Consider the following 56975-nt stretch of genomic DNA (forward strand, 5'->3'; position numbering starts at 1 on the left):
ACGGCTGGCCGCGCACTTCGGCGCGACCGCCGGACGCGAGGCACGGCAGGAGCTGCCGCCACCGCCGCGGCTGGACGAAGGCCCTGCTGCAAACGACCTGGCACAGTTGGTGCGCCGCTGCGAGCTGGGGCCTGCGGAGCGCCTCGTGCTGGCCCTGGCCCTGGCCCCCCACCTGCGGCCGCAGATACTGGACCTGCTCTTCGTCACCAACGAGAACCTCAATCGCGGCTTCTGCGAGTTTGGCGGCTGGAAAGGCCGGCAACACGGCGGCTTCCTGCCAACCGTGGAGACCGCCGCCTTCCTGGTGGCCGGTGAGAACCTTGGCCAACGCTTCGAGTTGCACCGGCTGCTGGACGACGCCGCGCCACTGCGGCGCCACGGGCTGGTGCGGCTGCAGCACGAAGCGCCGAGCGAGCCCTGGTACGGCGCGGCCCTGCTGGCCGGGCGCGAGACGCTCGACCAGCTGTGGTCCGGTGAGACGCGCAAGCCGGACTACGGCGCCAACTTTCCCGCCAAGCTCATCGAAACGCGGCTCGGCTGGAGCGATCTCGTGCTGGATGCCGACGTGATGGAAGAAGTGCAGGCCATCGCGACCTGGGCACGCCATGGCGAGACGCTGATGCGCGACTGGCAGCTGCAGAAGGCCCTCAAACCCGGCTACCGCTGCCTGTTCTTCGGGCCGCCCGGCACTGGCAAGACGCTCACCGCGACGCTGATCGGCCAGCAGGTGGGCGCCGACGTCTACCGCATCGACCTCTCCATGGTCGTGTCCAAGTACATCGGCGAGACTGAGAAGAACCTGGCCGAGGTGTTCGACCAGGCCCAGCACCGGCGCTGGATCCTGTTCTTCGACGAGGCCGACGCGCTGTTCGGCAAGCGCACGGCCACGTCCAGCAGCAACGACCGGCACGCCAACCAGGAGATCTCCTACCTGCTCCAGCGCGTGGAGGACTTCCCCGGCACCGTCATCCTGGCCAGCAACCTCAAGGGCAACATCGACGACGCCTTCGCGCGGCGCTTCCAGTCGTCGGTGTACTTCCCCATGCCGGACGCCGACCAGCGCCTGCGCCTGTGGGAAGGCATGGTGAGGCACACCGGACGGCTGGCCGCCGACGTGGACCTCGCCGAGTTCGCGGAGCGCCACGAACTGGCGGGCGGCGCCATCGCCAACGTCGTGCGCTTCGGCGCCATCAACGCGATGCAGGCCGGCCGCGAGCGCATCGGCGCCGCCGACCTGCGCAAGGGCATCGCCAAGGAACTGCGCAAGGAAGGGCGCACGGTGTAGACGCCATGCAAAAACTCCGCTTCCCTCGCCGTCGCAACGACTGGGCGGACGACAGCCCGCCGCCTGCTCCGGCCACCCCTGCCGGCCCGCCATGCCGGCACTGCGCGCGGCTACGCGTCTTCCTGGCGGGCGTGCTGCTGGCCGGCGGCCTCGTCATGCTGCATGCCGCCGCGCAAGGCCCCGCCGGCACGCCAGCCACATCGGCGGCACCGAGCCATGCCGGCGTCGTGACCCAGCCCGTGCCACCACGCCGGGAGCCCGAGGTCTCGCTGCTGCCCATATCGTCTGTCGCGCCTGCGGCCTCGGCCGCCTCCGCCGCTGGCACGCTAGAACTGGTCTACCAGACCGTGCCCCTGCCCAGCGGCCGCATCAACCAACCCTACAAGCCCCGCGACCTCGTGCGCGGCGGCCGCGCGCCCTACCGCTTCACCGTCGAGGGCAGCTTGCCGCCCGGGCTGGCGCTAGACGCCATAGGCCGGCTGGCGGGCACGCCCACGGCGACCGGAAACTACAGCTTCGAGCTGACCGTGACCGACGCCAACGACCCACCGCGTGTAGACCGGGCGCCCTACGTGCTGCGCATCCTCGGGGCCACGCCAACTGCCGCGTCGCCCAAGCGCATGCCGCGCACTCTCAGCCTCGAACAGGCGGACCGCACCGTACCCAGCGACCCGCTGCCACCCGTGACTTATCTGCTCACGCAGGCCAAGCTCGATGCGCTGCTCGGCGTGGCGCAGGAGGAGCTGGACAACAAGAAGGCCGAGGCCGCCAGCCAGTCCTCCGCGGAAGGCGAGCCGCCGGCCACAAAGGCGCCGCCGGCGCCCGTCATCTACGCACCGACGGTGGAGCAGCTGCGGGAGATGCTGCTGCCGCTGCTGAACGTCGAGCATCCGACGCTGGCCGTCTTCATGGACTCCCTGCGCGCGCGGCACTGCGAGTACTTCCTGCGCCACGTGAATGCCATCGGCCTGGAATCCAAGGAGGAGGTCGTGACCCGCTGCCCGCGCGGCGGCGATCCGACCGATTCCTCCCGCCCCACTGCCCCCGCAGCCTCGGGTCCCGCAGCGCCCAAGCCCTCGGCCGCCGAGAAAGTCTTGCAGAAGGCCCTGGCCAGCGGCCGGCTGCCGCTGCCGGCCTTCTACGACATGCTGATGCCGGCGGCCACGGTCGACGAGATCGTCCAACAGGCCGCGGTCGAGCATCCGCTCGACGCGGCCAGTCCTCTGCAGCTGAACGGGGACGGCTGCGGCTGCACCCTGCCCGACGCGAGCAACGACGTGTTCGCCTTCCTGCCCTACTGGTTGAACGACGGCAGCAAGGGCGCCCTGCCGGTGCGCTTCGACAAGTTCACGCGGCTGCAGTACATGGGCGTCGTGCTGCGCAGCAACGGCGAGTTCATGAAGCCGCGCGGTTGGGACAGCCCGGGCGGCGGCTTCGCCCGCCAGGCAGACAGGCATGCCGTCAACGTCGACCTCGTCCTCTACCGGCGCAACTTCCGTGCGCTCATGGAGCTGCCCAAGGCCGCCCTCGAGCAGGTGGTGAAGACGGCGGGCGACCAGGTGCGCGACATGCTCGACCGCCGCCCCGAGGACCTGCAAGGCCGCTTGGAGCCGTTGCTGCCGCCCGGCTGGCGCGAGACCTCATACCTGTACGACGGCGTGACCGTCTTCTTCGACGTCAGCGACGAAGAAGCCCGGTCCGCCGCCTTCCAGGCCTTCTACCGCGCGTTCCTGTTTGAGCTGGTGACGGTGATGGAGCAGCAGCCGCGCCGTCACTTTCACCTCAACCTCGTCGTGCCCCAGCACCTGATCGGCGAGCCGGGAACAGCCTTCCGCTTCGGCCACCTGATGGAGATCATGAAGAGGGCCGAGAAGGGCCGCGCCACGGGGGATCTCAATCCAAAGGACCGCAGTGCCGCTGCGGCGACCTACAAGTCCGACGATACCTACAAAGGAACTGGCGACATCAGCGTGCGCTTCCTGGTACCGCTGGGAGTGGGTGGCGACGTCGACAAGATGCAGCTGCGCTCGCGCGCCGACTTCAACGACGAGCTCGTCGGCGAAGACCGCATGGCGTTGCTGGGCAGCCTCGTGCCAGTGCTGCTGCATGCAGGCGGGGCGCCGCGGCCGATGCCGCCCGCCGACTACGACTCCCTGGACCGCGACCTCGTCTACATCGGCTGGTCCTTCGGCGGCGTCGCCTTCTGGCCGCTACCCACGAACAACCGCGGCACTGGCGAGAAGGTGCTGGTGCGCCTGAGCGAGCGCTTCTGGGATTACCTCGACTCGGACAGCCCTTTCTGCCAGCTCGTCTGCCCACTGCGCATGCCGCTACGGCTGCTGCTGGAGGCCCTGCTGCTGACCACGGGCGGCGCTCTCTTCGCCTACGGCTGGAACTGCAGCGTGCGCCGCCTGGGCCGGCTCTACCTGATGGGCCTGTGGGCGGCCGGCATCGCCACTCTGGCCGTGACCCTGTCCCTTTTCACCTGCGACCCCGCACTGAACGAACTGCGCAAGGGCAATCTGCCGCTGATGGTGCTGGTGGTCGTGCTGGTGCTGGCGGGCATCGTGTTGACGTTCAGGCGGCAGGTTGAGAAACCGTGATTGGGGCAGCCGCCGCAGCAACGCATCGTCCTTCGTCCAACAGGAGCGCCTCATGAAAGACACCACACAGCGCCAGCAGCCCACCACCTCATCAACTGCTGCGCATCGAGAGTCGCGCGAGAGCCGCGGCCGACTCTCGGCACAACTCGCCACCAGCCCGCGCCAACTGGCGCAGCGCCACCTCATTGGCCAAACGCTGGGCAGCACGGTGCAGCAGGTGGCAGCCGAGTTGCAAGAGGAGGACGGCGGCGTCGCGCAATTGCGCGCTGAACAGGCACGGCGGCAGGAGAACCGCACCGGCCTGCCAAACGGCCTCAAGGCCGGTATCGAATCGCTGTCCGGCATGGATATGTCGGACGTACGCGTGCACCGCAACTCCAGCCAACCGGCCCAGCTCAATGCGCTGGCCTACGCGCAGGGCAATGACATTCACCTGGGGCCAGGGCAGGAGGAGCACCTGCCGCATGAGGCCTGGCATGTCGTGCAGCAGCGGCAGGGACGGGTGCAGCCGACCATGCAGATGGCAGGGGTTGATGTGAATGACGATAAGGGGTTGGAGAGCGAGGCCGACGTGATGGGAGGACGGGCGGTGCAGTTGAGAACGGAGTGGGGAAACAGCCAAGACTTAACCTCGCCTCCCTTCGACACGCTGTTCGAACCAGCGATTGAGGACGGTGTCTCGAACGCACCCGGAGTTCAAGTTGACGGTCGATCCTCGAACGGACCCGGCACGCCCACGGACGTGCGAGGACGGGAAGGCTCCGTGCCAGCCCAGTTGATGAAGGTCAACGTTTCCAAAACGGAAACAAAGAAACTGATCAAACTCACACCCGGTAGTCGAAAAGACTTCGAGAAGCGATACCAGCGTGAGAAGGGCACCCTGCTGGACCTGTCGGAAGCGCAGGTCACCATCTACGACACGCTCGCCGGCCAGGAGGTGGAGTTTGACAGTCTCGATGAGTGCCTTCGGGAGCTCAACCAGACCTTGGCCGACTGGGGTGGCCAAAAGTTTTTCTACGAGACCCCCCTGAAGGGACTCAAAGGCGAGACAACTGTCAAGAAGCGGAACGACGTGGCAGGGCAGAACCCCGGCACAGACATCAAGCTCTATTCCGCTCGTGGTGCCGATGATGTGCAGGCCCTGTATGACTGGGCCACCCTCAACAATATTCCCACCCTCAATTTCACGGGATTCGTCCAAGTAGGAGCTGCGGTAGAAGCACCACTGAAGGGCCACTTCGGTGACAGAGCCCACACCGTGAAGCACTATCGCCAAAAGCGGGCCAGCGGCGCGAGGCTGATCTGCCTCCACCTCAACGCCGCCGGCAGCAAGGAGGTCCGGGACGTGCGTGACAGCCCGAACTTCATCAGCAAGGGGGGCGAGGGCAAGAGCGTCGGTGGTTTCGGTTTGAAGAGCGAGACAGGCTATGTGAGCGTAGCGCTCGGCAAGGCGAAAGCCACCTGGGACCACCTGAAGGGCAAGATCGCTACGGTCGAGTTGGTGACGTAACGGCGACTGTCTCTCGTCCGCCGCTTCGCTTTTACTCACTCGGAGCCCGCCATGCAGCACACCGTGCAAGAGCACCAGCACGCCACCCGGCAACCCGCCGCCCAACGCGAGGCGGGACCAAGTGGCGGCAACCTGTCCGCAAAACTGGCGCTGAGCCCGCGCCAGGTGGCTCAGCGCCGCCAACTGGACGACGTGAGGGCTGGGTCCGTGCAACGGGCCGAAGGCATGGAGGAAGACGACGAAGCTGGCGCCGCCCAGTTGCGCGCCGAGCCGGCGCAGCGCCAGGAGAACCGCACCGGCCTGCCGGATGGACTGAAGGCCGGCATCGAATCGCTGTCGGGCATGGACATGTCGGAAGTTCGCGTGCACCGCAACTCCAGCCAGCCGGCCCAGCTCAACGCGTTGGCCTACGCGCAGGGCAATGACATCCATCTCGGCCCGGGCCAGGAGCAGCATCTTCCGCACGAGGCCTGGCATGTGGTGCAGCAGTGGCAGGGTCGCGTGCAGGCCACGATGCAGATGGCGGGAGTGGGCGTGAATGACGACCTGGCGTTGGAGGAAGAAGCGGATGTGATGGGCGAACAGGCCGAGGGAGCGTCGCTGCAGTTGAGAAAGGCCGTCAGCCCGCAAGAGCTGACCTCTGAGTCGCAAGCGGCGGCCCGGCGGACACTGATCGACGGCATACCTCGTGAGTCGCGCCAGCCGACCGCCCAGTTGAAGCACTTGCCTCGCGATTCGGTCGGTTCGCTCGAGAAAATGCCGGTCAAGGGCGAGAAAGACATCACTGCGAAAGATTTGCAGAAGAGGCTGATCACCGAGCTCAAGAAGGTCGGAGAAGTTGACCGCCCCTTGCCACTACTGTGAAGCTGGTCGCCTAGGTCGGTTTCCAGCTCGTGTTGATCGAGCTCTTGAACAGGTTGAGTGAGCCATGGACCTTGACCTCGAAGTTCTCATAGCCAGACGCGAAGTGTTTGGTCTGCGCTTTGTCGCCCCCCGCCGTCCGAACATGTCCAGGTGAGCGCTGATCACGCCCGCAGCTGTCCTCGGAGGCCTCGCCTCGGGGAGCGCCTCCTTCAAGATTTGCCATGGCCAGCCAGTCCGATGACGCCCAGATTTCATCGATGTCTGAGTTGCCCGCTAAAGATGGTTCAGGTTCAGGGTTGTGCTACATGAAGCGGATGGCAAGGCCCAAGCCCGTGAAAGAAGAGAAAAAAGAGCAATAGAAGTGATGTCTGCAGCCTGCCGGGCCAGACACCAGCCGGTCTGCATCGACCCACCCGGAGCCCGCCATGCGCCACTCCCTGCAAGAACACCAGCCCGCGACATCGAAACCCGCAGCCCAGCGCGGGGTCAGCCCGCGCGGCGGCATCGCGTCAGCCCAATTGGCCTGCAGCACGCGCCAGGCGACCCAGCTGCGCCAGCTGGGGGAACTGGGCGTGGCACCGGTGAAGCACGATCAGCCAGGCGAGAGCTTCGGCCCGCCCGCACAACTCATTCGGATACGCCGGTCCAGCACTGGGAAGTACAAACCAGTTGGTCAAAAGCCGCCCGCGGAGGACGACCTCGAAACCGACACGATGTCGGCAGACGACATCCGCCTACTGTTGAACGAAAGCCTTGCAGGTGATGTCAAGGACGCCCTCTTGCTGCGACTCCTCACGCTGAACGGCGAAGGCCGGCAAACGTTGCAGTCGAAAGACGCCGCCATTTCCCGGCTCGACAGCGACAACAAGGATCTGCGCAAGCGAATCGGCAAAGCCACCGACTACCTGAAGGAAGACGGTGAGGCGTTGTCGAAAGGCGCGCTCTTCAGGGAGCACGTCATCCCGCTGACGACGGGCGCCCTGTCGCTGGTGAACGGCCCGGTGAACGCCTTCCTCAACACGGCAACCCGGGTCGATACATCTCTGGCGACCACTGGCGTGGCTGCCGGGCTTCAGATCGCCAACGATGCTGCGCTGATCTGGTCGGCGCAGAACCAGTGGCGGCGGGTCTACCTCTTCACCGCGATGGTGCTGCAGGCAGCGGCCCAGATGTTGATGACCATACCGGGTACCGACGACCCCTTGTTTCAGGCGCCGGCGCAGAACGACACCCTTGCACCCAACAGCACGGCCCCCAACACCACCATCGCCGCAACCGGGAGCTACAACGGGAACAAATGGGTCTTTCTGAGTTTGGCCTTGACGCTCGGGTTGCTGGCCACCTTCTTCAGGATCCTCGACTCTCGACAGAGCAACTCCCTGCGCAAGAAGGAATCGAAACGTCGGGTGGGAAAAGTCAACCCGCAAGCCAGCCGCGATAGCGATGGCGACCCCGACGGTGGCAGCAATCTGAGGGAGATCATCTGACCTGGGCAAGAACACGATGGAGAACGAGATCCTCGAGCAGGAAACTGGATCGCGCGCGCTCTTGTTACCCAAGGACGAGCCGTGAAGGCAGTCCGCGACGCGCTGGGCCTGGCGCGCTCGCACCTTCACACGCGTGTTCATCGGTCGCTGGACTGGCGTGATCCCACGCGCACGATCAATCTGTCGGCTAGCGACCCAGCTGAAGAGACGCAGATCCTGCATCACCGGCCGCAGGCTCCTCAACATCCTGCTTCTCGGTCGCCGGTGCTACGGAATTGCTACACGCCCCCGCGATCCAATCGCCAACCAGCTGATTTGCAATGGCTTATAGCCTTCGATCCGTCCCATCCATCATGGGGGCGACGGACAGGCGCCAGGGGGAGAAGGCAGTGGAAGTCACGCTGCAATTATCGAGGGCGTGCAAAGACAGGGTCCGCCGCCGGGACAGCGTTCTATGGAGTCGGCGCGTTCACAAGCTGCAACAGCGGCGACTCCAGTTGCGGCGCCAGGCTGAGCGCAAAGTCTTCGGTCAGGTGGTTGCGGTCCATGAACATCACCATGCCATCCCTGGCCGTTTCGCAAACGGCTGCGGAACACATGGACGCGGCCAAGTTGATGAACGTTGCGCCCCGCTGTTTCAGTGCGATCTCCTCCACCTGAGCGATGGGGCTGAGACGCGCTTCGTCATCGGCCACCAGATAGGTGCAGGCCTGCCCCAACGACCACCCCCGCCATGCTGACCGTGCATGGCAGGTCGGGACGTCAAAGCCGGGAAAGGGTGTGTCGCGGATGTAGCCGATGCGCACACCCATGCCTTGCAAGCGGGTGATCGTGCGGTCCAGCCCGGCTTGCCAATGCTTCGGCACGATGCTGTAGCCAGATGAGTTGGCCATCACGACCACCTCGGGTTTCATCGCCTCGATGCGCTTGAGCATGCGCTCGCGCCAGATCGTGCATTCGCGGTACTCGTTCAACGTCGTGTAAACCTGGACCGTCACGTCCACCGACGGACAGGCCGCCTTGGTCAGCGCCACCAGCCGCAAGCCGTGCTTCTCGGCCAGATGCTGGAGTGGCACGAACCATTGCGACGCATGGGAATCGCCGAAGAGAACGACGGTGGCACGCGGCTGCTTGCTGCCGAACTCGCACGCCGGCTGATCCAGGGCTGGCGCCAGCGTGAGGCACTCGGTGCTATCAACCACCGTCCATTTAGCTGCCTTCAGGAACCGGCCCTGCTCGGGTGTCACGTGGACGAACTTCCGAGTCAGTTGCGCTGCCACTGCAACCATGATGCACAGCGCGAGCCCCGCCAAAACAATCCTCCGGGCCGACCAGTCCTGCAGCAGCCCGTGCAGAAATGGCTGCTCCACCAAACGATAAGAGAGCCGCCCCAGCGCGATAGAGACTGCGAGGAGTGCTACGGTCAACCACGGATCGGGCTTCGGAAAGAACTGTGTGGCGACGATCAGTACAGGCCAATGCCAGAGGTAGACCGAGTACGAGCAATCGCCCAGCCATCGCAGCCAACGGGCCTCCAGCCACCTGCCGACCAAGGACTGTCGGCCCCGTTGGACCACCACAAGCAGCATGACCGCGGCAAGCACGGGAATCACCGCCCAGCCTCCTGGAAACCTCATCCGGCCGTCAAAGGTCAGGCTGACCAGCACGAGCGCGAGCAGTGCGGTAAGACCCAGCCCCGTGACCCATCGTTTGTTCAAGTTCGCAACGAGGTGCGCGCTGCCCATGACGGCCATTCCCGCTGCGAACTCCCAGATCCGAAACGGCGTGAGGAAGAACGCGAGCTTGTACTTGATGAGCGACACCACCACGCAGGCGACCAAGCTCGTCACGCCCAGCACAGCCACCAGCCAGAACGTTGCGTGTCGAGCGCCACGCCCCGTTAGTCGCACCACGGCAAGCAGCAGCAGCGGCCACAGCAAATAGAACTGTTCCTCGACCGCAAGCGACCAAAGATGCAGCAGGGGGTTGGCCTCTGTGTGGCCACCAAAGTAGTCGGTCGGTCGGCTGGCGAACCAGATGTTCACGGCGTAAAGAGCCGCCGCACGCATCGATGACAGCAACTCGTCCTGCTCGTGGGGTGCGTACAGGTACCGCATGCCGACAAGCGTGACCACCAGTGCCAGGGCCGAAGCCGGCAACAACCGACGTACGCGACGGCCGAAGAATGCCCACAGATCGATGGTCCCGTGCGTTTCCAGTTCACGCAACAACAAGCCACCGATGAGATAACCCGAAATCACAAAGAAGACGTCAACACCGACGAAACCGCCCGCGAACCCAGGAACGCTCGCATGGTTGAGCAGCACAAGCGAGATCGCCAGGCCCCGCATGCCCTGCAGGCCGGGGTTGAAGCTCGTGCTGCGAGCCTGGGGAACCGCAGGTCTGGCTTCGGTACCGGCGGCTGACACCACGGCGCTCATGCCAGATCCTTCAGCGGATGAGAGTCAAGCTCCCAGGGGCTGGTAAAAAAGGCAGCGACCTCGGCCGAATCAATCTCCGCCGGCTGCCAGCGCGGCGCATGGTCCTTGTCGATGGCCAGTGCGCGTATGCCCTCCACCGTCTCGCTGCGGGCTGCGCCGCGCAGGTGGAAGGCGTGGTGCACGAGGTCTCTCTCCAGCCTCAGGTCGTCGGCCAGGCTGAGCGCGCGGCCGCGGCGCACCAGTTCCAGCGTGACGGCAAGCATCGTCGGCGAGCGCTTCAGCAGCGCTGCGTGGGTCTCCTGGGCCCAGGGGTCGTCGGCGTGCTTCAGCGAGTCGAGAATGGCGGACAGCGTCGGCAGGCCGAAATGCCGGTCGATGCGCTCCGCCACCGCCTTGGGGTCGGCCGTGGGCGCGAGGTCGGCACGTTCCATGATGGTGGCGACGACATGCTCCGCGCTGGGTTGCGGACTGTTGCACAGCGCGGTGACCAGGCTGTCCCAGTTGTCGGTGCTGACGTAGACATCGCCCAGCCCCCATTCGATCGCATCGCCGGCGGCGATGGTCTGCCCCGCCAGCGCCAGCCACTCGCCAACATGGCCGGGGCACCGGCTCAGGAAGTAGCCGCCGCCCACGTCGGGGAACAGGCCGATGCCGGTCTCGGGCATGGCCAGCTGCGAGCGGTCGGACAGCACGCGCAGCTTGGCGCCCTGGCTGATGCCCATGCCGCCGCCCATGACGATGCCGTCCATCAGCGCGATGTAGGGCTTGGGGTAGGCGTGGATCTGGTGGTTGAGGCGGTATTCCTCGGTAAAGAAGTCGTCCAGCGCCGTGTCACCGGCGTGCGCTGCCTGGTGGAAAAAGCGGATGTCGCCACCGGCGCAAAAGGCCGGCGCCTTGCCTTCCCGGCCGGCACCGAGCACGGCGACGGCCTGGATCTCGGGGCGCGTGGCCCAATGGCTCAGCAGCGCCGCCATGTCGCGGATCATGACCAGCGACAGCGCGTTCAGCGCCTGCGGCCGGTTCAGCGTGATCAGGCCAAGGCAACCGTTGACCTGGGCCAGGATCTGGCCATCGGATACCAGGGGCGGGATCAGATCACTCATGCGTTCTTCAAAACGGGTTTGACGGAGGAAGGAGCCAACGCCTCGTTGGCGACCAGCGCGGCGAGCACGAGGCTACCGCCGATCAGGGCGGCGCTGCCTGGGTGTTCGCCCGCAAAAAACCAGGCCCACAGCACGCCAAGCAGGGTTTCAGCTTGACCCAGCAGCGCCAACTCATGGCCAGGCAACTCGCGGGCCAGGCGCACGGCCAGCAGGCAGGGAATGGCGAGCTGGAACACGCCGAGGAAGCCGAGCAGGCCCAGGTCATGCACGCTGGCTTGCAGCGGCCAAGCCAGCGGCAGGGTCACGGCGGCGGACAGCAGCGCGCCGATGAGCACCGCGGGCAGCATGTCGGTGCCGGCGCCCTGCCCCACCTTTTGCAGCAGGCACCAGTTGCTCGCGGCCGCCAGCGGCACCCCCAGCGCGACGATGACGCCAGTCAGCGGCCCGCCCAACTGGCCGCCGAACATCCAGGCGATGCCGGCACCGGCGATAACGATGGCAGCCCAGGTGCGCGCGGGCACCGGTTGCTTGAGGAACAGCCACGCGAACACGGCCGTGAACAGAGGCGACAGCGACATCGTCACCAGCACGTTGGCCACCGTCGTCAACGACAGCGCCACCATGAAGGCGGTGAACATGACGGCCCAGCAGACGCCGGAGGCCCAGACCGCCGCACCGCGCAGTGCCGGCAGCAGCGCCCTGCCCCGCATGACACCCAGGATCGCGACCAGCGCCAGCGCATTGAACGCGCTGCGCCAGAACGTGATCTCGAAACCCCGCGCCGCATCCAGATGCCGCGTGACCACGCCCGCCGAACTCCACATCAGCGTGACCAGCAGCATCAGCAAGACAGCAGACCGGTGCGTCATCAAACAAGAGCGCCCCTGAAAAGGGGCGCGGGCAAAACTCTGACTAGAGCCCCCTCCTGGAGGGGGCTGGGGGAGCTCAACATTCCCGCGGAACGCGAGCGTGCTGCGTGCGCTTAAGCGCGCGCTGCACGCTTCCGCTCGTTCTCTGTCAGGAAGCGCTTGCGCACCCGCACGCTCTTGGGCGTGATTTCGACCAGCTCGTCGTCATCGATGAAGTCCACGCCGTACTCCAGCGTCAGGTCGATGGGCGGCGTGATCTTGATCGCGTCTTCCTTGCCGCTGACGCGGAAGTTGGTCAGCTGCTTGGTGCGCGTGGCGTTGACGACCAGGTCGTTGTCGCGGTTGTGGATGCCGACGATCATGCCTTCGTAGACCGGGTCATTCGGCTTCACGAACATGCGGCCGCGGTCGTCCAGCTTGCCCAGCGCGTAGGTGAAGATCTCGCCGTCGTCCATGGAGATCAGCACGCCGTTCTTGCGGCCGCCGATGTCGCCCTTGTGGGCTTCGTAGCCGTCGAAGATCGACGAGATCAGGCCCGAGCCACGCGTCAGGTTCATGAACTCGTTGGCGAAGCCGATCAGGCCACGCGCCGGGATGCGGTACTCCAGGCGCACGCGGCCGTTGCCGTCCGGCTCCATGTTGATCATCTCGCCCTTGCGCAGGCCCAGCGCCTGCATGACGCCACCCTGGTGGGTTTCCTCGACGTCGGCGGTCACCATTTCCATCGGCTCGCTCTTCACGCCGTCGATGTCCTTGAACATCACGCGCGGCTTGGAGACCGCCAGCTCGTAGCCTTCGCGGCGCATGTTCTCCAGCAGGATGGTCAGGTGCAGTTCGCCGCGGCCGCAGACCTCGAAGATGCCGTCTTCATCGGTCTCGGAGACGCGCAGCGCCACGTTGTGCTGCAGTTCCTTCTGCAAGCGGTCCCAGATCTGGCGGCTGGTGACGTACTTGCCTTCGCGGCCGGCCAGCGGGCTGGTGTTGACGCAGAAGTTCATCGTCAGCGTCGGCTCGTCCACCTTCAGCATGGGCAGCGGCTGCGGGTTGGCCGGGTCGGTCACGGTCACGCCGATGCCGATGTCCTCAATGCCGTTGATCAGCACGATGTTGCCGGGGCCGGCTTCGGTGACCTGCACGCGGTCCAGGCCGTGGAAGGTCAGCACCTGGTTGATGCGACCGTTGACGGCCTTGCCGTCCGGGCCTTCCATCACGGTGACCTGCTGGCCCGGCTTGATGGTGCCCTGGCTGATGCGGCCCACGCCGATGCGGCCGACGAAGGTGGAAAAGTCCAGTGCCGAGATCTGCAGTTGCAGCGGCGCCGAGGCGTCGCCGGACTGCGGCGGCACGTGCTTCAGGATGGTCTCGAACAGGGCCGACATGTCGGGGCCCCACTTCTCGCCCGGCGCGCCTTCTTTCAGCGACGTCCAGCCGTTGATGCCGGAGGCGTAGACCACAGGGAAATCCAGCTGCTCGTCGTTGGCGCCGAGGTTGGCGAACAGGTCGAACGCGGCGTTGATGACGGCGTCGCACTTAGCGCCCGGCTTGTCGACCTTGTTGACGACGACGATGGGTTTGAGGCCCAGGGCCAGCGCCTTCTTCGTGACGAAGCGCGTCTGCGGCATCGGGCCTTCCTGCGCGTCGATCAGCAGCACCACGCCGTCGACCATCGACAGCGCGCGCTCCACTTCACCGCCGAAGTCCGCGTGTCCGGGCGTGTCGACGATGTTGATGTGCGTGCCACCCCAGCTGACCGCGCAGTTCTTGGCCAGGATGGTGATGCCGCGTTCGCGTTCGATGGCGTTGCTGTCCATCACGGTGTCGACGACCTTCTCGTGGTCGGCGAACGTGCCGCTCTGGCGCAGCAGTTGGTCAACCATGGTGGTCTTGCCATGGTCGACGTGGGCAATGATGGCGATGTTGCGGATCGGGGTGGTCATGACTGCAAGCTTCTATAAAAACCGGATTCAGGCGGAAGCTGTGAATGGCTCCTGCACGGCCGAGCAGACCGTCGAAGTGTCGCCAATCAAGGCGCAAAGCACAGCCGTAGCGGGGCTACGACGAGCATTTGCAACGCTGAGTGGCGGCACTGCGGCGGGATAAGCGGGCGCGAGGGAGCCGTTCATAGCTTCTCTAGCAGAGCCTGGACCTCCGGCGGGGTCAACAGGCGGTCGGCGATCAGTTCGCCAGAAGTGATGTGGGCGCTGCCGAGGAAGGCACGCGCTTCGGGGCCGTAGACGCGCACGCGCTCGGCATCGGGTGCATCGACGCGCCGGCGCAGGCCGGACAGGAAGCGCACGGCTTCCTGCATGTCCAGGCGCAACTCGGGCGCATCGCACAGAAGTCGATCGGGGGACGTCAGCAGCGCGGCGCGGGCCTCGTCGGGCATGGCCTCGATCTGGGCCAGCGTCACGGCGCCATCCAGCGTCAGGCCGCCGGAACCAGTGCGGCGCAGCGCGGCCAACGATGCGCCCACACCCAGCTTCGTGCCGATGTCTTCGGCCAGCGTGCGGATGTAGGTGCCTTTGGTGCAACGGACATCGAGAGTCACGGTGCCAGCCTGCATCGCGACGATGTCGATGCTGTGAATCGTGACGCGACGGCTCTTGCGCTCGATCTCGATGCCCTGGCGCGCGTACTCGTACAGCGCCTTGCCTTCGTGTTTCAGCGCCGAGAACATCGGCGGCATCTGGTCGATCTCGCCGGTGAACGCGGCGCAGGTGGCAGCGATCTGCTCGGGGGCGATGTGGCCGGCATCAATGCGCTCCAGCACCTCGCCCTCGGCGTCGCCGGTGGTCGTGCGCACACCCAGCGCCAGCGTGGCCAGGTAGCGCTTGTCGGCGTCCAGGCTGACCTGGCTGAACTTCGTAGCCGCGCCGAAGCACAGCGGCAGCAGGCCGGTCGCCAGCGGGTCCAGCGTGCCGGTGTGACCGGCCTTCTCGGCGCGCAGCAGCCACTTCGCCTTCTGCAACGCGTCGTTGCTCGACAGGCCCAGCGGCTTGTCGAGCAACAACACGCCATGCAGCGGGCGGCGTTGCACGCGCACCCGGGCAGGCTTCGCAGCGATGACCGCAGCGTCAGTCATTGGGTTCCTCATCCTCGGCCGCGCGCGTCGCATTGGCCTTGCTGATCAGCGCGCTCATCTCGGCCGCGCGCTCGGTGGTGCGGTCGAACTGGAAGTGCAGCGTTGGCACCGTGTGGATCTGCAGGCGCTTGAACAAGCCGTTGCGCAGGTAGCCGGCGGCCTCGTTCAACGCGTCCTGCGTTTCCTTCGCGTCGCCGATCAGCACCGAGAAGAACACCTTGGCATGGGCGTAGTCAGGCGTGACCTCGACCGCGCTGATGGTGGCCATGCCGATGCGCGGGTCCTTCAGCTCACGGATGAGCTCGGCCAAATCGCGCTGGATCTGGTCGGCGACGCGGAAGCTGCGGTTGGGAATGGCGCGTTTGTGTCTCATGGTGCGATCTCCTGAAAGAACAAACCCCGCCCCGAGGGGCGGGGTTCACCCTCAGAGCGAAGCGTTACAGCGTGCGGGCGACTTCCTTGATTTCGAAGAACTCCAGCTGATCGCCTTCCTTGATGTCGTTGTAGTTCTTGAGCTTGATACCGCACTCGAAGCCTTCCTTGACTTCGCGCACGTCGTCCTTCTCGCGCCGCACCGACTCGACTTCGCCCGTGTAGACCACGGTGTTGTCGCGCAGCAGGCGGAACTTGGCGCCCCGGCGGACCAGGCCGCTGGTGACCATCGAACCGGCCACCGTGCCGATCTTGGACGCGACGAACACGACGCGGATCTCGGCCGTGCCGAGAGCTTCCTCGCGCTGCTCGGGCGCCAGCATGCCGGACATTGCACTGGTCACATCATCCACGGCGTCGTAGATGATGCTGTAGTAGCGCAGGTCCACGCCGTTGCCCTCGGACAGCTTGCGCGCACCGGCATCGGCCCGCACGTTGAAGCCGATGATGACGGCCTTGGACGCGATGGCCAGGTTGACGTCGGACTCGCTGATGCCGCCGACCGCCGCGTGGACGATCTGCACCTTGACCTCGGCGTTGCTGAGCTTGAGCAGCGAAGCGGCCAGCGCTTCCTGCGAGCCCTGCACGTCGGCCTTGATGATGAGCGGCAGCACCTGCGCCTGGCCTTCGCCCATGTTGTCGAACATGTTCTCCAGCTTGGCGGCCTGTTGCTTGGCCAGCTTGACGTCGCGGTACTTGCCCTGACGGAAGGTCGCGACCTCGCGGGCACGGCGCTCGTCGCCCAGCACCATGAACTCGTCGCCGGCTTGCGGCACTTCGGTCAGGCCCTGGATCTCGACCGGGATGGACGGGCCGGCCTCGGTGGCGGGCTTGCCGTCCTCGTCCAGCATGGCGCGCACGCGGCCATAGGTGGAACCAGCCAGCACGACGTCGCCGCGCTTGAGCGTGCCGCTCTGCACCAGCACCGTCGCGACCGGGCCGCGGCCCTTGTCCAGCTTGGCTTCGATGACCAGGCCCTTGGCCATGGATTCCACCGGCGCCTTCAGCTCCAGCACTTCGGCCTGCAGCAGCACTTGCTCCAGCAGGTCGTCGATGCCCTGGCCGGTCTTGGACGACACACCGATGAACGGCGAATCACCGCCGAATTCTTCCGGCACGACCTGTTCGGCCACCAATTCGCTCTTCACGCGCTCGGCGTTGGCGTCCGGCTTGTCGATCTTGGTCATCGCGACCACGATGGGCACGCCGGCGGCCTTCGCGTGGTGGATGGCTTCCTTGGTCTGCGGCATGACACCGTCATCGGCCGCACAGACCAGGATGACGATGTCCGTCGCCTTGGCACCGCGAGCCCGCATCGCCGTGAAGGCCGCGTGACCCGGGGTGTCCAGGAAGGTGATCATGCCGCGCGGCGTTTCCACGTGGTACGCGCCGATGTGCTGCGTGATGCCGCCAGCTTCGCCCGCTGCAACACGGCTGCGGCGGATGTAGTCCAGCAGCGAGGTCTTGCCGTGGTCCACGTGGCCCATGACGGTGACGACCGGCGCGCGGGGCAGCGACTCGTGCTGCTGCTCGGCGCTGGCGCCCTCTTCTTCCAGGAAGGCATCCGGGTCGTCCAGCTTGGCGGCCATGGCCTTGTGGCCCATTTCCTCGACGAGGATCATGGCCGTTTCCTGGTCCAGCTGCTGGTTGATGGTGACCATCTGGCCCAGCTTCATCAGCTGCTTGATGACCTCGGCAGCCTTCACGGACATCTTGTGGGCCAGGTCGGCGACCGAGATGGTCTCCGGCACATGGACCTCGATGATCTGCTGCTCGGCCGGCGGCGTGAAGTTGGAGCCACCGTCCTCGCGACCACCACGGCCACCGCGGCCACCGCGCGCCGGAGCACGCCAGTTGCCACCGCCGCCCGGGCGGCCTGCGCCGGCGGGGCCGGAGCCGATGGTCTTGAGACCGCGCTTCTTGGCGGCGTCGTCGGCCCAGCTGGACGACAGCTTCTCGGACTTGACCGACTTCTTGTCGCCCGGCTTGCCGGCGCCTGCACCGGGGGCAGCCGTGGCCGGCGCCGGAGCGCCCGCCTTCTTGTGGATGGTGCCCTTGATGCCCGCGCCTTCGGCCGGCTTGGGCTCTTCCTTCTTGGGCGCGACCAAGACCTTCTTGGGCGCGTTCATCATCGCGCGGATCTTGGCGGCCTCTTCCTCGGCGGCCTTGCGGCGGCGAGCCAGGTCGTCCTGCTTCTGCTTTTCTTCGGCAGCGGCATCGACGGCCTTGACCACGCGCAGCGCGGGCTTGGCAGCCTCGACGGGCGCGGGAGCCGAAGGCGGCGGCGCGACGACTTCGGCCGGGGCCGGCGGCGGCGGTGCCACGACCTCGGGCGCCTCGGGGGCCGGCGCAGCCTTGGCAGCGCGCTTGGAGGCGGCGGCCTTGTTCAGTGCGGCGGCTTCGGCGGCGGCGGCTGCGGCGCTGCGGGCGCGGGCCTCGGCCTGCTCGTCGACCTTGGGCTCGGCCTTGGCAGCAGCCGCGGCGGCGGCAGCTTCGGCAGCGGCCTTGGCGGCGGCTTCGGCAGCGGCGGCTTCGGCGGCAGCCTTGGCGGCGGCGGCTTCACGCGCAACGCGCTCGGCCTCCTCGCGGGCCTTGACCTTGGCAGCCAGCTCTTCTTCCTGCTGGCGCAGTGCCTCGGCCTGGGCCTGGGCCTCTTCCTCGCGGCGACGCAGTTCGGCGTCGTCCGGACCGGCCGCGGCTTCCTCGTCACGCTTGACGAAGGTGCGGGTCTTCTTGACCTGGACCTGGATCGTGCGGGCCTTGCCGGAGGCATCGGCCTGCTTGATCTCGGTGGTCGACTTCTTGACGAGCGTGATCTTCTTGCGCTCGGTGCCTGCGGTGCCATGCGACGAGCGCAAGTGGTCGAGCAGGCGTTCCTTGTCGGACTCGCTCAGCGAGTCGTCGACGGAAGACTTCTTGACGCCCGCGGCATGCAGCTGCTCCAGCAGCGTGCCCGCCGGCTTGCTGAGCTCGGCGGCAAATTGGGCGACGGTAGTCACGGCCATGTGGGGATCCTTCAGATTGCTTTCGGTGCGGCGCGGCGTTTCGGTGTTGATCAGGCGTTGAACCAGTGTTCACGGGCCTTCATGATCAGCGCGCGCGCAGCCGCCTCGTCCATGCCGGACAGGTCGACCAATTCGTCCACGGCCAGGTCGGCCAGGTCGTCGCGGGTGTTGATGTCGCCGGCTGCCAGCTTGGCCAGCAGCTCGGGCGTGACGCCTTCCAGGTCACGCAGGTCTTGCGAGACCTCCTCGACCTTCTCTTCCTTGGCGATTTCCATCGTCAGCAGCGCGTCCTTGGCACGGGTGCGCAGCTCGGTGACGGTGTCTTCGTCGAAGGCCTCGATCTCCAGCATTTCCTGCATCGGAACGTAGGCCACTTCTTCCAGGCTGGTGAAGCCTTCGGCGATCAGGATGTCGGCCACTTCGGCGTCGACGTCGAGCTTCTCGACGAACAGCGCGCGGATGCTCTCGGTCTCCAGCTCCTGCTTGGCAGCGGATTCCTCGGCGGACATGATGTTGATGCGCCAGCCGGTCAGCTCCGAAGCCAGGCGCACGTTCTGACCGCCACGGCCGATGGCGATGGCGAGGTTTTCCTCGTCAACCACCACGTCCATGGCGTGGCGCTCTTCATCCACGACGATGGATTGCACGTTGGCCGGGGCCAGTGCGCCGATGACGAACTGCGCCGGGTCTTCGCTCCACAGCACGATGTCCACGCGCTCGCCAGCCAGTTCGGTCGTCACGCCGTTGACGCGCGAACCGCGCACGCCGACGCAGGTGCCGATGGGGTCGACACGGCGGTCATGGCTGATGACGGCGATCTTGGCGCGCGAACCGCTGTCGCGGGCGCAGCTCTTGATCTCCAGCAGGCCTTGCTCGATCTCGGGCACTTCCTGCGCGAAGAGCTCTTTCATGAACTCAGGCGACGAGCGCGACAGCATGATCTGCGGGCCACGCTGGGTCGGGTCAACGCCCAGGATGACGGCACGCACGCGGTCGCCGGTGCGCAGGTTCTCTTTCGAGATCATCTCGCTGCGCTTCAGGCGGCCTTCGACGCGGCCGGATTCGACAATGATGTCGCCCTTGTCCAGGCGCTTGACGGTGCCGACGAAGATCTTCTCGCCGCGCGACATGAAGTCGTTCAGCAGCTGCTCGCGCTCGGCGTCACGGATCTTCTGCAGGATGACCTGCTTGGCGGCCTGCGCGCCGATCCGGCCGATGGGCACGGACTCGACGGGCTCCTCGATGTGGTCGTCCACCTCGATGTCGGCGATCTGTTCCTGCGCTTCGAACAACAGGATCTCGGCGTCAGCGTTCTGCAGGCCGGCTTCGTTCGGCACGACATGCCAGCGGCGGAAGGTCTCGTACTCGCCGGAGTCGCGGTCCACGGCCACGCGAATGTCGGCCTCACCGCCGTAAATCTTCTTGGTGGCCGAGGCCAGCGCGGCTTCTACCGCACCGAACACGACATCGCGCTCTACGCTCTTCTCGCGCGAGATCGCATCCACCAGCATCAACATTTCGCGGTTCATTGCTTGAGACCTCCGTCAACCTTGTCTTGGCCGGGCGCCGCCTCACTGGGCTCGCCCGCTTGTTTCTTTGCTGCCTTCTTGGGCTTGATGACGCCACGCTGGCCCGGCTTGCGATCGGGAGCCGGCTCGCCGCCGCGCCCCTTGAAGCTGATGACCGGCACCAGCTTTGCGTCACGAACTTCATCCAGCGTGAAGTCCAGCGCCTGCTCGGCGGCGCCGTCGTCGAACACCAGACGCCAGGCCTGGTCGTTCGTCGCGCCCGGCTGGGCGCTGACGATGCCGCGGTATTTCTTGCGTCCCTGGAAAGGCAGCTTCAATGTGATGTCGATTTCCTGGCCGGCAAAACGCGCGTAATGCGCCGCATTGCGCAGCGGCCGATCCAGCCCCGGCGAAGAAACTTCCAGCCGGGCGTAGTCGAACGCCTCAACCTCCAGCACATACTGCAGCTGGCGGGTCACCTTCTCGCAATCGTCCACCGTGATCAACTCGCCGGCGGCCGCTTGGGGCGCCAGCTTGTCGATGGTGACGCGCAGCAATCCGCCGGCACTGCGTTCGCAGTCCACGAGTTCGTAACCGAGGCCGGTCACGGTCGTTTCAACAGCGGTTTGCCAACTCATGCGGGGTATGCGTTCCGGGTCCGAGAAAAATCGAAAAAGCAAAAAAAATGGGCTGGATGAATCCGCCCACTCGTTCACCAGAATCCTGCGCCGGGGGATATCGTCCGGGGCTCGTTGAAAAGCCGCTTTGTCAAATGCCCAAGCGGCTTGTCATTTCTAGTGAAGCTCGGATTGTACTGTGCAAGTCCCGTGCCGGCAAGCCGCCCACCTCGCCGCATGCCAGAATCGCAGGCTGTTTGAGACCTCACAGGAGACAAGAATGGGCTTTCTCGCCGGGAAGCGGCTGCTGATCACGGGCGTGCTGTCCAACCGCTCCATCGCCTATGGCATCGCCCGCGCCTGCCACCGCGAAGGCGCCGAACTGGCGTTCAGCTATCAGGGCGAGCGCTTCAAGGACCGCATCAGCGAGTTCGCGGCCGAATTCGATTCCAAGCTGATCTACGACTGCGACGTCACCAGCGACGAGCAGATGGAGGCCGTGTTCAACCAGTTGGGCGAGGTCTGGCCGGAGTTTGACGGCTTCGTGCACTCCATCGGTTTTGCGCCGCGCGAGGCGATTGCCGGCGATTTCCTCGAGGGCATGACGCGCGAGAACTTCCGCATCGCCCACGACATCTCGGCCTACAGCTTCCCGGCCATGGCCAAACTGGCCGCGCCGCGACTGCGCGAAGGTTCTGCGCTGTTGACGCTGAGCTACCTTGGCGCGCTGCGTATCGTGCCCAACTACAACACCATGGGGCTGGCCAAGGCCAGCCTGGAGGCCAGCGTGCGCTATCTGGCGCAGGCCATGGGCCCCAAGGGCGTGCGCGTCAACGGCATCTCGGCCGGCCCGATCAAGACACTGGCCGCCTCGGGCATCAAGGACTTCGGCAAGCTGCTGGGCCAGTTTGCGGCTCAGGCCCCCATCCGCCGCAACGTGACCATCGACGACGTGGGCAACACGGCAGCGTTCCTGCTGTCGGACCTGGCCGCCGGCATCAGCGCCGAGATCACCTACGTGGATGGCGGCTTCAGCCAGACCGCGATGGCAATGGAGTAAGAAGCTTCAGGCAGACACAAAGTCTGCCCGATGTTTACAGGGTCCGTGAGGGCCCTTTTTCATGCCTTACGCCTTCACACAGTCGACGTAGTAGCGGCCGCGGCCGGTTTCCTCGTCCACCTCGTGGACCAGGCCGTGCACGTCGGTGGCAAAGCCCGGGAACTTGGCGTTGAAGCTGCGCGTGAACTTCAGGTAGTCGCAGATCTTCTTGTTGAAGCGCTCACCCGGGATCAGCAGCGGGATGCCAGGCGGGTAAGGCGTCAGCAGCGAGGTCGTGATGCGGCCCTCCAGTTCATCGATGCCCACGCGCTCGGTCTTGCGCTGCGCGATGTGCGCGTAGGCATCCGTCGGCGTCATGGCCGGCTGCAGGTTGGACAGGTACATGTCTGTCGTCAGCCGCGCAATGTCGCCCTCGGCATAGGCTTGGTGGATGGCCTGGCAGAGGTCGCGCAGGCCCATGCGCTCGTACTTCGGGAACTGCGCGCAGAACTCCGGCAGGATGCGCCACAGCGGCGCGTTCTTATCGTAGTCATCCTTGAACTGCTGCAGCGCGGTCAGCAGCGTGTTCCAACGGCCCTTGGTGATGCCGATGGTGAACATGATGAAGAACGAGTACAGGCCGGTCTTCTCGACCACCACACCGTGCTCGACGAGGAACTTGGTGACCACGGAGGCCGGAATGCCGGTCGCGGCAAAGCGGCCTTCCATGTCCAGCCCGGGCGTGATGATGGTGGACTTGATCGGGTCCAGCATGTTGAAGCCTTCGGCCAGACCGCCGAAGCCATGCCAGTCCTCATCGGCATGCAGCATCCAGTCGGCCGACACGGGCTCGCTGCCTTCCTCCGCGCGCAGGAAGTCCGGCCCCCAGACCTTGAACCACCAGTCGTCGCCGTAGTCGGCCTCGACCTTGCGCATCGCGCGACGGAAATCCAGCGACTCCTTGATGCTCTCTTCCACCAGCGCCGTGCCGCCGGGCGGCTCCATCATGGCGGCGGCGACGTCACAGCTCGCAATGATGGAGTACTGCGGCGACGTCGAGGTGTGCATCAGGTAGGCCTCGTTGAAGAGGTGCTTGTCCAGCTTCACCGTCTGCGAGTCCTGCACCAGCACCTGCGAGGCCTGCGAGATGCCGGCCAGCAGCTTGTGCGTGGACTGCGTCGCATAGACCATGGCCTCCTGCGGGCGGACGCGGTTCTTGCCCATCGCATGGAACTGGCCGTAGAAGTCATGGAAGGCCGCGTGCGGCAGCCAGGCCTCGTCGAAATGCAGCGTCGGGATGTAGCCGTCGAGGTTCTTCTTGATGGTCTCGGTGTTGTAGAGCACGCCGTCATAGGTGCTCTGCGTCAGCGTCAGGATGGCAGGCTTGACCTTGTCCGGATCAACGCCGGCCAGCAGCGGATTGGCCGCGATCTTGGCGCGGATGGCCTCGGGGCTGAACTCGCTCTCGGGGATGGGGCCGATGATGCCGTAGTGGTTGCGCGTGGGCGGCAGGAACACCGGGATCGCACCGCACATGATGATGGCGTGCAGGTTGCTCTTGTGGCAGTTGCGGTCGATGACGACCACATCGCCCGGTGCCACGGTGTGGTGCCACACCATCTTGTTGGACGTGGACGTGCCGTTGGTGACGAAGAAGCAATGGTCCGCGTTGAAGATGCGCGCGGCGTTTTTTTCCGAGGCAGCCACCGGGCCGGTGTGGTCCAGCAGTTGGCCCAGTTCTTCCACCGCGTTGCAGACGTCGGCGCGCAGCATGTTCTCGCCGAAGAACTGGTGGAACATCTGGCCGACCGGGCTCTTCAGGAAGGCCACGCCGCCGGAGTGCCCCGGGCAGTGCCACGAGTAGGAGCCGTCGGCCGCGTAGTCCATCAGCGCCTTGAAGAACGGCGGCGCCAGGCCGTCGAGGTAGCTCTTGGCCTCGCGGATGATGTGGCGGGCCACGAACTCCGGCGTGTCCTCGAACATGTGGATGAAGCCGTGCAGTTCGCGCAGCACATCGTTGGGCAAGTGCTGGCTGGTGCGCGTCTCGCCATAGACGTAGATCGGGATGTCCGGGTTGCGGAAGCGGATCTCGCCGATGAACTTGCGCAGGTTCAGCACGGCCGGGTCCAGATCGGGTCCCGTGCTGAACTCCTCGTCGTCGATGGACAAGATGAAGGCCGAAGCCCGGCTCTGCTGCTGGGCGAACTGCGACAGGTCGCCGTAGCTCGTCACGCCCAGCACTTCCATGCCCTCCTTCTGGATGGCTTCGGCCAGCGCGCGGATGCCCAGGCCCGAGGTGTTCTCGGAACGGTAGTCCTCGTCAATGATGACGATGGGGAAGTGAAAACGGATCATCGCGGCCTCCAGCGGGCGGGCTTCAAAAAACGAAGCGGCGAAGTGTAGGGCCGAGAGGTGTTCCCACCGTGTCATTCCTACGGCACGCACGGTCTAAACTGGATCGACAACCGTGGGAGGCAAGATGGACTGGAATTGGGCCACCGCCTGGTGGATCGTCGCAGGCGTTCTGGTCGCCGCAGAACTGACCACTGGCACCTTCTACTTGCTGATGCTCGCCGGCGGAGCGGCTGCAGGCGCCGTCGCGGCTCATTTCGGCCTTGCCCCAACGACCCAAGTGCTCTCAGCGGCCATCGTGGGCGGCGCCGCCGTCATCATCTGGCATCGCCATCGCGCGAAGGCGCCAAAGGCGGCGCCAGCCACCAGCAACCCGGACGTCAATCTGGACATCGGCCAGAGCGTGCAAGTCGACACCTGGTCGCCTGACGGCCTGGCCCAGGTCCACTACCGCGGCGCGGCCTGGCAGGCCCGCTTCATCGGCAGCAGCACGGCCCAGAGCGGCCGCCATGTGATCCGCGCCGTCGAAGGCAACTGCCTGCTGCTGGATCGCTGAATCCCACCTCATCTCGGAAAGTCAGGAAGGCTCATGGAAATCGCGCTCGTCATTCTGGTCATCGCGGCCATCTTCGTCATCCGCGCCGTCAAGGTGGTGCCGCAGCAGAACGCCTGGATCGTCGAGCGCCTGGGCAAGTACCACGCGACCTTGACGCCCGGCCTGAATTTCCTCGTGCCCTTCGTCGATCGCCTGGCCTACAAGCATTCGCTGAAGGAGATCCCGCTCGACGTGCCCAGCCAAGTCTGCATCACCAAGGACAACACGCAGCTCACCGTCGACGGCATTCTGTACTTCCAGGTCACTGACGCCATGCGGGCCAGCTATGGCGCCAGCAACTACGTCGTCGCGATCACCCAGCTCGCCCAGACCACGCTGCGCTCGGTCATCGGCCGCATGGAACTGGACCGCACCTTCGAGGAGCGCGACGTCATCAACAGTTCCGTCGTGCAGGCGCTGGACGAGGCCGCGCTGAACTGGGGCGTCAAGGTACTGCGCTATGAGATCAAGGACCTGACGCCACCGCCCGCCATCCTGCACTCCATGCAGGCGCAGATCACGGCCGAACGAGAGAAGCGCGCGTTGATTGCCGCGTCGGAAGGTCGTCGCCAAGAACAGATCAACATCGCCACCGGCGAGCGCGAAGCCGCGATTGCACGCTCCGAAGGCGAGAAACAGGCCGAGATCAACAAGGCCCAGGGCGAGGCGGCGGCCATCAGCGCCGTGGCAGTGGCCACGGCCGATGCCATCGGACGCATTGCACACGCCATCCAACAACCGGGCGGTGAGCAGGCCGTTCAGCTCAAGGTGGCTGAAAAGGCTGTGGACGCCTACGCGCAGTTGGCACAGAAGAACAACACGATGATCGTGCCCGGCAACATGACCGAGGTTGCAGGTCTGATCGGCACGGCGATGGCCCTGCTCAAGAGCGGCAAGGCATAGATCGCCGGCAGCCGCTCAGTCGGCCACTCAAAAGCAAAAAAGCCCGCGAGGGCCCTTTTGGGGCAATCGCGGGCACAAGACGTTCGGGGGGCGCCGAACGAAAGCGATGGAGGAGTCGCTTTTCCTGGACCTCCTCGGAGGATGGGACTAACCGCCCGTGAAGGGAAAGCCGAACAACTCCGCAAGAACTTCCCAGAACGAAACGTTGTCCATGTGTGCCATCCATCTAGCGGTGTTGAGATGGAAGTCAGTGTGTCGGACGGGGATGAAACGGAGAACTACAAACCCTTGTAGGGGCGAGAAGCCATCAGAGCAGGCCGAGCTCCATGGCCTTCAACACAGCCTGCTGCTTGGTTGAAACATCCAGCAGCTTGAACAACTGCTTCATGTGGTAGTTCACCGTGTTTTCGCTGATGCCCAGCAAGCTGCCCACGACCCAGGCACTCTTGCCCTCCATCGTCAACTTGAGAATCTCGAGCTGGCGAGGAGGCAGCTTGACCTCGACCGATGCAGCACCGCGGGAGACAAGCAGACGACCCGCGGCGTCTTGCGCATGCACCGCGAGCAATTGCAGGTCTGCAATCAAGCGATTCAACTCGACTGGATTTTTAGGCAGGGGCGTATCGCGATCCATGCCCAGCAACAAGCGGCGGTAACCGGGCATGTGCACCCCCACCGCAACACCCGTGCGATAGCCAAAAGGCGCAACCATTTCCCAAAGCTCCCCCGCACCGGCCGTGACATAGAAGTCCTGGTCGTAGATCAGCGGTATCGACTGACGCATCAACCGTTGATGCACGGGATCACGCTGCGCGTAGCTTGGATCGCGGGATGCCTCAAGAAAGGCCTGAGGCGTATTGCCGACTGACACGTACTCAGTCTTGCCTCCCGCCCCGCGACGCTCGATCGCCAGCACCCCAACGACCAGACCGAAGTCCAAATCACTCGCGAAGTCGATCAACCCTTGGCGAAACGACGTGAGGTCCTCCGCTTGACTGACTTGTTCGTACCGCTGGAGGTTCATGCGCTACTAGGGTTGGTAGGCGCAGCGCGCCCATGCCGAACGCACACTGCAAACTGTCCAATTGACTGGAGACACGAATGCAGATGGCAGCTTGGCAACTGGTGGCCTGCGAAACGGTCGTCAGGACTGTAAATGAGTTTGAAAAGATGACCCCCGATCTGCGCCAGGTCGGCAGCAGCGTTCTGGTGCACGATGCACGCTCTGGCCTGCGATCCGGCCAGGAAGTCTGGGCCGTCCTCACCGAGGGGGAAGCCATCCAGATCGCCTGGGAATGGACCGAAATCCAGCCCGACGTGGTGGCATTGTTCGACCCCATGAACATCCTGTGCAACGTGGCGCTCATCGACGGCCACGGGCATCAACTGGCGCGCTCGCGACGCATGCTGCACTTGAACAATGTTGTGCATCGACTGGACTGGCGAGGTGCACTGGACTGGCGCAGCAGCAATTGACCAACGTCTCTCGAACGGGACTCACAATGTGCGCTATGATGGCGGGCTTGCAGGAGAGGTGGATGAGCGGTTTAAGTCGCACGCCTGGAAAGCGTGTGTGGGTTAATAGCCCACCGCGGGTTCGAATCCCGCCCTCTCCGCCAGGTTGCGTCGCAACCAACCACAAGTAGCAGCACAGTTGCTCAACGTTGCTTGCAAAGTCGCCTCGCGGCTCGCAACCCGAAGCAACTTCAAGCAAGCTCCACGTCAAAAATGTGGGCTGAAGTGTGGGCTAGAAAGTTGCGTCGCAAGGTTGCGTCCCGAGCAAGAGCGAGCACTTCGCCCCTTCTCAGGTGACAAAGATATAAGCCCCCTTCGAAGGGCTTTTTTGTTGCCTATGTGTGCCCTCTATCCAGCCCGGCAGCTTTCGTCAACGACGCTAGGCGGCTGGGGCCAGCGGACGCCCGCCCCACGCTCGTCGCCGACAAGCTGCTATTCGGGTAGCGGGACGACCCATCGCGCCTCGTCGCGCCCTCCGGATCGTCGCTGAGCACACTTTTCAAGAAGAACACCGACCACTGCGTCAAGTTGGTCCTTCTGGTCCGCACCCCGATCCCAGCGCAAGTGCCCTACCCGGCCCACCTCGTCAAATGCGCCCACTTGAACGGTGCTGAGCAGGATGGGAATAACTTCTCCACTCCGGAATCGCTCTTTGAACTGAACCGATTCGAACTTCGTCCATACCTTACGCGGATAGGCGGGGCCGAGGACGCAAATGACCATCTGCGCCTCGGACTGGTAGATGGGGGCCAGGTACTCCTCAACGTCAGCCGCCAGTATTCGATGCTGTTCGTTGATGTCGTAGAACACTTCCAGCTCGTGCTCGCTAAGAGCCGCAAACAACGCCTCCGCCACATCGCGGTCCTCACCGGCGAAGGACAGCGCGAAGTCATAGCGCGATGGGAATTCGATCGAAATGAAGCCAACCTCTTCGGCGAACTGATGCCAAGAGAGATTCCGGATATAAAAAATGAACTGCGGATCCTGAACTACCAATAAATGACTGGCGGGGTCGAAGTGGAGCACTTGCTGAATTTCGTCCGATGAATCGATCAAATCAGCCAGAAATCCCTTCGTCACGACCTGATGGACACTGCCGCGCTGGGCAGGATGCCGATCTGTTTCCCGCAGCGTGTTGATCGACCACGACTTACTCTGGCTCAACCAGTGAAGGAGGTGCAGGTAAGGGGCTCGCCCCTCTCGCCGCAGCTTGGTGCCTCTGGCAAACGCGACGGCACGATCATGAAACGATCTCGCGAGTTGCTCCATCACCTGAGCCTTCACCGCGTGATAGCTTTCTTCAGTCAGCCGCCGCATTTCGTCAGCCTCGTATATCTCCGCACGAAGACATGTGTTGTAGGCCAACATCTGGGCGATGTAAAAGCTTCCCTGCGAGTCCGAGATGATGTCGTTTCGGACGTTTAGCTCGATGTTCAGCGCCGCCTCACCCTTGTCAATCAACTCCTCCACCTTGTGCTCAGGGTTGGTCTCGAAGGGGATGACTTCGATGCGGTTCGCTAGGTCCCGACCAAACGAGATCAGCGACTGACCGGCGTTCGTGATTCCCAGAACCACAAGCTTGCTGTGATCAGCAGCCTCGTCGGCCAGCGTCTTCATCAGGTCTGCAATGTCGCGCTTGGTCTTTTCCGACAGCCGATGGAAGTCGTCGATAACAACAGTTCCGAGGTCCACAGGGTTGGCCAGCATGGCCTGTATCTCGGCAACGTCTGCCTTCTTTCGGGCGGAGAGCTGTTTCACTTGATCCAGCCCCGCAGCGGCGACAGCGTTGCTAACTGCGGTCGTCTTGCCGATCCCTGACGGCCCTTCCACAACGATGCTGCGCCCCCTTGGTTCTCAGCGCAACGAGCAACCGTGGGTACTCAATAGGCTGAACGAAGGTGTACGTTGGCGGGCCGGAGCGGACGAAGACTTCTTGAAGCTGTGGCTTTTGCATGGCGTGGCTCTATTGCATTGGCGATGGTAATGCCTCGACCAGCCTGCGAGTCGTCGCCGCTAAGGCACGCTTGGCGAGAGGCGCGCAGAGAGCCGGGAACGGCTTTAGGACAAGGCAAAAGTGTGGGCTGGAATGTGGGCTGGCAGAATCTAAGTTGTTGATTGCCCTACAGTCTGGAAAGCCGCCCTCTCCGCCAAGCATAATCGGGCCCGCCAGGGCCCGTTTTGCTTTCTGCACCCTTCAAAGACCATCGCGCAACCGCAATTCACCCCCCAAAAGGTGCAGTTCGTCGCGCAGCGCTGGATTAACGGGGCCGCGTGCTGAAAACTGCTTCCATATCTGGTCGTCAGAGTGGCTGGGGTTGAAGATGAAAAAGCTGTTCAAGGGATGGGTTTGTCTTGGCCTGACGTTGGGCCTGCTTGCGGGCGGCCTGCCTGTGCAGGCCAGCGAGGTGGTCAAGTTGGCACGACTGGTCGTCAGCGGCAAGCGCAGCCCGAGCGAGACACCGCGCACCGCACCAACCGAAACGCGCTCGGGGGGGAGCAGCCAAACACAAGGCGCAGGCGGCGGCAGCGATGATGCCGGCACAGCACCAACACCCCAACGTGGTGTCTCTTAACCAAACACCACAGGCCTGAGCGAAAGCCGCAGGCCCAATGAAAAATGCGCTGCAATCCAATGGATTGCAGCGCATTTTGTATTGTGGCGGAGTGGACGGGGCTCGAACCCGCGACCCCCGGCGTGACAGGCCGGTATTCTAACCAACTGAACTACCACTCCGCGTGGGATGAATTCGATACCGTCTTTCGACCATATCCAAGCTCATCAAACTCGCCCGTCTTGCAACGGGATTACCAACCTGGCATCCCCTAGGGGATTCGAACCCCTGTAGCCACCGTGAAAGGGTGGTGTCCTAGGCCTCTAGACGAAGGGGACATAACCTTTCGATTTCAAATCACGCTGCCCAACAAACCGTAGTTTGTTTTGGTGGAGGTAAGCGGGATCGAACCGCTGACCTCTTGCATGCCATGCAAGCGCTCTCCCAGCTGAGCTATACCCCCATGGAGCGTGATTCAAAACAATCTTCAAAAACAAACGGCCAATAAATTGGCCGTTCATTTTATCGGGCAAACCCGACGGAATCCTTGGCGGAGTGGACGGGGCTCGAACCCGCGACCCCCGGCGTGACAGGCCGGTATTCTAACCAACTGAACTACCACTCCGCGTGGGATGAATTCGATACCGTCTCTCAACAATATCCAAGCTCATCAAACTCGCCCGTCTTGCGACGGGATTGTCAAATTCTGTCTTTCGACAGTATTTGGCGTCCCCTAGGGGATTCGAACCCCTGTAATCACCGTGAAAGGGTGGTGTCCTAGGCCTCTAGACGAAGGGGACTAATCCTTCACACTTGAACTGCGCCACTTGAATCTCTTGCGAGATTTTGGTGGAGGTAAGCGGGATCGAACCGCTGACCTCTTGCATGCCATGCAAGCGCTCTCCCAGCTGAGCTATACCCCCTGCGTTGCCGATTTCGTTGTTACCAACTCTTCGTTAACGGCGCTGTTCAAGCGAGACCAAGAGTATATGACGAATTTCAGAGAGATTGCAAGCGATCGAGAACTTTTTTCTTGTCGAAGTGCTCCAGCACCGCGTCCAGCGAAGGTGTCTGTGCACGACCGCACACGACAACCCGCACCGGCACGGCCAGTTGCGGCATCTTCAACCCGGCCGCCGTCAGTGTTTCCTTCAGGACTTGCTGGATCACGACCTTGTTCCATTCGCCAAGAGCCGCCAGCCGGTCGGCCAGTGCTTTCAGAACCGGCCGGATGCTGTCGGTGACGTGCGTGGCGAGGTCTTCGGCGGACGGCGCCACCGGGGCGAAGTACATCGACAGCCAGTCAGCCAAGATCGCCACCGTGGCGCAGCGATCCTTGAAGAGGCCGATCTTGGCTTGCACGTCAGCCACGGTCACCACGATGCCCTTGGCGGCCAGTTGCTCCACCACCAATTCAGCCAGGCGAGCCTCGTCGATGTGCTTCACATAGTGGCTGTTGACCCAATCCAGCTTGGCCGGATCCCACTGAGCGGGACTCTTGGACAGATGGCTGCCGTCGAACCAACTGATCATCTGCTCTGCGGAGAACAGCTCATCGTCGCCATGGCTCCAGCCCAGGCGAGCGAGGTAGTTCAACATGCCCTCAGGCAGGTAGCCATTGGCTGCGTAGTCCATCACGCTGACCGCGCCACGACGCTTGGATAGCTTCAACCCGTCATCGCCCAGGATGATGGGCAGGTGGCCGAAAGACGGCAGCGGCGCGCCCAGCGCGTTGAAGATGTTGATCTGCCACGGCGTGTTGTTGACATGCTCGTCGCCGCGGAACACGTGGCTGATGCGCATGTCCCAGTCATCGACGACGACGGCGAAGTTGTAGGTGGGCACACCGTCCGTGCGGGCGATGATGAGGTCGTCGATCTCGCGGTTGTTGATGGTGATCGGGCCTTTGACGAGATCGTTCCAGGTCACGTCTCCCTCAATGGGGTTGGCAAAACGGATGACCGGCTTCACGCCGTCGGGCGGTGTCGGCAGCGTCTTGCCCGGCTCGGGGCGCCAGCGGCGGTCATACAGCGTCTTCTGGCCGCGGGCCTTCTGTGCCTCGCGCATCTCGTCCAGCTCCTCGGGCGTCGCATAGCAGCGGTAGGCCTTGCCTTGGGCGATGAGCAGGTCGATGACAGCCTGGTAGCGGTCCAGGCGCTGCATCTGATAGATCGGTCCTTCGTCATAGCCCAGGCCCAGCCAGTTCATCGCCGCGATGATCTGGTCGACCGAGTCCTGCGTGGAGCGAGCGACGTCGGTGTCCTCGATGCGCAACACAAACTCGCCGCCGTGATGACGGGCAAATGCCCACGAGTACAGCGCCGTGCGGGCCGTGCCCAGGTGCAGGAAGCCGGTCGGCGATGGCGCAATGCGCGTGCGGATCTTGTCGAAGGAACTCATTCGGAACTCAGTGTCTTGTGGGTCGTCACGCATCAGCCTTCGCCGCCGCTCTGCAGCGCCAGCCGGCTGCGCGCCGCGGCGTCTTCCTCATCCCCCTGGGAGACACGCTGCTCACGGATGGCAGCGAAGTCCTCCAGGCTGACGTCGCCGGTCACGTAGTGGCCATCGAAGCAGCTCGCATCGAAACCAGCCAGCCCTGGACGCAGCGCGGAGACGACGCGCTTCATCGCATCGACGTCCTGGTAGATCAGCGCGTCGGCGCCGATGTACTGGCGAATCTCTTCGACGGTGCGGCCATGGGCGATCAACTCTTCCTGCGTCGGCATGTCGATGCCATACACGTTGGGGAAGCGCACAGGCGGTGCGGCCGAGGCCAGGTAGACCTTGCGGGCGCCGGCGTCGCGGGCCATCTGCACGATCTCCTTGGACGTGGTGCCGCGCACGATGGAATCGTCCACCAGCAGCACGTTGCGGTTCTTGAATTCCAGGCCGATGGCGTTGAGCTTCTGGCGCACACTCTTCTTGCGCGCACCCTGCCCCGGCATGATGAAGGTCCGGCCCACGTAGCGGTTCTTCACGAAGCCCTCGCGATAGGGCTTGCCGATGCGGTGCGCCAACTGCATGGCCGACGGGCGGCTGCTTTCCGGGATGGGAATGACCACATCGATGTCGCTGGGCGGCATCGTGGAGATGACGCGCTGCGCCAGCGTCTCGCCCATGTTCAGGCGGGCCTGGTAGACCGAGATGCCATCGATGACCGAATCCGGGCGCGCCAGGTAGACGAACTCGAACATGCAGGGGTTCAGCGAGGGCGCGTCGTTGCACTGCTCGGTGTGCAGCTTGCCGTCCATGTCGACGAACAAGGCCTCGCCCGGGGCGACATCGCGCTCCATCACGTGGCCCGTGCCCTCCAGCGCCACGCTCTCGCTGGCCACCATGAAGTCACCGTTGCTCGCACGGCCGAAGCACAGGGGGCGGATGCCGAAGGGATCGCGGAAGGCCAGCAGGCCGTAGCCGGCAATCAGCGCGATGACGGCATAGCTGCCCTTGATGCGCTTCTGCACGGCGCGCACGGCGGAGAAGATTTCCTTGGGCGTCAGCGGCAGGTCACGCGCAGCCATCTCCAGCTCATGCGCCAGCACATTGATCAGCACCTCGGTGTCGCTCTCGGTGTTGATGTGGCGGCGATCGATGTCGAACAGCTCGTCCTTCAGCGCGTGGGCGTTGGTCAGGTTGCCGTTGTGCACCAGCACGATGCCGAAAGGCGCATTCACGTAGAAGGGCTGGGCCTCTTCCTCGTTGTAGGCGTTGCCGGCCGTCGGGTAGCGCACCTGGCCCAGGCCAATGTTGCCGGGCAGCGCGCGCATGTTGCGGGTGCGGAACACGTCTCGCACCATGCCGCGGGCCTTGTGCATGAAGCACTTGTGGCCTTGCATCGTGACGATGCCGGCCGCGTCCTGGCCGCGGTGCTGCAGCAGCAGCAGCGCGTCATAGAGGAGCTGGTTGACGGGAGAGGCCGCGAGGGTGCCGACGATGCCGCACATGGCGAGGGTCCTTATTGGGTAGCGTCCGCTTCAGATGGGGTCATCGAGCGGGAAATAAAACGGGCAAGAGGTTCGGGCAGCAACGGCGCCGCGTCGCGCAGCACGCCGGTCAGTACCGGCGCGGCGCGCGAGGCCTGCCAGGTGGCCGACTGGGCCAGCGGCGAGGCGCCGATGACCAGCACCAGCAGCAGTGAGATGAAGACGCCGCGCAGCGCGCCGAAGCCCGCGCCGCCCAGGCGGTCAATGGCGGACAGCGGTGTGGCGTGGATCAGTGCCTTGACCAGGCGCGTGGCCAGGCTCCACACGATGAGCACGGCGAAGAAGGCGAGCGCCAGCGTGATGACGTGCAGCGTGGTCGGCCCGAACTGTTCCAGCCAACGTTCGGGAAGCAATTCCGCAACCAAAGGCGCCAGCGGCGACGCCGCGAAATAGGCGATCACCCAGCCGGCCAGCGACATGACTTCGAACACGAGGCCGCGCCAGATGCCAATGCCGACAGAGATCAGCAGCACCAGCAGCAGCGCGAGATCGACCCAGCTGAGTGCCACACCATCGTCCATGTCAGAGAGTCAGGATGGCGCCGGGCAGGCCTGCGCTCTTGAGCTTGGCGGCGGCGCGCTCGGCCTCGTCGCGGTTGGCGAACGGCCCCAGACGCACGCGCACGCGGCGGCCGTCGGCCGTGTCCACCGCCTGCGCATAGGTCTTGAGACCCAGTTTCTCGATCTTGGCGCGCATCTCCTGCGCCGCCTTGTTCTCGCCATAGGCGCCCACCTGCACGATGAAGCGCGACGCGGACGCCGCGGCAGGCTCTTTGCCGTCCAGCAGGGCCTGGGCGCGGGCGCCATCGTTGGCTTGCGGCTTGGCAGGCTTGTCCGCAGGTTTCTCGACGGGCTTCTCCGCAACCTTGACCGGGGGCTGTTCGGCCGGCTTCTCTGCCGGCTTCTCCACCAGACGAGGTTCGACAGGCAGCTCCGCGCTGGCGGCCGGTGCCGGCTGGGCCTGCGACACGGGTTCGCGCGTTGGCACGGCCAGCGGCGCCGCGGTCTCCTTGCGCGGAATCTCGATGGGCAGGTCCACCGGGATGGGCCGTGGCTGGGTCTCGAAGATCAGCGGGAAGCCCACCACGCCGGCCGCGACCAGCACGGCGGCGCCGATGAGGCGGCGGCGCGCGCGGATGCGCAGCACCTGCACATCGTCGGCCGCGCTGGCCTTGGCGCCGGACTTGGCCGACTTCTTGGGCGCCGCCGCGGCTGCGTCGTCGCGTTTGAGGAAGGAAAACAGGCCCATCGGCGGCGTCTGGCGTCAGTGAAGAGTGGGAGGCTGCGACGCGGTAGCGCCGGCGGTCACACGGGGGATGCCCTGCTGCAGCACGCCACCCACGGTGTAGAAGGAACCGAAGACCAGGATTCTATCGGCCGTGGTCGCCCCGGCTGCTGCAGCGTGCAGGGCGTCGAGCGGGTTGGCGTGGGTGCGCGTCGTGACGCCAGCCGGCGTCTTCAGGCCGGCGGCCAGGAAGGCGGTTTCCAGTTGCTCGGCCGTCGCGGCACGCGGGATGGGCAGGTCAGTGAAATGCCACACATCCACCAGCGGCGCAATGCGCGCCAGGATGCCGGCGAGATCCTTGTCCGCCATCGCGCCGAAGACGGCATGCGTGCGCGGGAAGAAGCCCATCTGGTCGAGGTTCTGCGCCAGTGCGGCGACGGCGTGCGGGTTGTGCGCCACGTCCAGCACGACGGCCGGCTGGCCGGCCAGCACCTGGAAACGGCCCGGCAATTCGACCAGCGCCAGCCCCGTGCGCACGGCCTGGGCGCTGATGGGCAGGCGGTCGGCCAGCGCCTCGAACGCGGCCAGCACGCCGGACGCGTTCAGCAACTGGTTCACGCCGCGCAGCGCCGGGTACGACATGCCCGAGTAGCGCTTGCTGCGCCCGGCCCATTGCCACTGCGTGCGGTCGCCGCTGAAGGTGAAGTCCTTGCCCAGCTGACGCAGGTCGCAGCCGAGTTCGGCGGCGCGCGCGGCCAGGGATGCTGGCGGCACAGGATCGCTGACCACCACCGGGCGGCCGGCCCGCATGATGCCGGCCTTCTCGCGGCCCACGCTCTCGCGGTCGGGGCCGAGGAATTCGGTGTGGTCCAGGTCGATGCTGGTGATGACGGCGCAGTCGGCATCGATGACGTTGACGGCATCCAGACGGCCGCCCAGGCCCACTTCGAGGATGACCAGATCCAGCGGCTCGTGCTGCAGCCGGCGCATGATGGCCAGCGTCGTGAACTCGAAGTAGGTCAGCGTGATGTCGCCGCGCGCGGCCTCGACGGCCTCGAAGTGCGGCTCCAGCGACTCGGCGGCCACCGGCGCACCACCCACGCGGCAACGCTCCTGGAAGTGCACCAGGTGAGGTTTGATGTAGAGGCCCACCCGGTAGCCAGCGTGCAGCGCGATGGACTCCAGCATCGCGCAGGTCGAGCCCTTGCCATTGGTGCCGGCGACGACGACGGTGGGGCAGTCGAAGGCGATGTTCAGCTTCTCCTTCACCGCCCTGACGCGGTCCAGCGTCATGTCGATGGTCTTGGGATGCAGGCGCTCGCAGTGGGCGAGCCAGTCGTCAAGCGTCATGGCAAATTGAAAAACAAAAGCCAGGCGCGGGGCCTGGCTTGGGGTCACGGGGACGACGTTCAGGCGACAGCGTCCGCGCTCTGGCGCTGCAGCATGGCGAGCTGGCGGGCAATGGTCTCGCGCAGCTGGCGGCGGTCCACGATCATGTCGACGGCGCCCTTCTCCATCAGGAACTCGGCGCGCTGGAAGCCCGGGGGCAGCTTTTCGCGCACGGTGTTCTCGATGACGCGCGGGCCGGCGAAGCCGATCAGCGCCTTGGGTTCGGCCAGCACGATGTCGCCCACGAACGCGAACGACGCCGACACGCCGCCCATGGTCGGGTCGGTCAGCACGCTGATGTAGGGCAGCTTCGCCTTGGCCAGGCGCGTCAGCGACGCGTTGGTCTTGGCCATCTGCATCAGCGACAGCAGACCTTCCTGCATGCGCGCGCCGCCGGTGGCGGTGAAGCAGATGAACGGCGTCTTCTGCTCGATGGCCGTCTCGACGCCACGCACGAAGCGCTCGCCGACGACGGAGCCCATGGAGCCGCCCATGAAGTCGAACTCGAAGCAGGCCGCGACGACGGGCACGCTCATCACGGCGCCGCCGATGACCACCAGCGCGTCGGTCTCGCCGGTGTTTTCCAGCGCTTCCTTCAGGCGGTCGGGGTACTTCTTGCTGTCCTTGAACTTCAGCGCGTCGACCGGCAGCACCTCCTGGCCGATCTCGTAGCGGCCTTCACCGTCGAGGAAGGCGTCCAGGCGCGCACGGGCGCCAATGCGGTGGTGGAAACTGCACTTGGGGCAGACGTTGATGTTCTGCTCCAAGTCGGTCTTGTAGAGCACCGTCTCGCAGCTCGGGCACTTGATCCACAGGCCTTCGGGCACCGTACGGCGGTCCGCCGGGTCGCCTTGCTGGATCTTGGGCGGGAGCAGTTTGTCGAGCCAACTCATGTCTCAGTCCTTGTCGAGTGCGGCGCGGATTTCACGGATGAAGGCCGCGCCAGTCAAGGCGACATTATCGGCTGGCTCGCGCTCCAGCAGCTCGACCAGCTTGGAACCGATGACGACCGCGTCCGAAACGTCGGCCACGGCCCGTGCCGTGGCGCCGTCACGGATGCCGAAACCGACGCCCACCGGCGTGCTGACATGCTGCTTGATGCGCGGCACGGCCTCAGCCACGGCGGCCGTGTTCAGGTGACCGGCGCCGGTCACACCCTTCAGCGATACGTAGTAGACATAGCCGCTGGCCAGCTTGCCCACATGCGCCATGCGAGCCTCGGTGGACGTGGGCGCGAGCAGGAAGATCGCATCCATGCCTGCGACGCGCAGCTTGGCGGCGAAGTCCTCGCACTCCTCGGGTGGGTAGTCGACGATGAGCACGCCGTCCACGCCGGCGGCTGAAGCGTCAGCGACAAAGGCGTCCAGGCCGTAGCGCTCGACCGGGTTGGCATAGCCCATCAGCACGATGGGCGTTGCGCCGTTGCGGGCGCGGAAATGGCGCACGTAGTCCAGCACATGGCGCAGCGAGATGCCCTTGAGCAACGCCCGTTCGCCGGCGCGCTGGATGACGGGGCCGTCGGCCATGGGGTCCGAGAACGGCACGCCCAGCTCGATGACGTCGGCACCGGCTTCGGCCATGGCCAGCATCAGGTCCACGGTGGCGCCGGGATGCGGGTCGCCGGCGGTGACGAACGGGATCAGCGCCTTGCGGCCTTCGGCCTTGAGCTGTTGGAAGGTGGAGTCAATGCGGCTCATTGCTTCACCTTCTCACCGGCTTGCGACGGGCGGTCGAAATAGGCGGCGCCAGACAGGTCGGCCACGGTGCCGATGTCCTTGTCGCCACGGCCGGACAGGTTCACGAGCAGCACCTTGTCCTTCCCCAGCGTCGGCGCGAGCTTGATGGCGTGCGCGACAGCATGGCTGGATTCGAGCGCCGGGATGATGCCCTCGGTGCGGCACAGGCGATGGAAGGCCGCCAGCGCCTCGGCGTCGGTGATGCCCACATACTCGGCGCGGCCGATGTCCTTCAGATGGGCGTGCTCGGGACCGACGCCGGGGTAGTCCAGACCGGCGGAGATCGAGTGCGTCTCGATGATCTGGCCGTTGCCGTCCTGCAGCAGGTAGGTGCGGTTGCCGTGCAGCACGCCGGGGCTGCCAGCGGTCAGCGTGGCGGCATGCTTGCCGCTGGCCACGCCCTGCCCTTCGGCTTCGACGCCGATGAGGCGCACGTTCTCGTGCGGGATGTAGGGGTGGAAGATGCCGATGGCATTGCTGCCGCCGCCCACGCAGGCGATGACGGCGTCCGGCTGGCGCTGGATCAACTCGGGCATCTGCTCCAGGCACTCCAGGCCGATGATGCGCTGGAAGTCGCGCACCATCATCGGATAGGGGTGCGGGCCGGCCACGGTGCCGATGATGTAGAACGTGTTCTCGACGTTGGTGACCCAGTCGCGCATCGCCTCGTTCAGCGCGTCCTTCAGCGTCTTGCTGCCGCTGTCCACCGGCACGACGGTCGCGCCGAGCAGCTTCATGCGGTAGACGTTGGGGCTCTGGCGCTTCACATCCTCGCTGCCCATGTAGACCACGCATTCCAGGCCATAGCGGGCGCAGATGGTCGCCGTGGCCACGCCGTGCTGGCCGGCGCCGGTCTCGGCGATGACGCGGGGCTTGCCCATGCGCTTGGCCAGCAGCGCCTGGCCGATGACGTTGTTGATCTTGTGCGCGCCGGTGTGGTTCAGGTCCTCGCGCTTCAGATAGATCTGGGCGCCGCCCAACTCACGACTGAGGCGGTCGGCGTGATAGATCGGACTGGGCCGGCCAACGAAGTGCTTCAACTCCTTCTTGAACTCGGCCAGGAACTCGGCATCGTTCTGGTAGTGCGCGTAGGCGTCCTTCAACTGGTCCAGCGCATGGACGAGGGTCTCGGAGACGAAGCTGCCGCCATAGGTCGGTTGGCCAAGCGCACGGAAATGCCCGGTCGCGTCGGGCTGGTCGTAGGGGAACATGGTCTTCCTTATCCGTGAATCTCACGGGAGAGTTCCGCATCGGCGCGTCGCACCGCGTTGCAGAACTCGTGGATCAGGTCGGCGCTCTTGATGCCCTTGGACACCTCGACGCCGGAACTCACATCAACGGCCCAGGGCCGCACCCGGGCGATGCCATCGCCGACGTTTGCTGCATTCAACCCACCAGACAAAACGAGGTGAGAGGCTGCGCTTGGTGGAATGAGTGACCAATCGAAGACCTTGCCGCCGCCGCCATAGCCTTCGACGGGAGCGTCGAGCAGGATGGCCTGGGCGCTGGAGAAACGAGAACCGAAGTCTACCAAGTCAAAGCCCGGCGCCATGGCGGCCGCGCGCAGATAGGGCCGCTTCATGCGATCACAGTCGGCTGGCGTCTCGTCGCCATGAAACTGGATCAGCATGTTGGGCAGCGCCTCCAGCCCGGCCTGCAACTCGCCATCGGTCGCGTTGACGAACAGGCCCACGGGCGTCACGAACGGGGGCAGCAGGCGTGCCAGCGCCTTCGCCCGCTCCGGCGTCACGGCGCGCTTGCTCTTGGCGTAGAAGACGAAGCCGATGGCATCGGCGCCGGCCTCTACAGCGGCTTCCACATGAGCTTCCTGCGTCAGCCCACAGATCTTGATTCGGGTCATGGCAACCAATCGAGCGCGGCCACATGCCGCGGAATGTCCAGCTCGGCATCGTAGGTCGGGCCGAGAAAGTAGAGCCCGTCCGGGGAGAACGTCGGCGCCGCCACCTTGCGGTCGCGCGCGGCCAGCACCTCGGACACCCAGTCCGGCGAGCGCGTGCCGCTGCCAACCGCGAGGATGCAGCCCATCAGGTTGCGCACCATGTGGTGCAGGAAGGCGCTGGCCTCGAACTCGAAGCGCCAGTAGACGCCGCGGCGCTGCACCCTGATCTCGCGCAGCGTCTTGATGGGCGACGCGGCCTGGCATTCGGACGAACGGAAGGACGAGAAGTCGTGCTCGCCGATCAGGCGCTCGGCCGCCGCCTCCAGCGCGGCCTGATCCAGCGGTCGGAAGATCCAGCCGCATTGGCCGCTCTCGATGGCCGGGCGCACGGCCGACTCCAGCAGCAAATAGGCGTAGCGCCGGCCGCGCGCCGAGTTGCGCGCGTGGAAGTCCTCGCCCGGGAAACGACTCCACTGGATCGCGATGTCAGGCGGCAGGTAGCGATTGACGCCGCGCACCCACGAGAATGGCTCGCGCTCCACCTCGGTGTCGAAGTGCACGACCTGGTTGATGCCGTGCACGCCGGTGTCGGTACGGCCGGCGCAGATGGTGCGGATGGGCTGGGCCGCGAAGGCGGACAGGCCTTTTTCGAGCGCGTCCTGCACCGTGCGGCCATTGGGCTGGCTTTGCCAGCCGTTGTAGCCGCCGCCGCGGTAGCTCACGCCAAGTGCAACTCTCATCGGTTCGGAAAGTAAAAACGCCCGGTCAAGCCGGGCGTTGGAGTATCGCGGCAGTGCCTTACCGCAGATCGTTCAGCATCGCCTGAGCGCGGTCGCGCAGCGAGCCGCTGGCGCGCTGGATCAGCTCCTGCAGCACCTCGCGGGCACCTTCGGTGTCGCCGATCTGGCGGAACTCGTCGGCCAACTCCAGCTGGCGCACCAGCGGGTCGCCATCGTCGTCACCCAGCGCGTCCAGTGCCTGGGTCAGCGCATCGGGGCTGGTCTCACCCGGCTGCGTGGGCTCGCCCAGGTCGAAGTCCAGATCCGTCGAAGCCGTCGTCGGCGCCGCGGGCGGCGACAGATCGCCCATGCCGCTGAGGTCGAAGTTCAGATCCGGCGCCGGCGGAGCCGTGCGGGTGCCGCGGCTGGAGATGTCGAAGTCCATCGTCATCGGCGCCTGTTCGACCGAGGCCGGCATGGCCTGGGTTGCGGCCATCGCGGTCGGCGACACGGGTTCGGGCGCATCCAGGTCCAGGTCCAGCGCCAGGTCGAAACCGCTGACCGGGCCGGTGTCCGGGCCGCTGCGGCCCATCGCATCGGTGGCGAGATGAGCCGCCGAGGCGGCAGCAGCTGCGGCGCCGCTGGGCAACGCCGTCTGCGGCAGCGTGCTCGCATTCATGGGCTCGGGGCGCAGCTCGGGGCCGTCCTCGACATGCGCGGGCGCGCCACCGGGCTGGTAGAGCGGATTGTCCGGATCGATGCCGCGGCCCAGTTCCTGCGCCTTGGCCCAGTCTTCACCGGAGCCCCGGGTCTCGGCGTACAGCTGCACGGCCAGTTGCTCGAAGCCCTTGGTGTCGCGGCGCTTGGCGTAGACCTCCAGCAGCTTCAGGCGGATGGCCAGGCGCGTCGGGTTGGCGCGCAGCGCTTCCTTCAGGATTTCCTCGGCCTGCAGGTCGCGGCCATAGGCCAGGTAGACATCGGCCTCAGCAACCGGATCCACGTCGCCGATGGCGTCCAGCTGGCTGAGCGAATAGCTCATGGACGACTGGCCGCTGTTCTGTGCGTCACGCGTATCCACGCGCTGACCACCAGTGCCGCCGAAGAAGGAGTCCGGCTGCAGGCGGCTTTCGTGGAAGCCGGTTTCGGCTGCACGGGCGGGACGGCGGGCACGCAGGCGGTAGAGGCCCAGGCCACCCAGCACAAAGACCAGCACACCGGCCAACGGCAGCACGATGGGGCTCTGCAGCAGTTGATCGATGAAGCTCGGCGGCTCAGCAGCCGGCGGCGGGGGCAGCGGCGCACTGGCCTTGGCCTGCGGGCGTGACGCCGGCGCGCTCGCCGCAGCCACTGCGGGTGCACTGGCCGCAGAAGCCGTCTCGGCCACCACGGGTGCCACCGGCAGCGTAGCGGGCACCGGCGTTGCCGCAGGCTCGGCCGAAGCGGCAGCACCCGGACGGGCGGCCGTCGACAGCCGCTTGAGCTCCTCGACGTTGCGCGTCAGCTCGGCCACGCGGGCGGCGGCATCCTTCTTCTCGCTGTCCTTGGACAGCTTGGCTTCCGTCGCGCTCGCCGCGGGGCTGCCGGCCTTGCTCAGAGTCAGCTTGTCGGGCGTGGGCGCGGCCGCAGGTTTGCGGTCTTCCACGGCGGCCTGAACCTGACCCTTGGACTGGCGCTCGCTCTCGGTGCTCTGCAGCGTGGGGGCTGCGGAAGCCAGGCGCTGGCGGTAGGCGGAGAAGTCGGCGCTCTGCGCCAGGATGATGCGACGCGCTTCGGGCGCCGGCACCGCGGCCAGCGCATCGCTGGACGGCACCTGCAACACGGCGCCCGACTTCAGCAGGTTCATGTTGCCGTCGATGAAGGCGTCGGGGTTGTTGCGGAACAAACCCACCAGCATCTGATCCAGCGAGATGCCGCTGACCTGCGTGCGCGAGGCCACCCGCGACAGCGAATCGCCCGGGCGCACCTTGTACTCGGACGCCGCCGTGACGGGCGGGCGCACGGGCGCAGGTGCCGGCACGGGAGCCGGCGGGCGGGCAGCGGCCACGGGAGCCGGCGCGGACGCCGAACCATTGCGCGGCAGCGCGGTGGTGGTCGCAGGTGCCGGTGCCGGCACAGCCTCGCTGGTGGTAGCGGGCGCCGGTGCCGGCGCGGCGGCGATGGCCGGCGGCGCAGTGATGATGGGGGCAGGCTTGGGCATGCCCGGCGGGTCGAACAGCAGCGTGTATTCGCGCACCAGGCGACCGCTGGACCAGGTCAGCTCCAGGATCACGTCGACGAAGGGCTCCTGCACCGCGCGGTCGCTGGACACGCGCAGCACCGTGCGGCCGTTCTGGCGCGCCACCTGCACCTGCGCGGAGGTCAACACCGAGTTGTACTCGACCCCGCCGGCGCGATAGGTCTCGGGCGGCGCGACGCGCACCTTCAGCGTGGCCGCTTCCTCGGCGGTCAGGCTGGTCACGTCGATCTCGGCCCGCATGGTCTCGCCCAGCGCCGATTGCACGTTCAGCTTGCCCAGCCCCAGGGCCTGCACACCGCCACTGGCCACGAGCAGCGCGGCGGCCAGGGCCAGGTGGTTGCGGGCGAACCCGGTCGGGCGGACTCCCTCGAATGCGTCGCGGATGTGGTCTTTCAAGGCATTCCCCAAAGCAACAAGGCGGGGCAATGGGCCCCGCCTGTCTCGATCTTCAGCACGCACTGCAAAAACCTGATTTGCACGGTATGGCCTGCGTCGAGTCTGGAATCAAAAACACAACAACATCAAGCATATACGCTGAAATGCTCAAGGGGTATCTGATGTGTCGTTTGGATTCAATATCAACGCCCGGGTGAACCCTAGGTCAAAGCGTAAAAGACCGTAAGCAAAAACGGGCCTGACGGCCCGTATTTAGTTTCAGCGGTCCAGCAGGATCCGCAGCATGCGGCGCAGCGGTTCGGCCGCTCCCCACAGCAGCTGGTCGCCGATGGTGAAGGCGCCAACATATTCGGGGCCCATCGCCAGCTTGCGCACACGGCCCACGGGGATGGTCATCGTGCCCGTGACGGCCACCGGCGTCAGGTCGCGCAGCGTGTCTTCACGCGTGTTGGGCACGTACTTCACCCACTCGTTGTCGGCGCGGATCATGGCCTCGATGTCGGCCAGCGGCACGTCCTTCTTCAGCTTGAAGGTCAGCGCCTGGCTGTGGCAGCGCATGGCGCCCACGCGCACGCAGAAGCCGTCGACCGGGATGCCGTCGGAGCCGAGGATCTTGTTGGTCTCGGCCATGCCCTTCCACTCTTCCTTGGACTGGCCGTTGCCGAGGTCGCGGTCGATCCAGGGGATCAGCGAGCCGCCCAGCGGCACGCCGAAGTTGGCGGTCTCGTCAGCCGACAGCGAACGCTGCTTGGCGATGACCTGGCGGTCGATCTCGAGGATGGCGCTCTTGGGGTCGTCCAGCAGCGGCTTCACGGCGGCGTTCAGCGTGCCGTACTGCGTCAGCAGCTCGCGCATGTGCTGAGCGCCACCGCCGGAGGCGGCCTGGTAGGTCTGCGTGGACATCCACTCGACCAGGCCGGCCTTGTACAGCGCACCCACGCCCATCAGCATGCAGCTGACCGTGCAGTTGCCGCCGACCCAGTTCTTGCCGCCGGCGGCCAGCGCGTTCTTGATGACCGGCATGTTGACCGGGTCCAGCACGATGACGGCGTCGTCGTTCATGCGCAGCGACGAGGCGGCGTCGATCCAGTGGCCCGTCCAGCCCGCCGCGCGCAGCTTGGGAAAGACTTCGTTGGTGTAGTCGCCGCCCTGCGCGGTGATGATGATCTCGCAGCGCTTGAGCTGTTCGATGTCGAAGGCGTTCTGCAGCTTCGTCTCGTTCTTGGCCTGCGCGGGGGCGTTGCCACCGGCGTTGGAGGTCGAGAAGAACAGCGGCTCGATCAGGTCGAAATCACGCTCGGCGGTCATGCGATCCATCAGGACCGAGCCCACCATGCCACGCCAGCCTACGAGGCCTACCAAGGTCGTCATCTTCAAATCCTTTGTCTGTCAGTCACCAAACCCCATCCACTTTGGGCCCCGGCTCGTTCGCCGGGTTTGGTCGGGGCGAGACGAGACGGAGCTTTAGCTCTTAATGGTTTTGGTGGTCGTGATGGCTTTGACGACAGCGTCGCCCATCTCGAGGGTCGTGACCTTCGAGGTGCCTTCACTCCAGATGTCGGCCGTGCGCAAGCCCTGAGCCAGCACCGACTCAACCGCAGCTTCGATACGAGCGGCGGCTTCGGGCATGTTGAGGGAGAACTTGAGCATCATGGCAGCGGACAGGATTGTAGCCAGCGGATTGGCGATGCCATTGCCGGCGATGTCCGGCGCGCTGCCGTGGCTGGGCTCGTAGAGGCCCTTGTTGTTCACATCCAACGAGGCGGACGGCAGCATGCCGATGGAGCCAGTCAGCATCGCGGCTTCATCGGACAGGATGTCACCAAACATGTTGCCGGTCACGACGACGTCGAACTTCTTCGGCGCCTTGACGAGCTGCATGGCCGCGTTGTCCACGTACATGTGGTCCAGCTCGACGTCGGGGTAGTCCTTGTGGACCTCGGTGACCACGTCCTTCCACAGCTGCGAGGTCTCCAGCACATTGGCCTTGTCGACGCTGGTCAGGCGCTTGTTGCGCTTGCGGGCGGCCTGGAAGGCGACATGGGCGATGCGCTCGATCTCGGGGCGCGAGTAGCGCATCGTGTCGAAGCCTTCTTCGCTGCCGGGGAAGTGGCCGTCCACGGCCGTGCGGCGGCCGCGCGGCTGGCCGAAGTAGATGTCGCCGGTCAGCTCACGGATGATGAGGATGTCCAGACCGGCCACCAGCTCAGGCTTCAGCGACGAAGCATGCGTGAGCTGCTCGTAGCAAATGGCCGGGCGGAAGTTGGCAAACAGGCCCAGCGCCTTGCGCAGACCCAGGATGGCCTGCTCGGGGCGCAGCGAGCGCTCGAGCTTGTCGTACTTCCAGTCACCCACGGCGCCGAACAGCACGGCGTCGGCTTCCTGCGCCAGCTTCAGCGTGGCGGGCGGCAGCGGGTGGCCGGCGGTCTCGTAGGCCTTGCCGCCGACGTCGGCCCAGTCCAGCTGCAGCGGCAGATCCAGTGCCTTCAGGACCTTGACGGCCTCGGCCATGATCTCGGGGCCGATGCCGTCGCCCGGCAGTACTGCAATCTTCTTCATCTCAAATCACTCGGTTGGCCAGCCAGGGTTTGGCGGCGATGCGCTGTGCTTCATAAGCGCGAATCTTGTCGGTGTGCTGCAGCGTCAGGCCGATCTCGTCCAGGCCGCCGATCAGGCACTCCTTGCGGAAGGGCTCGATGTCGAACGGCAGCTCGGCGCCGTCTGGCTTCACGACGACCTGCCGCGGCAGGTCCACGGTCAGCTGGTAGCCGGGGAAGGCGGCCACTTCGTCGAACAGGCGCGCGATGGCGCCTTCCGGCAGCACGATGGGCAGCAGGCCGTTCTTGAAGCAGTTGTTGAAGAAGATGTCGGCGAAGCTGGGCGCCAGGATGGCGCGGAAGCCGTACTGCTGCAGCGCCCAGGGCGCGTGCTCGCGGCTGGAGCCGCAGCCGAAGTTCTGGCGCGCGATCAGCACGCTGGCGCCGGCATAGCGCGGCTGGTTCAGCACGAAGTCGGGGTTGGGCTTGCGGCTGGCCGGGTCTTGCCCGGGCTCGCCATGGTCCAGGTAGCGCCATTCGTCGAACAGGTTGGGACCGAAGCCCGTGCGCTTGATCGACTTCAGGAACTGCTTGGGGATGATGGCGTCGGTGTCGACGTTGTCGCGGTCCATGGGCGCGACGAGGCCCTTGTGGGTGACGAACTTGTCCATGTCAGGCGAGGGTACGAACGTCGACGAAGTGGCCGGTCATCGCGGCGGCCGCAGCCATGGCCGGGCTGACGAGGTGGGTGCGGCCACCCGCGCCCTGGCGGCCTTCGAAGTTGCGGTTGCTGGTGGAGGCGCAGCGCTCGCCCGGCTCCAGCCGGTCGGCGTTCATCGCCAGGCACATGGAGCAGCCCGGCTCGCGCCACTCGAAGCCGGCAGCCTTGAAGACCTGGTCCAGTCCTTCGGCTTCGGCCTGCGCCTTCACGAGGCCGGAGCCCGGCACCACCAGCGCCAGCTTGATGTTCTTGGCCAGCCGGCCACCGACGCGACGCACGACGGCCGCGGCCTCGCGCATGTCCTCGATGCGGCTGTTGGTGCAGGAACCGATGAAGACCTTGTCGACGTGGATGTCGCTGATGGCCTTGTTGGGCTCCAGCGCCATGTAGGTCAGCGCGCGCTCGATGGCGCCGCGCTTGACGGCATCCTTTTCCTTGTCGGGGTCGGGCACGCGCTCGTCCACGGCCAGCACCATCTCGGGCGACGTGCCCCAGCTGACTTGCGGGCGGATCTGCGCGGCATCCAGTTCGACGACCTTGTCGAAGTGGGCGCCGGGGTCGGAGTGCAGCGTGCGCCAGTAGGCGACGGCCTGATCCCACTCCACGCCCTGCGGCGAGAACGGGCGACCCTTGACGTAGTTGATCGTCGTGTCGTCCACGCCGATCAGGCCGGCGCGGGCGCCGGCTTCGATGGCCATGTTGCAGACCGTCATGCGGCCTTCCATGCTCAGCGCGCGGATGGCCGAGCCGGCGAACTCGATGGTGGAGCCGTTGCCGCCGGCGGTGCCGATCTTGCCGATGATGGCCAGCACGATGTCCTTGGCGCCGCAGCCGGCGGGCAGCTTGCCCTCGACCTTGACGAGCAGGTTCTTGGCCTTCTTGGCCGACAGCGTCTGGGTGGCCAGCACATGCTCGACCTCGCTGGTGCCGATGCCGTGCGCCAGCGCGCCGAACGCGCCGTGCGTGGACGTGTGGCTGTCACCGCAGACCACGGTCATGCCGGGCAGCGTGGCGCCCTGCTCGGGGCCGATGACATGCACGATGCCCTGGCGCTTGTCGCTCATCTTGAACTGCGTGATGCCGAAGCGGTCGCAGTTGGCGTCCAGCGTGTCGACCTGCAGCTTGGAGACCGGGTCGGCGATGCCTTCGGAACGGTCCGTCGTCGGCACGTTGTGGTCGCTGACGGCCAGGTTGGCGGACAGGCGCCAGACCTTGCGGCCGGCCATGTCCAGGCCTTCAAAGGCCTGCGGGCTGGTCACCTCATGGACGAGGTGACGGTCGATGTAGAGCAGCGCCGTGCCATCGGGCTCGGTGTGCACGACATGCTCATCCCAGAGCTTGTCGTAAAGGGTTCTAGCGGTCATTGCTTGTCTCGAGGAATGAGTGTGTCCACGAAGCGTTGCACCACGGTGGGCAAGCGCTGTTGGCGCAGCACACCCAAGTAATAGTCGCGCTCGGCCCACGACTCTTCAAGTCGCAGCGCACGCACGCCGAACACGCGGGTGAAGCGGTCGGCCGGCTCTTCAGGCAGCACGGCCACGCCCAGGCCGGATTCGACCAGCTGCGCGATACCGTCGAAGCCCCGCACCTGCAGGCGCGCATTGAGCGTCTGGCCACGGGCCGCCGCCTGTTCGCGCATCAATTCCTGCGCGCTGGCGCCGGCATGCAGGCCGATGAGGTCGTAAGCCAGCAGGTCGTCGAAGCTGACGGCCTCGCGGTTGGCGAGCGGATGCTTCAGCGGCACCAGCGCCGCCAGGCGGCCGCGGGCGAACACCCAGGTCTGCACGCGGTTGTCCTGCACGGGGCCCGTGAAGATGCCGACGTCCGCGCGCCCTTCGGCGACGGCGGCCTGCACCTCGGTGCTGGTCAGGTCTTCCAGGCTGATGCGGATCTGCGCATGGGCCTGGGAGAACTCCACCAGATAGGGCGGCAGGCATTCGGCGATCGCGCTGGTGTTGGAGGCGATGCGCAGATGGCCCTTGATGCCGCGCGAGAACTCCATGACCTCGGTTTCAAGGGCATAGAGCGACGCGTGCAGCGAGCGGATGTGGCGCACCAGCGCCCGGCCGGCCTCGGTGGGCTCGACACCCCGGGCGCGCCGCTCGAAGAGCTGCACGCCGAGGCGGCTTTCAAGGTCCGACAGCCGCTTGCTGGCCGCGGCCAGCGCCAGGTGTTCCTGGGCGGCTCCGCGGGTGATCGAGCGGGTCTGCTCGATGGCCAGCACGAGGTTGAGGGTGGTGAGGTCGTGGCGCATGTTCGTCTCCGGCGTCAGCATAGCCTTCGTGAAGAACGCAATTCTGCGCCAGATTTACACCAAGGCTTCGCAATCAACGAATTTGAGCTGACGCCGGGCTGTCGGGATTCATCGGGCAACTGACGGGCTGCGCGGAGCTTGTTTCTGCGATGGACGGCCCCGCCACGGCCTACCATGCCCGCCCATGACGCCGCCCCCGCGCATCACCATCGGCATCCCGAGCTACAACCGCAAGGACGCGTTGCTCGACGTGCTGACGCGCCTGACCGACGCCTGTACGCCCGCGCACCGCGACCGTATCGACGTGCTGGTCATCGACGACGACTCCCCGGACGGCGCCTTCGATGCGGTGCGCGCCCTGCCCTTTGCGGCCGTCGATGGCGATGACGGCTGGCTGCGCGTGCGGAAGAATACTGACCGGGCGGGCTTCTGCGGCAACTTCTTCAACCTGATCCGCCAGTGCCGCAGCGACTACCTGCTCGTCAGCACCGACGACGACTGGCTGAACGCCGACGAAGTGTTGAAGCTGGCGCACTACCTGGGCGAGACGGACACGCCACCGGCCTGGATCACAACGCTGTTCCGCGCACCTGACGGCAGCGTCTACCGCGGCCGCGAGGATGTCGCACGCATCGAGGCGCACGAGTACCGCAACTGCTGCAACCACCTGCCCGGCATCGTACTGAACACGGCCTGGGCCCAGCGGCTGCTGCCGCTGATCGAACCCGTCGCCAACTCGCGCGACAACGTCTACCCGCAGGCCTGCTTCAGCCTGGCGCTGCTGCTGCTGGGTGCACCCTGCGTCTATCACCCGGCAGAGCCGGTCCGCACCGGACACGACCTGCCCTCGGGCATTGCCGGCTACAGCACGCTGGAATCCCGCTGGCGCCAGTTCAAGTTCTTCGACCAGTACATCGGGGCCCTGCAGGCGCTGAGCACGGCCGAGCCCTTCCAGCAGGCCCGCGCGCAGATCCACCAATTCCATCGCCAGCAGCTGTTCCGCACACTGGGGAATGGCCTGTCGGAGGAACGGCCCGACCTGCTGCCCCATTTCCTCGACGGCGCCCGGCAGTTCCTGGGCACGTCGGGCTGAAATCCCGCCCTTACTTCAGCACTCTGACTCCACCCATGGCAACGACCACGCTGGACCTGGGCTGCGGCCCCAACCCGCAGAACCCGTACAACGCCGATGAGGTCTACGGGCTGGACATCCGCCAGCTCGACAACCCGCGCATCCGCTCGGCCGACCTGTTCGTGCAGCCCATCCCGGGCCCCGACTGCGAGTTCGACTTCATCACCGCCTTCCATTTCATCGAGCACCTGCCGCGCGTGCTCTATGTGGACGGCCGCACCATCTTCCCGTTCGTGCGCTTGATGAGCGAGGTGTACCGCAAGCTCAAGCCGGGCGGCATCTTCATGTCGGCCACGCCCAACTTCCCGCACCCGCAGGCCTGGCAGGACCCGACGCACGTCAACATCATCACCGCCGAAACCTTCCCGGTGTATTTCGCCGGCCCCGATCCCACCGCGCGCATCTATGGCTTCAGCGGCGGCTTCGAGATGGTCAAGCAGGAGCAGCGCGCCCACGTGCTGTTCTCCGAACTGCGCCGCCCCCTCACCTCCTGACAGGAACCGTCCACATGAACCTCTGGCAAGACTTCAAGACCAACGACCAGAAGCTGGTGCACAAGTGGGTGCACTACTTTCCGATCTACGAGCGGCATCTGGCACCGTTCCGGAACCGGACCATCACGCTGCTGGAGATCGGCGTCTTCAAGGGCGGCTCGCTGCAGATGTGGCAGCGCTTCCTGGGCCCGCTGGCCACCATCGTGGGCATCGACATCAACCCCGAGTGCAAGCAGCACGAGGAGCCCGGCATCCACGTGCGCATCGGCGACCAGTCCGATCCGAAGTTCCTGCAGTCGCTGATCGACGAGTTCGGCACCTTCGACATCGTCATTGACGACGGCAGCCACAAGATGAACCACTTGGTCGCCACCTTCGAGTTCCTGTACCCGCGCATCGCGAAGAACGGCCTCTACATCGCGGAAGACCTGCACACCTGCTACTGGCCGGAGTACGGCGGCGGCGTGAACGAGCCGGGCAGTTTCGTCAACGTCAGCAAGTCGCTGGTCGACAAGCTGAATGCCGACCACTCGCGCGGCGCGATCGAGGCGGACTTCGTCGCCCGCAACACCTTCGGCATCTCGTTCTACGACAGCGTCATCGTCTACGAGCGCGGCACCATCCCCGTGAAGGCCGCACCCACCATCGGCCGCGGCTGAGATCCCCGGCTACTTGCCGGCCTGCTTCAGCAGGCCGCGCAGCCCGTTGCGGCTGTGCGAGCCGAAGTGCCGCAGCAGCTCCGCCACCTCGCGCAGCAAGGCCTCGCGCTGCCCCTGCATGTCGCGGGCCAGCTCAGCGCCCAGGCGCCCCTCATTGGCGGCAAAGTCGAAATTGGGGTCAGTGACGAATTTCGCCGGCGCCCCGACCACCACCGCCGCATCGGTGCGCGGCCCCGCCGCGAAGGCCTCGGCCGCCACGACGTCGCGCACGTAGCCCGGGCTCCAGGCTGGATAGCGCCCATCCAGCGCCAGATCGCGCAGCGCCTGCTCCAGCGGCCCATCGCGACGCTGGCGGGCGTTGTCCATGATCCAGCTGGTCTGGAAGTTCTCCAGCACGAAATGGCGGTTGCTCTGCAGCACCACCAGCCCCTGCCGGTCGGCCGGGGCGCCCAGTTGGGCCTTCAGGTTGACCCACATCATGTGGCCCAGCGTCGCGCCGGGCGCGGCGCTGGCGTGGTACGGCTGGGTCAGGTCCTCGACGTGATGCAGCGCCAGGCCCGCGAAGCGCCAACCCCAGTAGGCATGGCCGGTCTGCCAGGCCAGCACGGCCAGGCCACCGTACTGCTGTACGCGCAGCTCGGTGAAGGTGCGCGCGAAGCTCGGCGCCAAGGTGTTGAAGACGCGCCCTTGGTGAAAGAAGCCCATATGGAACGGCGCCTGCGAGCCGATGGCCACGGCCGGGTTGCCGAAGGGTTGCTTGCCAAAGCCATAGCCCGGATTGGACGGCGCACCCGCGTTGTCGTCGAACAGGTTCAGGTCATGGCCGTAGTCAGGCTCGTCGCAGGCCGAGGCCAGCACCGCCAGCGGCGCCACCGCCTCGCCCGCTTGCAACGCGACAAAGCGCTGCGTGGCGCCTTTGCTGTTGCCGACCGCGCTGACCTCGGCGGCGTCCAGCGCCGGGCGGCTGCTGTCCGCCTCGCGCGGGTCGACCTGCAGGTACAGCGCCAGCTTGGACTGCGGCGACAGGCGCAGCGCACGCAGGAAGGCCGCGCGCCGCTCGGCATCGCTGCGTTTGGCATCGGCCGTGAAGCGCAGCGCCTCGGGCCGTGGCGCGTGCCCCTTCAGGTGCTGGCGGGCCCAGGCCTCCTGGGCGTCCAGCGTGCGCGCAATGGCGGACTCCTGGGCGCGCAGGAAATCGACGAGGGGTTCGACCTTCACGGCCGCGGCGTTGGCGACCTCGGGCATGCGCTCGAAGGCGCGGTAGCACATGGGACTGTGGTTGCCCCAGGCCTGCGCGAGGGTTGGCAGCAGGGCCAGCAGAAGGAAGGTGTGGCGCATCGGGCGGCTTGACATGCGAAGGCGCAGATTCTGACCCCGACGGCCGAGCAAAGCCTTGCGACCGAATCCACGAAGCCGCTTGTGACGCCCCCGCCTTCCGGTGTGCCACGGGCCGGTCAGCCCAGCGCGGCACGCGCAAGTTTTGCTGTGTGCAGGTTACGGGCGGGTACGGTTTCGCAGAAGCAGCGATTGGGGAAGCGCGGCTTCGCCAACGCCAAAGACGCCGGCACGCGAGCGGCTTCATGAAAGCCCCATGTGCCATGCGCGGCGCGGCTCCTAGGATGGGCCATCCCGGGGAGACTGCCATGCAACTGGTCCAGCGCGCGCAAGACATCCTGTTCAAGCCCAAGGACACCTGGCCGCAGATCGCCGCGGAGGCCGCCACGCCGCAGTCGCTGTACAGGGACTGGGTGCTCATCCTCGCGGCAGTGCCGGCGGTGGCGGGCTTCGTCGGCCTGTCGGTGATGGGCGTGGGCGGCTTCGGCTTCAGCTACCGCGTGCCCATCGTCAGTGGGCTGGTGCACATGGTGTTCAGCTATCTGCTGTCGCTGGGCATGGTCTACCTGCTGGCCCTGCTGGTGAACGCGCTGGCACCCAGTTTCGGAGGCACCCCCGACCGCCTGGCCGCACTCAAGCTGGTGGCCTACGGCAGCACGGCAGGCTTCGCGGGCGGCGTGTTCCAGCTGCTGCCCTCGCTGAGCGCGCTGGGCCTGCTGTGCGGCGTCTACTCGATTTACCTCGTCTACCTCGGGCTGCCGGTGCTGATGCGCACCCCGCCGGAAAAGTCCGCCGGCTACACGGCCGTGGTGGTGGTGGCCGGCATCGTGGCCGGGCTGGTCGTGGGCGCGGTGAGCGGCGCGGTGCTCGGCGGCTGGAGCAGCGGACGCCCGGATGGTGGCGCGGTGACCATCCAGAGCCCCGGCGGCGACGTCACCCTCGACACCAGCAAGATGGAAGCGGCCGCCAAACGCATGGAGGCGTTGGGCAAACGCATGGAAGAGGCCCAGGCCAAGGGAGACAGCGCCGCGGCGGGCAAGGCTCTGGGCGACATGATGGGCGCGATGGCCGGCGCGACCGGCGGCGCCAAGCCCATGCCGGCCGCCGACCTCAAGGCGCTGCTGCCCGAGGGCTTCGGCGATTTCAAACGCAGCAGCGTCGAGGCGCAGAGTGGCGGCGCGATGGGCATCCAATCGTCTTCCGCCCGGGCCCGCTACGGCAACGGCGACAAGGCCGTCAGCCTGGACATCACCGACATGGGCAGCCTCGCCGGCATGGCCGGCCTTGCGGGCTGGGCCCACATGACCCTCGACAAGGAGACCGATGGCCGTGTCGAGCGCGTGTTCAAGCAGGGCGACCGCACGGTGCGGGAGGAGTACCGCAAGGATGGCTCGCGCGCCGAGATGACGGTGCTGCTGCCCAACGGCGTCATCGTCGAGGCGAAGGGCGATCAGGTCGGCATCGAACAGTTGCGCGGCATCATCAATGGCGTCGACCTCAACAAGCTCGCCACCGCAGCGCGCCCGCCCAGCTGAGCACGCCCCTGCTTCAGCCCAGGGCCGCCACGACGTCGGCCGGCGCCTGCACCAGCTCGATCAGCACGCCCTCGCCGCCGAACGGGAACTGCTCGTTGCCCTTGGGGTGGACGAAGCAGATGTCGTGGCCAGCCGCACCGCGGCGGATGCCGCCCGGCGCGAAGCGCAGGCCCTGCGCCTCCAGCCACTGCACGGCCACCGGCAGGTCATCCACCCACAGGCCGATGTGGTTCAGCGGCGTGGCGTGCACGGCCGGCTTCTTGTCGGGGTCCAGCGGCTGCATCAGGTCCACCTCCACGGCATGGACGCCCTGGCCCAGCGTGCAGATGTCCTCGTCGACGTTCTCGCGCTCGCTCTTGAAGTTGCCGGTGACGGGCACGCCCAGCAGGTCCACCCACAGATGGCGCAGCTTGCCCTTGTCGAGGCCGCCGATGGCGATCTGCTGCAGGCCGAGGATCTTGAAGGGTCGTGCGGTGATGTTCATGGCGTCGCTCACAGCTTGAGTCGTCCCCACAGCCAGCCGGTCTTGACGCCGGCCAGCGTGGCGATGGATTGTTGGTGGATGTAGGGCAGCCTGCCGCCCCAGCCGAAGAAGCGGTCGCGCAGCCAGGGCGCGACCACCGCATGGGACTGGAACATCGGCGTCAGCCGCTTGCTGGCCTGGCCGTAGAAACGCAGGTGGGCACGGCGGCGGCGCGTGTAGCGCTCGAAGACCTGCGGCCAGTCGCCATCGGCCTCCGCGGCAAGCTCGTGCGCATCGATGAGCGCCATGTTGGCGCCCTGCCCCAGTTGCGGGCTCATGCCATGGGCGCAGTCGCCGATGGCCAGCACGCGGCCGTCATGCCAGCGGGCCATCCAGACGTCGGCGTAGCGGGCCTCGCGCAACTGCGTGGCATCGGTCAGTTCGGTCAGCAGCGGCGTGACCTCGGGAAACAGCGCGGCCATCTGCGCCTTGAGCCGGTCCAGGCCGATTCGCCCGGCCCAGCCATCCAGCTCGGCGACGGGCAGGCTCCAGAACAGGTTGATGCCACGCCGCGTGTCGTCGCCGGCCGCCTTGCCCACGGGCATCAGGCCCAGCATCTGCGACGCGGAGCGAAAGCGCTGGCGCAGCTCGATCTGCGGAAATCCTTGCGGCGCCGGCAGCACGGTCCACACCGCGCCCCACGGAAACGGGTGTGCATGCTGGGCGACCCTCATGCCCTCGCGCAGCCGCGAGAAGCTGCCGTTGGCCAGGATCAGCGCGGCATGCCGCGCGGGCGCGCGGTCGGCAAAGCGCAGCGTGACACCGTTGGCATCCTGCTCAAATCCCTGCGCCGACGCGCCACACTGCCAGTCCACACCCAGCTCGCGCAGGCGCCGCCACAGCAGCCCCATCAGCGCGCCGCGCTGCAGGCCCAGGCCATAGGCCTCGGCGTGGAAGCGCCGGTAGCTCATGTCAAGCACCGCGCGGCCGGTGGGCGTGTCGCCGAACAGCCGGTCCACGCGGGTGCCCAGCGCCAGTGCATCGTCCAGCAAGCCCATGGCTGCCAGCACGCGCTGGCCGGTGGGCTGCAGCAGCAGGCCCGCGCCTATGGGCTTCGGTTCGGCGACCGCCTCGTAAAGCGTGACGGCAATGCCGCGCTCGGCCAGGCGAATCGCCGCGGCCGCACCGGCGACGCCCGCGCCGACGATGGCGATCGTCGGCTCAGGCAAAGCGAAGAATCGGCTGGTCCACGGACAGGCTTTCGCCCGGCTTGGCCAGGATCTCGGCCACCGTCACGTCCTGCTGCGCGCTGAGGATGTTTTCCATCTTCATCGCTTCGATGACGGCCAGGCGCTCGCCAGCCTGCACGGTTTGGCCCACCTGCGCGGCCAGGTGCACCAGCAGGCCCGGCATGGGCGACAGCAGCAGCTTGGACGTGTCGGGCGGCGCCTTGTAGGGCATCAGCGCCTGCAGTTCGGCGGCGCGCGGGCTCAGCACAGTCAGCTCGACGGCGCGGCCGCCATGCTGGATGCGATAGGCCAGCGGGTTCTTCGCCGTGCCGCGCTCGGCCTGGGCCGTGAAGCTCAGGCCGTTGACGGTGCCGGTGATGCGCACGTCGTTCAGGCGCGAGCGGCTGACGATGCGGTAATCCTTGTCGCCGACCTGCACGCGCGCCTCGCCGAGCGCACCGGCGAACTCGCTGATGTGCATCGCGTGCTGCTCGCCGCGGCCGGCGCCGAGGTTCACGACGGCGACGTAGTCGTGCTCGATCTGCACCTCGTGGCCCGGCAGCTGGCCACTGATGCCGGCCTCACGCTCGCGCGCCTTGCGGCGGATGAAGCCGGCCAGCGCGACGAGGAATAGCGGGTCGTCGTGCGGTACGTCCTCGGCCTTGAAGCCGCCGACGTAGTGCTGGGCGATGAAGCCGGTGTTGAAGTTGCCGCTGCCGAAATCGGGATGCGCCAGCAGCGCGGCCTGGAACGGGATGTTGCTGGACACGCCGCGGATGACGAAGCCGTTCAGCGCCTCGCGCATCTTGGCGATGGCCTCGGCGCGATCCCTTCCATGCACGATGAGCTTGGCGATCATCGAGTCGTAGAACATCGGGATCTCGCCGCCCTCGTAGACGCCGGTGTCCACGCGCACGCCAAAGCGGCCCGCCTCGGCCTGCTGCATCGTCGTCTCGGGCGGCTGATAACGCACGAGACGGCCCGTCGACGGCAGGAAGTTGCGGAACGGGTCTTCCGCGTTGATGCGGCACTCGATGGCCCAGCCATCGCGCTTGATGTCGGCCTGCGTGAAGGTCAGCGGCTCGCCGGCGGCGACGCGGATCATCTGCTCGACGAGGTCCAGCCCGGTGATGCACTCGGTGACCGGGTGCTCCACCTGCAGCCGCGTGTTCATCTCCAGGAAGTAGAAGTCCTGGTCCTTGCCGACAACGAACTCCACCGTGCCGGCGCTCTGGTACTTCACGGCCTTGGCCAGCGCGACGGCCTGCTCG

The 56975-nt window shown here is 65.9% G+C and carries 48 protein-coding genes and 7 tRNA genes (2 of these 55 running past the window's edge); 16 read left to right on the forward strand and 39 right to left on the reverse strand.

Features of this window, described 5'->3' with window-relative positions; all coding sequences use genetic code 11:
- The 6 genes from J2X21_RS18700 to J2X21_RS18725 form a co-directional block, all read left to right on the forward strand.
- Window positions 1-1285: the 3' portion of an ATP-binding protein gene (locus J2X21_RS18700; protein ID WP_310331134.1), read on the forward strand. The gene continues 92 nt to the left of window position 1, outside the view; only the last 1285 of its 1377 coding nucleotides appear in the window; the start codon falls outside the window, past its left edge; it ends in the stop codon at window positions 1283-1285.
- Between the two features lie 5 nt (window positions 1286-1290).
- Window positions 1291-3888, forward strand: coding sequence for an Ig domain-containing protein (locus tag J2X21_RS18705; RefSeq protein ID WP_310331136.1), 2598 nt, complete (start codon window positions 1291-1293; stop codon window positions 3886-3888).
- Between the two features lie 52 nt (window positions 3889-3940).
- On the forward strand, window positions 3941-5398 hold the full coding sequence (locus J2X21_RS18710) for an eCIS core domain-containing protein (RefSeq protein WP_310331138.1): 1458 nt from the start codon (window positions 3941-3943) through the stop codon (window positions 5396-5398).
- Window positions 5399-5449: 51 nt separating this feature from the next.
- On the forward strand, window positions 5450-6262 hold the full coding sequence (locus J2X21_RS18715; RefSeq protein ID WP_310331139.1) for an eCIS core domain-containing protein: 813 nt from the start codon (window positions 5450-5452) through the stop codon (window positions 6260-6262).
- A 221-nt stretch (window positions 6263-6483) separates the two neighbouring features.
- The gene (locus tag J2X21_RS18720; RefSeq protein ID WP_310331140.1) at window positions 6484-6621 is read left to right on the forward strand and encodes a hypothetical protein; all 138 of its coding nucleotides are present in this window, start codon (window positions 6484-6486) and stop codon (window positions 6619-6621) included.
- A 66-nt stretch (window positions 6622-6687) separates the two neighbouring features.
- Window positions 6688-7749, forward strand: a complete 1062-nt coding sequence (locus J2X21_RS18725; protein WP_310331143.1) for a hypothetical protein — start codon at window positions 6688-6690, stop codon at window positions 7747-7749.
- Between the two features lie 452 nt (window positions 7750-8201).
- Here J2X21_RS18725 and J2X21_RS18730 read toward each other — a convergent pair whose 3' ends face one another.
- From J2X21_RS18730 to rimP, 9 genes are all read right to left on the reverse strand, one after another.
- Window positions 8202-10190, reverse strand: a complete 1989-nt coding sequence (locus J2X21_RS18730; RefSeq protein ID WP_310331144.1) for an acyltransferase family protein — start codon at window positions 10188-10190, stop codon at window positions 8202-8204.
- Entirely contained in the window at window positions 10187-11293 is a 1107-nt protein-coding gene (locus J2X21_RS18735; RefSeq protein ID WP_310331146.1) for an enoyl-CoA hydratase/isomerase family protein, read from the reverse strand. The genes J2X21_RS18730 and J2X21_RS18735 overlap by 4 nt, the downstream gene beginning before the upstream one ends.
- Window positions 11290-12162: a DMT family transporter gene (locus tag J2X21_RS18740; RefSeq protein ID WP_310331148.1), complete on the reverse strand. Its 873-nt coding sequence runs from the start codon at window positions 12160-12162 to the stop codon at window positions 11290-11292. Before J2X21_RS18740 ends, J2X21_RS18735 begins: the two co-directional genes overlap by 4 nt.
- A 113-nt stretch (window positions 12163-12275) precedes the next feature.
- Entirely contained in the window at window positions 12276-14099 is a 1824-nt protein-coding gene (typA, locus tag J2X21_RS18745) for a translational GTPase TypA (protein ID WP_310331150.1), read from the reverse strand.
- A 182-nt stretch (window positions 14100-14281) separates the two neighbouring features.
- Window positions 14282-15244 carry a tRNA pseudouridine(55) synthase TruB gene (gene truB, locus J2X21_RS18750; protein WP_310331152.1) on the reverse strand — a complete coding sequence of 321 codons (963 nt, stop codon included), beginning with the start codon at window positions 15242-15244 and terminating at the stop codon, window positions 14282-14284.
- A complete protein-coding gene (gene rbfA, locus J2X21_RS18755; RefSeq protein ID WP_310331153.1) occupies window positions 15237-15617 on the reverse strand; it encodes a 30S ribosome-binding factor RbfA in 381 nt (126 codons plus the stop codon). The genes truB and rbfA overlap by 8 nt, the downstream gene beginning before the upstream one ends.
- Window positions 15618-15681: 64 nt before the next feature.
- A complete protein-coding gene (gene infB, locus J2X21_RS18760) occupies window positions 15682-18681 on the reverse strand; it encodes a translation initiation factor IF-2 (RefSeq protein ID WP_310331154.1) in 3000 nt (999 codons plus the stop codon).
- A 50-nt stretch (window positions 18682-18731) separates the two neighbouring features.
- Window positions 18732-20210, reverse strand: a complete 1479-nt coding sequence (gene nusA / locus J2X21_RS18765; RefSeq protein ID WP_310331156.1) for a transcription termination factor NusA — start codon at window positions 20208-20210, stop codon at window positions 18732-18734.
- A complete protein-coding gene (gene rimP / locus J2X21_RS18770; RefSeq protein WP_310331239.1) occupies window positions 20207-20827 on the reverse strand; it encodes a ribosome maturation factor RimP in 621 nt (206 codons plus the stop codon). Before rimP ends, nusA begins: the two co-directional genes overlap by 4 nt.
- Before the next feature lie 259 nt (window positions 20828-21086).
- Between rimP and fabI the strand changes: the two genes are divergently transcribed.
- Window positions 21087-21866, forward strand: a complete 780-nt coding sequence (fabI, locus tag J2X21_RS18775) for an enoyl-ACP reductase FabI (protein ID WP_310331158.1) — start codon at window positions 21087-21089, stop codon at window positions 21864-21866.
- A 66-nt stretch (window positions 21867-21932) separates the two neighbouring features.
- Here the strand turns inward: fabI and J2X21_RS18780 are convergent, their stop codons facing one another.
- Window positions 21933-24200 carry an arginine/lysine/ornithine decarboxylase gene (locus tag J2X21_RS18780; protein WP_310331160.1) on the reverse strand — a complete coding sequence of 756 codons (2268 nt, stop codon included), beginning with the start codon at window positions 24198-24200 and terminating at the stop codon, window positions 21933-21935.
- 124 nt (window positions 24201-24324) lie between these two features.
- On the opposite strand from J2X21_RS18780, the gene J2X21_RS18785 reads away from it, so the two are divergent.
- Window positions 24325-24753, forward strand: a complete 429-nt coding sequence (locus J2X21_RS18785) for an NfeD family protein (RefSeq protein ID WP_310331162.1) — start codon at window positions 24325-24327, stop codon at window positions 24751-24753.
- 33 nt (window positions 24754-24786) lie between these two features.
- Window positions 24787-25695 (forward strand): SPFH domain-containing protein, encoded by a 909-nt coding sequence (locus J2X21_RS18790; RefSeq protein ID WP_310331165.1) that lies wholly within the window; start codon window positions 24787-24789, stop codon window positions 25693-25695.
- 307 nt (window positions 25696-26002) lie between these two features.
- Here the strand turns inward: J2X21_RS18790 and J2X21_RS18795 are convergent, their stop codons facing one another.
- Window positions 26003-26719, reverse strand: coding sequence for a helix-turn-helix transcriptional regulator (locus tag J2X21_RS18795; RefSeq protein ID WP_310331166.1), 717 nt, complete (start codon window positions 26717-26719; stop codon window positions 26003-26005).
- Window positions 26720-26796: 77 nt separating this feature from the next.
- Between J2X21_RS18795 and J2X21_RS18800 the strand changes: the two genes are divergently transcribed.
- Together J2X21_RS18800 and J2X21_RS18805 are read left to right on the forward strand one after the other, a co-directional pair.
- Window positions 26797-27171 (forward strand): hypothetical protein, encoded by a 375-nt coding sequence (locus tag J2X21_RS18800; protein WP_310331168.1) that lies wholly within the window; start codon window positions 26797-26799, stop codon window positions 27169-27171.
- Between the two features lie 52 nt (window positions 27172-27223).
- Window positions 27224-27314 (forward strand) — tRNA-Ser (locus tag J2X21_RS18805).
- Window positions 27315-27642: 328 nt separating this feature from the next.
- Here the strand turns inward: J2X21_RS18805 and J2X21_RS18810 are convergent.
- Complete coding sequence (locus J2X21_RS18810) at window positions 27643-29040, reverse strand: TIR domain-containing protein (RefSeq protein WP_310331170.1); 1398 nt, start codon at window positions 29038-29040, stop codon at window positions 27643-27645.
- A gap of 364 nt (window positions 29041-29404) precedes the next feature.
- Window positions 29405-29548, reverse strand: a complete 144-nt coding sequence (locus J2X21_RS18815; protein ID WP_310331172.1) for a hypothetical protein — start codon at window positions 29546-29548, stop codon at window positions 29405-29407.
- Between J2X21_RS18815 and J2X21_RS18820 the strand changes: the two genes are divergently transcribed.
- The gene (locus tag J2X21_RS18820; RefSeq protein ID WP_310331173.1) at window positions 29532-29783 is read left to right on the forward strand and encodes a hypothetical protein; all 252 of its coding nucleotides are present in this window, start codon (window positions 29532-29534) and stop codon (window positions 29781-29783) included. The genes J2X21_RS18815 and J2X21_RS18820 overlap by 17 nt on opposite strands.
- 84 nt (window positions 29784-29867) lie before the next feature.
- Here the strand turns inward: J2X21_RS18820 and J2X21_RS18825 are convergent.
- From J2X21_RS18825 to J2X21_RS18930, 22 genes are all read right to left on the reverse strand, one after another.
- Window positions 29868-29944: transfer RNA gene (locus J2X21_RS18825), tRNA-Asp, on the reverse strand.
- Window positions 29945-30024: 80 nt separating this feature from the next.
- Window positions 30025-30100, reverse strand: a tRNA-Glu gene (locus J2X21_RS18830).
- Between the two features lie 49 nt (window positions 30101-30149).
- Window positions 30150-30225 (reverse strand) — tRNA-Ala (locus J2X21_RS18835).
- A gap of 85 nt (window positions 30226-30310) precedes the next feature.
- Window positions 30311-30387: transfer RNA gene (locus tag J2X21_RS18840), tRNA-Asp, on the reverse strand.
- A 99-nt stretch (window positions 30388-30486) separates the two neighbouring features.
- Window positions 30487-30562: transfer RNA gene (locus J2X21_RS18845), tRNA-Glu, on the reverse strand.
- A gap of 47 nt (window positions 30563-30609) precedes the next feature.
- Window positions 30610-30685 (reverse strand) — tRNA-Ala (locus J2X21_RS18850).
- A gap of 76 nt (window positions 30686-30761) precedes the next feature.
- A complete protein-coding gene (gene gltX, locus J2X21_RS18855) occupies window positions 30762-32195 on the reverse strand; it encodes a glutamate--tRNA ligase (protein ID WP_404667377.1) in 1434 nt (477 codons plus the stop codon).
- Window positions 32195-33706 carry an amidophosphoribosyltransferase gene (purF, locus tag J2X21_RS18860; RefSeq protein ID WP_310331177.1) on the reverse strand — a complete coding sequence of 504 codons (1512 nt, stop codon included), beginning with the start codon at window positions 33704-33706 and terminating at the stop codon, window positions 32195-32197. Before purF ends, gltX begins: the two co-directional genes overlap by 1 nt.
- A gap of 11 nt (window positions 33707-33717) precedes the next feature.
- Window positions 33718-34266 (reverse strand): CvpA family protein, encoded by a 549-nt coding sequence (locus J2X21_RS18865; RefSeq protein WP_310331178.1) that lies wholly within the window; start codon window positions 34264-34266, stop codon window positions 33718-33720.
- A 1-nt stretch (window position 34267) separates the two neighbouring features.
- Window positions 34268-34993, reverse strand: coding sequence for an SPOR domain-containing protein (locus tag J2X21_RS18870; RefSeq protein WP_310331179.1), 726 nt, complete (start codon window positions 34991-34993; stop codon window positions 34268-34270).
- 15 nt (window positions 34994-35008) lie between these two features.
- On the reverse strand, window positions 35009-36319 hold the full coding sequence (folC, locus tag J2X21_RS18875; protein ID WP_310331181.1) for a bifunctional tetrahydrofolate synthase/dihydrofolate synthase: 1311 nt from the start codon (window positions 36317-36319) through the stop codon (window positions 35009-35011).
- A 59-nt stretch (window positions 36320-36378) separates the two neighbouring features.
- Window positions 36379-37251, reverse strand: a complete 873-nt coding sequence (gene accD, locus J2X21_RS18880; RefSeq protein ID WP_268153251.1) for an acetyl-CoA carboxylase, carboxyltransferase subunit beta — start codon at window positions 37249-37251, stop codon at window positions 36379-36381.
- 3 nt (window positions 37252-37254) lie between these two features.
- The gene (gene trpA, locus J2X21_RS18885) at window positions 37255-38055 is read right to left on the reverse strand and encodes a tryptophan synthase subunit alpha (protein WP_310331184.1); all 801 of its coding nucleotides are present in this window, start codon (window positions 38053-38055) and stop codon (window positions 37255-37257) included.
- Window positions 38052-39305, reverse strand: coding sequence for a tryptophan synthase subunit beta (trpB, locus tag J2X21_RS18890; RefSeq protein WP_310331185.1), 1254 nt, complete (start codon window positions 39303-39305; stop codon window positions 38052-38054). Before trpB ends, trpA begins: the two co-directional genes overlap by 4 nt.
- A gap of 8 nt (window positions 39306-39313) precedes the next feature.
- Entirely contained in the window at window positions 39314-39955 is a 642-nt protein-coding gene (locus J2X21_RS18895; protein ID WP_310331187.1) for a phosphoribosylanthranilate isomerase, read from the reverse strand.
- A complete protein-coding gene (truA, locus tag J2X21_RS18900) occupies window positions 39952-40734 on the reverse strand; it encodes a tRNA pseudouridine(38-40) synthase TruA (RefSeq protein WP_310331189.1) in 783 nt (260 codons plus the stop codon). The genes J2X21_RS18895 and truA overlap by 4 nt, the downstream gene beginning before the upstream one ends.
- Window positions 40735-40792: 58 nt before the next feature.
- The gene (locus J2X21_RS18905) at window positions 40793-43345 is read right to left on the reverse strand and encodes a FimV/HubP family polar landmark protein (protein WP_310331190.1); all 2553 of its coding nucleotides are present in this window, start codon (window positions 43343-43345) and stop codon (window positions 40793-40795) included.
- A gap of 258 nt (window positions 43346-43603) precedes the next feature.
- Window positions 43604-44716, reverse strand: a complete 1113-nt coding sequence (gene asd, locus J2X21_RS18910) for an aspartate-semialdehyde dehydrogenase (protein WP_310331191.1) — start codon at window positions 44714-44716, stop codon at window positions 43604-43606.
- Window positions 44717-44809: 93 nt separating this feature from the next.
- A complete protein-coding gene (gene leuB, locus J2X21_RS18915) occupies window positions 44810-45904 on the reverse strand; it encodes a 3-isopropylmalate dehydrogenase (protein ID WP_310331192.1) in 1095 nt (364 codons plus the stop codon).
- Window position 45905: 1 nt separating this feature from the next.
- Complete coding sequence (gene leuD, locus J2X21_RS18920) at window positions 45906-46553, reverse strand: 3-isopropylmalate dehydratase small subunit (protein WP_310331193.1); 648 nt, start codon at window positions 46551-46553, stop codon at window positions 45906-45908.
- 1 nt (window position 46554) lies between these two features.
- Window positions 46555-47967 carry a 3-isopropylmalate dehydratase large subunit gene (leuC, locus tag J2X21_RS18925; RefSeq protein WP_310331194.1) on the reverse strand — a complete coding sequence of 471 codons (1413 nt, stop codon included), beginning with the start codon at window positions 47965-47967 and terminating at the stop codon, window positions 46555-46557.
- On the reverse strand, window positions 47964-48857 hold the full coding sequence (locus J2X21_RS18930; RefSeq protein WP_310331195.1) for a LysR family transcriptional regulator: 894 nt from the start codon (window positions 48855-48857) through the stop codon (window positions 47964-47966). The genes leuC and J2X21_RS18930 overlap by 4 nt, the downstream gene beginning before the upstream one ends.
- Window positions 48858-49041: 184 nt before the next feature.
- On the opposite strand from J2X21_RS18930, the gene J2X21_RS18935 reads away from it, so the two are divergent.
- The 3 genes from J2X21_RS18935 to J2X21_RS18945 are packed head-to-tail and all read left to right on the forward strand — an operon-like array spanning window position 49042 to window position 51142.
- Complete coding sequence (locus J2X21_RS18935; RefSeq protein ID WP_310331196.1) at window positions 49042-49950, forward strand: glycosyltransferase family 2 protein; 909 nt, start codon at window positions 49042-49044, stop codon at window positions 49948-49950.
- Window positions 49951-49985: 35 nt separating this feature from the next.
- Window positions 49986-50483, forward strand: a complete 498-nt coding sequence (locus tag J2X21_RS18940; protein ID WP_310331198.1) for a class I SAM-dependent methyltransferase — start codon at window positions 49986-49988, stop codon at window positions 50481-50483.
- Window positions 50484-50497: 14 nt separating this feature from the next.
- A complete protein-coding gene (locus tag J2X21_RS18945; RefSeq protein ID WP_310331199.1) occupies window positions 50498-51142 on the forward strand; it encodes a class I SAM-dependent methyltransferase in 645 nt (214 codons plus the stop codon).
- A 9-nt stretch (window positions 51143-51151) separates the two neighbouring features.
- Here the strand turns inward: J2X21_RS18945 and J2X21_RS18950 are convergent, their stop codons facing one another.
- Entirely contained in the window at window positions 51152-52495 is a 1344-nt protein-coding gene (locus J2X21_RS18950; protein WP_310331201.1) for a phospholipase C/P1 nuclease family protein, read from the reverse strand.
- Between the two features lie 290 nt (window positions 52496-52785).
- Between J2X21_RS18950 and J2X21_RS18955 the strand changes: the two genes are divergently transcribed.
- Window positions 52786-54012, forward strand: a complete 1227-nt coding sequence (locus tag J2X21_RS18955; protein WP_310331204.1) for a Yip1 family protein — start codon at window positions 52786-52788, stop codon at window positions 54010-54012.
- Window positions 54013-54025: 13 nt separating this feature from the next.
- Here J2X21_RS18955 and J2X21_RS18960 read toward each other — a convergent pair whose 3' ends face one another.
- The 3 genes in view from J2X21_RS18960 to J2X21_RS18970 are tightly spaced (at most 8 nt apart) and all read right to left on the reverse strand, a layout consistent with a single transcriptional unit that may run on beyond the window.
- The gene (locus J2X21_RS18960) at window positions 54026-54496 is read right to left on the reverse strand and encodes a VOC family protein (protein ID WP_310331206.1); all 471 of its coding nucleotides are present in this window, start codon (window positions 54494-54496) and stop codon (window positions 54026-54028) included.
- Between the two features lie 8 nt (window positions 54497-54504).
- Window positions 54505-55704, reverse strand: coding sequence for an FAD-dependent oxidoreductase (locus J2X21_RS18965; RefSeq protein ID WP_310331208.1), 1200 nt, complete (start codon window positions 55702-55704; stop codon window positions 54505-54507).
- Window positions 55697-56975: the 3' portion of an acetyl/propionyl/methylcrotonyl-CoA carboxylase subunit alpha gene (locus tag J2X21_RS18970; RefSeq protein WP_310331209.1), read on the reverse strand. 746 nt of this gene lie beyond the right edge of the window; 1279 of the gene's 2025 nt are visible here — the last part of the coding sequence; the start codon falls outside the window, past its right edge; the stop codon is at window positions 55697-55699. Before J2X21_RS18970 ends, J2X21_RS18965 begins: the two co-directional genes overlap by 8 nt.

Origin of the sequence: Roseateles asaccharophilus, from assembly GCF_031458115.1 — a bacterium.
GTDB classification, from domain to species: Bacteria; Pseudomonadota; Gammaproteobacteria; order Burkholderiales; family Burkholderiaceae_C; genus Pelomonas; species Pelomonas asaccharophilus_A.

Excerpts from the sequence above, each read along its gene's own strand:
- leuC (WP_310331194.1), bottom strand. The coding sequence starts at position 47,967 with ATGACCGCTAGAACCCTTTACGACAAGCTCTGGGATGAGCATGTCGTG.
- rimP (WP_310331239.1), bottom strand. The coding sequence starts at position 20,827 with ATGAGTTGGCAAACCGCTGTTGAAACGACCGTGACCGGCCTCGGTTAC.
- nusA (WP_310331156.1), bottom strand. The coding sequence starts at position 20,210 with ATGAACCGCGAAATGTTGATGCTGGTGGATGCGATCTCGCGCGAGAAG.
- truB (WP_310331152.1), bottom strand. The coding sequence starts at position 15,244 with ATGACTGACGCTGCGGTCATCGCTGCGAAGCCTGCCCGGGTGCGCGTG.
- J2X21_RS18735 (WP_310331146.1), bottom strand. The coding sequence starts at position 11,293 with ATGAGTGATCTGATCCCGCCCCTGGTATCCGATGGCCAGATCCTGGCC.
- J2X21_RS18955 (WP_310331204.1), top strand. The coding sequence starts at position 52,786 with ATGCAACTGGTCCAGCGCGCGCAAGACATCCTGTTCAAGCCCAAGGAC.
- gltX (WP_404667377.1), bottom strand. The coding sequence starts at position 32,195 with ATGCGTGACGACCCACAAGACACTGAGTTCCGAATGAGTTCCTTCGAC.
- J2X21_RS18790 (WP_310331165.1), top strand. The coding sequence starts at position 24,787 with ATGGAAATCGCGCTCGTCATTCTGGTCATCGCGGCCATCTTCGTCATC.
- J2X21_RS18820 (WP_310331173.1), top strand. The coding sequence starts at position 29,532 with ATGAAAAAGCTGTTCAAGGGATGGGTTTGTCTTGGCCTGACGTTGGGC.
- J2X21_RS18940 (WP_310331198.1), top strand. The coding sequence starts at position 49,986 with ATGGCAACGACCACGCTGGACCTGGGCTGCGGCCCCAACCCGCAGAAC.
- J2X21_RS18740 (WP_310331148.1), bottom strand. The coding sequence starts at position 12,162 with ATGACGCACCGGTCTGCTGTCTTGCTGATGCTGCTGGTCACGCTGATG.
- J2X21_RS18720 (WP_310331140.1), top strand. The coding sequence starts at position 6,484 with ATGGCCAGCCAGTCCGATGACGCCCAGATTTCATCGATGTCTGAGTTG.
- accD (WP_268153251.1), bottom strand. The coding sequence starts at position 37,251 with ATGAGTTGGCTCGACAAACTGCTCCCGCCCAAGATCCAGCAAGGCGAC.
- typA (WP_310331150.1), bottom strand. The coding sequence starts at position 14,099 with ATGACCACCCCGATCCGCAACATCGCCATCATTGCCCACGTCGACCAT.
- leuD (WP_310331193.1), bottom strand. The coding sequence starts at position 46,553 with ATGGACAAGTTCGTCACCCACAAGGGCCTCGTCGCGCCCATGGACCGC.
- infB (WP_310331154.1), bottom strand. The coding sequence starts at position 18,681 with ATGGCCGTGACTACCGTCGCCCAATTTGCCGCCGAGCTCAGCAAGCCG.
- J2X21_RS18795 (WP_310331166.1), bottom strand. The coding sequence starts at position 26,719 with ATGAACCTCCAGCGGTACGAACAAGTCAGTCAAGCGGAGGACCTCACG.
- truA (WP_310331189.1), bottom strand. The coding sequence starts at position 40,734 with ATGAGAGTTGCACTTGGCGTGAGCTACCGCGGCGGCGGCTACAACGGC.
- J2X21_RS18865 (WP_310331178.1), bottom strand. The coding sequence starts at position 34,266 with ATGGACGATGGTGTGGCACTCAGCTGGGTCGATCTCGCGCTGCTGCTG.
- rbfA (WP_310331153.1), bottom strand. The coding sequence starts at position 15,617 with ATGAGACACAAACGCGCCATTCCCAACCGCAGCTTCCGCGTCGCCGAC.
- fabI (WP_310331158.1), top strand. The coding sequence starts at position 21,087 with ATGGGCTTTCTCGCCGGGAAGCGGCTGCTGATCACGGGCGTGCTGTCC.
- J2X21_RS18780 (WP_310331160.1), bottom strand. The coding sequence starts at position 24,200 with ATGATCCGTTTTCACTTCCCCATCGTCATCATTGACGAGGACTACCGT.
- J2X21_RS18705 (WP_310331136.1), top strand. The coding sequence starts at position 1,291 with ATGCAAAAACTCCGCTTCCCTCGCCGTCGCAACGACTGGGCGGACGAC.
- trpB (WP_310331185.1), bottom strand. The coding sequence starts at position 39,305 with ATGTTCCCCTACGACCAGCCCGACGCGACCGGGCATTTCCGTGCGCTT.
- trpA (WP_310331184.1), bottom strand. The coding sequence starts at position 38,055 with ATGAGCCGCATTGACTCCACCTTCCAACAGCTCAAGGCCGAAGGCCGC.
- J2X21_RS18930 (WP_310331195.1), bottom strand. The coding sequence starts at position 48,857 with ATGCGCCACGACCTCACCACCCTCAACCTCGTGCTGGCCATCGAGCAG.
- J2X21_RS18725 (WP_310331143.1), top strand. The coding sequence starts at position 6,688 with ATGCGCCACTCCCTGCAAGAACACCAGCCCGCGACATCGAAACCCGCA.
- J2X21_RS18710 (WP_310331138.1), top strand. The coding sequence starts at position 3,941 with ATGAAAGACACCACACAGCGCCAGCAGCCCACCACCTCATCAACTGCT.
- J2X21_RS18960 (WP_310331206.1), bottom strand. The coding sequence starts at position 54,496 with ATGAACATCACCGCACGACCCTTCAAGATCCTCGGCCTGCAGCAGATC.
- J2X21_RS18945 (WP_310331199.1), top strand. The coding sequence starts at position 50,498 with ATGAACCTCTGGCAAGACTTCAAGACCAACGACCAGAAGCTGGTGCAC.
- J2X21_RS18730 (WP_310331144.1), bottom strand. The coding sequence starts at position 10,190 with ATGAGCGCCGTGGTGTCAGCCGCCGGTACCGAAGCCAGACCTGCGGTT.
- J2X21_RS18715 (WP_310331139.1), top strand. The coding sequence starts at position 5,450 with ATGCAGCACACCGTGCAAGAGCACCAGCACGCCACCCGGCAACCCGCC.
- purF (WP_310331177.1), bottom strand. The coding sequence starts at position 33,706 with ATGTGCGGCATCGTCGGCACCCTCGCGGCCTCTCCCGTCAACCAGCTC.
- J2X21_RS18800 (WP_310331168.1), top strand. The coding sequence starts at position 26,797 with ATGCAGATGGCAGCTTGGCAACTGGTGGCCTGCGAAACGGTCGTCAGG.
- J2X21_RS18895 (WP_310331187.1), bottom strand. The coding sequence starts at position 39,955 with ATGACCCGAATCAAGATCTGTGGGCTGACGCAGGAAGCTCATGTGGAA.
- J2X21_RS18935 (WP_310331196.1), top strand. The coding sequence starts at position 49,042 with ATGACGCCGCCCCCGCGCATCACCATCGGCATCCCGAGCTACAACCGC.
- asd (WP_310331191.1), bottom strand. The coding sequence starts at position 44,716 with ATGACGACCTTGGTAGGCCTCGTAGGCTGGCGTGGCATGGTGGGCTCG.
- folC (WP_310331181.1), bottom strand. The coding sequence starts at position 36,319 with ATGACGCTTGACGACTGGCTCGCCCACTGCGAGCGCCTGCATCCCAAG.
- leuB (WP_310331192.1), bottom strand. The coding sequence starts at position 45,904 with ATGAAGAAGATTGCAGTACTGCCGGGCGACGGCATCGGCCCCGAGATC.
- J2X21_RS18870 (WP_310331179.1), bottom strand. The coding sequence starts at position 34,993 with ATGGGCCTGTTTTCCTTCCTCAAACGCGACGACGCAGCCGCGGCGGCG.
- J2X21_RS18950 (WP_310331201.1), bottom strand. The coding sequence starts at position 52,495 with ATGTCAAGCCGCCCGATGCGCCACACCTTCCTTCTGCTGGCCCTGCTG.
- J2X21_RS18785 (WP_310331162.1), top strand. The coding sequence starts at position 24,325 with ATGGACTGGAATTGGGCCACCGCCTGGTGGATCGTCGCAGGCGTTCTG.